Below are 57,671 nucleotides of genomic sequence, written 5' to 3' on the forward strand. Positions count from 1 at the left end.
CGAGACCGATGCCCTCGATCCTGGTCGGCGTACGGGTGAAATATGCGTCGACAAGCTGGCTGTTCAGACCTACAGCTTCGAATATCTGCGAACCGCGGTAGCTCTGGATGGTGGAAATTCCCATCTTGGCCATGGTTTTCACCACTCCCTTGACAGCAGCCTTGATATAGTTTTTGACCGCGGTTTTTTCATCCATCTCAAGCTGCCCGGAACCGATAAGGGCTCGGATGGTTTCGAATGCCATGTAGGGGTTGACCGCTCCGGCGCCGTACCCGATAAGCATGGCAAAATGGTGTACCGTTCTTGGTTCTGCGGACTCGAGCACAAGCCCGACCTTCGTACGCAGTCCCGCATTGATAAGGAAGTTGTGCAGGCCCGAAACCGCAAGCAGCGCCGGAATCGGAGCGCGGTCTTTTTCAATTTCTCCCTTGTCGGAAAGAATGATGATGTTCACCCCTTTTGCGGCAGCCTGCTCCGACTGGCGATAGAGATCCTGCATGGCGCGTTCGATGCCTTTGCCGTCATGTTCGACGTCGTAGAAAATCGGCAGCGTCACGGCCCTGAAGCCCGGCTTGTCGATGCCGCGGATCTTTTCGAGATCGGGGTTCGACATTACCGGATACGGCAGCCGGAGCCTGCGGCAGTTCAGCTCTTCGGAATCGAGGAGATTGCCTTCGGTACCAAGCATGACCGTGGTCGAAGTGATTATCTCCTCCCTGAGGGAATCGATCGGCGGATTGGTGACCTGGGCGAAAAGCTGCTTGAAATAATCGTAAAGCAGCTTCGGCTTGTTGGAAAGCACTGCAAGCGGCGTATCGTTGCCCATCGAGCCTACAAGTTCCACTCCGTTGCGGGCCATAGGCATGATCTGCAGCGAGATATCTTCCTGGGTATAGCCGAAAACCTTCTGGCGCGCCGTCAGGCTGTACTTGTCCTCGTCCGGATTCTTCATGAGTGGATGGTCCGGCAGCGTCTCCAGGTCGATCATATTGCGGCCGATCCACTCGGCATAGGGCTCTGCCGATGCGATGGTGCGCTTGATCTCCTCGTCGGAGATAATGCGTCCCTCGGCTGTATCGACAAGAAACATGCGGCCAGGCTGGAGGCGATCCTTGCGGAGAATCCGCTCAGGCTCTATGTCAAGAACGCCGACTTCCGAAGCCATGATGACGAGGTCATCCCTGGTAATATAGTAGCGCGACGGACGAAGACCGTTCCGGTCGAGCACGGCACCTATCTGCGTGCCGTCTGTAAAGGCGACCGAAGCAGGACCGTCCCAGGGCTCCATCAGGCAGCTGTGGTATTCGTAGAACGATTTTTTCACAGGATCCATGGCCTTGTTCCCGGCCCAGGGCTCGGGAATGATCATCATCGCCGCATGAGCAAGCGAGCGGCCCGAAAGCACGAGAAACTCGAACACGTTGTCGAGAATACCCGAATCGCTGCCGTCCTCGAGAATAACAGGTTTGATATCCTCGATAGCATCGCCGAATATCTTTGAGGCAATGTTCTTCTCCCTTGCCTTCATCCAGTTGACGTTGCCTCGCAGCGTGTTGATCTCGCCGTTATGACTGAGAAAGCGGTAAGGATGGGCGCGATCCCAGCTCGGGAAGGTATTGGTGCTGAAACGCGAATGCACCATGGCAATGGCGCTCTCCATATCGGGATCGTAGAGTTCAGGATAGAACTCGCCGACCTGCTCGGGAAGCAGCATCCCTTTATAGACAATTGTCCTGCATGAAAGACTCGAGAAGTAGAAATAGCTGCTGCCAAGAATGCCTGCCGTGTATTTCACTCTTTTGGTGATCCTTCGGCGAATGATGTAGAGCTTTCGCTCGAATTCGAGTTCCGAGGCAACGTCCCTGCCTCTTCCCACGAAAAGCTGCTTGACCACAGGCTCTTCCGATCTGGCTGTTTCGCCGAGCGTGGAGTTGTCTGTCGGAACCTTCCTGAAACCGAGAAATTTCTGCCCCTCGGCCTGGATCATCTGACGGCAGATATCCTCTATGGCACGACGCTGGGATATATCGGGAGGAAGAAACACCATGCCGACGCCATAGTGCTTCTCCTCGGGAAGTTCGATATTGCGTTCGGCACAGACCCGGCGAAGAAATTTGTCGGGAACCTGCAGGAGAATGCCCGCACCGTCGCCGGTATTTTTTTCGCAGCCGCAGGCGCCGCGATGCTTCAGATTCTCGTTGATCTGAAGCCCCTGTTCAACAATGGCATGTGAGCGGACCCCTTTGATGTGAGCCACGAAACCCACACCGCAGGCATCATGTTCGAACTGAGAATCGTACAGCCCCGATGTAAACTTGTCATTCATATTTTCAGGCACAACTCGTCTATAAAATTTCAAAAAAAGGGCATCTGCTGAATCGACGTGCAGAATATAAGGTTTTTTTCAATAATACATTTCCAAAACCCCCTCTACACCATCTGTTACACCTTACGCTTTCGCCTGCCCGGCGACAGCCTGCACCGCCTTCTGTATGGCCTCCTGATCGCCGAGATAGTAGCTCTTCAGCGGCTTCAGGTCGTCGTCAAGTTCGTATACAAGAGGGATGCCGGTCGGAATGTTAAGACCGACAATATCCTCTTCGGAGATGTTGTCGAGATACATGACGAGAGCCCGAAGAGAATTGCCATGGGCGACGATAAGCACCCGTTTGCCTTTGCGGATTTCCGGAGCGATGGTCTCGTGCCAGATCGGCAGAAACCGCGCGACCGTATCTTTCAGGCACTCGGAAAGCGGCATTTCGTCTTCGGTAAGCCCGGCATACCGTGGATCGCTTCCGGGATAACGTTCATCCGTTTTTTCAAGAGCCGGCGGAGGGGTATCGTAGCTTCTTCTCCAGACAAGCACCTGTTCCTCGCCATACTTGCGGGAGGTCTCGGACTTGTTCAGTCCCTGCAGCGCGCCGTAATGCCGTTCATTCAGCCTCCAGCTTTTGAAAACGGGGAGCCACATCAGGTCCATTGCATCGAGAGCGTTCCATAGCGTTCTGATGGCCCTCTTGAGAACAGAGGTATAAGCCATATCGAATGTCAGGCCAGCATCTTTCATGGTAACGCCTGCGGCAGATGCTTCGCGCCTGCCGTTATCCGTCAGGTCGATATCATGCCATCCGGTAAAACGGTTTTCCAGGTTCCACTGGCTCTCTCCATGGCGCAGCAAGACAAGTTTTATCATAACGGCTCCCTTTATATTTAAGGATAAGTTGCTTCGTGCAGAAAAAGCTCTCCGCATTCATTCCATTTTCAATCGAGTCGTGTAATTTACTATTCTCAGTCACTTTTCTCAAACAGCATAACATGTCCCCCGGATTTTATCGGCAGCGAGCGCGAGATCTGCAGGAGCAGGGAGCATCACGTATCAATCGCTTGATACTCGATCATCCGGATACAGATGAAAAAACATCGGCAACATGCAGAAAGGATTCCATCTTCCGGGTCGCACCACGACCAATAAATAAAGCTTCGCTGTAGATTAATAGCATGAAATATTCTATCTTATATAATTTTTGGCAGCAGGAGGACAGAGCTGCCGATACAGAACACAGAAGAAGCCAGCCGGCATCCGGATCCACCGGAAGCCGTGAATTGCTATTTACACCGGAAGAATACAGACAATGATCGTAGACAATTTCAGGTTACAGTTAGGCGGCAGAGAGTTCGTTCCTATCATTATCGGAGGTATGGGCGTCAACATATCAACCACCCAACTCGCCCTTGCGGCGGAGCGGCTTGGCGGCATAGGCCATATTTCGGATGCCGAAGTCGGTTACGTCTGCGATCAGATTTTCAGTACGACCTATACAACGAGGAAAAGAAAGAAGTACGCCAGCTATAGAAACAACCCTGATAAATCAGCGGTGCTGTTCGATCTCGAAGAGATTGCCGAAGCTCAGAAAAAGTACATTGCATACACGGTTTCACAGAAAACCGGCAAAGGCGCGGTCTTTCTCAACTGCATGGAGAAACTCACCATGAACAACGCGTCGGAAACGCTGAAGGTGCGGCTTGCATCGGCAATGGATGCCGGAATAGACGGACTCACACTTGCCGCCGGCCTGAACCTTCGTACGCTCGACCTCATTCAGGATCACCCTCGGTTCAGAGATGTAAAAATCGGCATCATCATATCATCGGTAAGGGCGCTCGCCATATTTCTCAAACGCGCCGTCCGCCTGAACCGGTTGCCGGACTACATCATAGTCGAAGGCCCGCTCGCCGGCGGACATCTTGGGTTCGGACCGCTCGACTGGCACACTTTCGACCTCAAAACCATCGTTACCGAGGTGCTCGACTTCCTGAAAAAGGAGGATCTCCGGATTCCGGTCATACCTGCAGGCGGCATCTTCACCGGTACCGATGCGGCCGACTATCTGGCCATGGGCGCTTCGGCAGTTCAGGTTGCAACACGCTTCACCATTTCAAAGGAAGCCGGACTGCCCGCAGCGGTCAAGCAGGAATACATCAGGGCGGAGGAGAAGGATATCGTTGTAAACATGGCTTCCACCACAGGCTACCCCATGCGCATGCTGGTCAACTCACCGACGCTCTCATACACCATCAAGCCGAACTGCGAGGGTCTCGGCTACCTGCTTGAGAACGGCGGAAAATGCACCTATATCGATGCGTACTACAAAGCCATGGCGGAGAGAATGCCCGGCGAAAAAATGACCCCGACCGAAAAAACCTGCCTCTGCACGGGGATGGCGCGCTACGACTGCTGGACCTGCGGACACATGACCTACAGGCTCAAAGACACGACAAACCGGCTTGCCGACGGTTCATGGCAGCTTCCTTCGGCAGAAGATATCTTCCTCGACTACCAGTTCAGCAAGGATCAGGAGATCCGGCTTCCTGAACGTGAAGAAAACGCATAAACGGTTTTTTTCGTTACATTACCACAAAGAAGCACCTGAATAAGTTCCGTTAATCCACGATCATCAGGCTTCCGGCATGAAACGAAAAACTACCGTTCTCCTTGGTTCAGCACTTGCGGCGTTTCTGCTTCTTGCAGGCGTGTTCACCATAAACCAGCTTGCCGCATTCAGCGAACTGCTAAGCCGCATTCACCCTTACGCGGGATACGGGTTTCTTGTCATCGCCTCAGCAATCATCATATTCACCCTGCTATCGGTCATCCGCTTTTTCAGAATGCCAAAACGCCCGCGGCTGCCATTGAATGAAACCGCCAAAGATTTCCCGTTTTACGTGGACTATCTCTGCATGACGCTTTCCGCTCACCCCCTGCATAACGAACCGTTACGCAAGGAGAAGGATCTTCGCTGGCTTCGCGCAAATCTCAAACTGCTCGAAGTCGATTCGCTCAATATGATAAAACAGATCGCGACCAAAAATTTTTTTGTGGGCGCCTTTGCGCAGAACACTTCCTACGGCACGACAACGTCACTTAAAAACATACTCAAGGCGGTGTGGAACACCTACGCCATCCATCACCGAAACCATCACGCGATGGAGTTCGCAGCCCTTGTACGTTCGGTTTACGCATGCCTGCCGCTCTCCGACTTCAAAAAGGACGACATACCGGCACACATCAAGCCGATCATCCAGTCCTCATTCAGCAACACGCTCTCGTCGCTTCTGCCCGGCGGCAACCTGCTCACACCCTTTTTCATGAATCTTTTTCTCGCCGGAGCCACCAACACCTACCTCACCTGTCTGTCCGGTATCATAGCTATCCGGCACTGCCAGGCTGTATCCGAAGACGATCACAGGGAAATCGTTCAGCAAAGCATGTTCGAAGCCTCCTTCATGCTGAAGGAAATCGTTCGGGAATGCAACCCGATACTCTCGGTTACCATCAGCAACGCCGTCAAAAAAGCCGGCATAGAAAGCCTCGACACCGTGCAGCCCCCTTCGGTAGGAAGCAACATCGCCCAGGACATTGTCTCACATCTTGCAACATCCCTCAAAAGCATCATTCGTGAAAACATTTCGGTGGAGACAGGGGAAAGGAGATAGGAGACGGGAGACGGGAAAGAAGATGGATTGGGGTTATACGCCGCAAGTGGCTGCGACCGGTTAAAGCGACAGTGTCATATTTTTGCCCCGGCAGGCATGCCGACTTTGTTATCGCTGCTTAAGATAAAAAGCTGATCAGCCTCCTGCATTTTCCTCGATTCTGACCATCACAAATGTTTTTCGACCCCACCACAACCAGAGTTTCAGGATATCGGGATCGGCTCCGTTGATTTCGGCTATCTCCTGGCAACTCAGTCCGAACATGTCTGCGAACAGAACTGCCAGCTTGATATCTTCATAGTAATATCCCGAAGAGTCGTCCTGCAGATCTTTCGATCCACCGCATCCTGCCGCAAGAAAACACGAGAAAAGATCAATGCAGAAATTACTGAAATAGTATGCCCTGAACCGCTTGAACAGCTCGTGTACGGTGGTATATGCCCCTGCATCGCGGTAAGTGAGCAGAACAAGTTCCCTGGCAAGAATCTTCGAGCCTGTCATCCGGAACGCGAGATGATATATCTTGTCCTGCAATTCTAATACGGTTCTGCATGGCTCGTCCATATAACCTCCTCATTTCATGCGGTTATAAACGACAGCTACGTAAATTAATCGAGAATTCCGTGAAGGGATTAACGTATTGGGGATATTAATTTCACGGTAAAAGTCAATGTACCTTTTTTTTTAAAACCAACCTAATTTCTCTCCCTGTCAGGCAGTTACGGTTAACGAAGCTGGCGGAAAAAATCCTGAAGCAGTTCACGGCATCTGGCCTCCATGATGCCGCCTATCACTTCCGGCTGGTGGTTCAGCTCCCTGCAACCGGTAATGTTGAGCACTGTACCCGACGCACCCATCTTCGGGTCGTATGCGCCAAAGATTACCCGACCGACTTTGGCGTTCACTATGGCTCCCGCGCACATGGGACAGGGCTCCATGGTGACGGCAAGCGTGCAGTCGTTAAGGTATTTGCTGTCGAGCGTAGCCATAGCGGAGGTGAGCGCTATCATTTCGGCGTGCGCCGTGGCATCCATCAGCGCCTCGACCTGATTATACCCTTTTCCGGCTATGTTGCCATTGCTGTCGAATACAACCGCTCCAACAGGCACCTCTTTTTTTTCATACGCTTTCATCGCCTCCCTGAGAGCCTGCTCCATATAAAAGTTCAAATTGTGCATACATCGCGGGTTAAAGCTTTAGTAAACAGGTAAAATTTGCTATAATGTGGTTTTCCTTTCCTGATTTTTCCGGCTTTTCGGCCGGACGATATCAATCATCCATCATACAGCTGAGGTAATATGAACATTCATGAATATCAAGGCAAAGATATCCTGAGAAAATTCGGAGTCAGCGTGCCGAAAGGAATCGTTGCTTTTTCGCCGGAAGAGGCCAAACAGGCGGCCATTCAGCTTTTCGAAGAGCAAAGCAGCCCTGTGGTTGTGGTCAAGGCCCAGATCCACGCGGGAGGACGGGGCAAGGCCGGCGGGGTGAAACTCGCCAGGACTCCGGACGAAGCTTTCGAGATTGCGAGCCAGATGATAGGAACCACGCTCGTCACCCATCAGACAGGCCCCGAAGGCAAGGAGGTCCGCAGGCTGCTGGTTGAAGAGGGCATGAACATCGACAGGGAATTTTATGTCGGCATCACGCTCGACCGTTCGACGTCACAGAACGTGCTGATGATATCCACCGAGGGCGGCATGGAAATCGAAAAAGTAGCAGAAGAGACCCCGGAAAAGCTGTTGAAGCTGCAGGTAGATCCCCTTTTCGGCCTTCAGGGTTTTCAGGCACGTGAAGCGGCGTTTTTCCTTGGTCTCGAGGGAGAACAGTTCAGAAACGCCGTTTCGTTCGTCACCGCGCTCTACAATGCTTATATGGCCATCGATGCGTCGCTTGCCGAAATCAACCCTCTGGTTGTGACAAAAGAGGGGCGCGTACTGGCTCTCGATGCAAAAATCAATTTCGACGACAACGCGCTGTTCCGCCATAAAGAGTTTCTCGAATTACGCGACATCAGCGAAGAGGATCCGTTCGAAGTGGAGGCGTCGAAATCCAATCTCAACTACGTGCGCCTGGACGGCAACGTTGGCTGCATGGTTAATGGAGCCGGGCTGGCCATGGGGACCATGGACATGATCCAGCTCGCAGGCGGAAGACCCGCCAATTTCCTCGACGTTGGAGGGGGAGCAAGTCCTCAGACCGTTGAAGAGGGGTTCAAGATCATCCTGAGCGACAAGAATGTGCGAGCCATCCTCGTCAATATTTTCGGAGGCATCGTGCGTTGCGACCGCGTTGCCGGAGGCATTATCGAGGCAGCAAAAAAAATCGACCTGAGCCTGCCGGTTATCGTGCGTCTTGAGGGCACAAATGCCGAAATCGCACAGAAGATGCTCGACGAGTCGGGCCTGAACCTGATTGCCGCAACCGGCCTGCACGATGCCGCAGCAAAAGTGAACAAGGCTCTCGCATCGTAGGAACTCAATAAGAATAAAGATCGCTTCCGTTTAAACCCTGCATGAACAATCATGCAGGGTTTTTTTTATCTCGGAAAAAGCAAATAAAAACAGCGAAGAGCCCTACTCACGCTCTTCGCTGTCTAATCGGCGACCGCCCGTTCAACCTTTGCCTTCCTCTCTTTTATCGGTTCGTCTTCATAGTCACAACAACACATCACTAAAAAACGACCGGCCACCGACTGTCTTTGCCACACACAACCAACTAACCTAAGGGTGAAAACACGAAAACCACTCATCGCGCTTTCATAGAGTAGGACGGCATTCTTTGCAGAACCTTGCACATAATTTTTTTTTTCTTTCCGAGAACCCTCTACTCGTAGCGCAAAGCGTCCACAGGCTTGAGATCCGCTGCTTTTCGGGCCGGCCAGAGACCGAAGAACAAACCGGTCACTACGGAAAACAGGGTTGCAAGCACTACGGAAAAAAGCGATGTTTTCACGGTCCATCCGGCAACGAAGGAAAGCAGCAGCGAGATACCGATACCGGTCGCTATCCCGATAAGACCGCCAATGAGCGTCATCCCTACCGATTCGACAAGAAACTGAAGCATGATATCGTCATTCCTCGCACCGATGGCTTTCCTCAGACCGATCTCTCTGGTTCGCTCCGTAACCGAAACCAGCATGATATTCATGATGCCGATACCTCCGACCAGAAGGGAAATTGCCGCTATGGAGCCGAGAAGCATGCTCATGGTTTCGGTTGTGCTGCTGAGCATCTTCTGCATTTCAGTCATATCCCGTATATTGAATGAATCGTCGTCTCCATGCAACCGGTGCCTTTTTCGGATCACCTCGCTGATGACGCTTTTCACCTCCTCCATCTGTTCAGGCCTTGCTGCTTCCACAAAAATTCCGCTGAGGTAATCCTTGCCGAGTACCCGGTACATCGCGGTGGTAACCGGAATCATGACAAGGTCGTCTTCGTCGCGCGGTCCTGAAAAACCTTTTGCCGGAGCAATGCCGATGACGGTAAAATTGATACGGTTGATCTTGATGGTTTTTCCGATCGGATTCGATGAACCGAACAGCTCTTTGACAAGAGTGACCCCTATAATGGCAACCTTTTCGCGCCGCCTGACCTCTTCAGGAGTAAACCACCGCCCAACCGAAGGAATAGCCGAGCGAATGGAGCCATACTCGTAACCGACGCCCTCGATATTCGTACTCCAGTTCCTGTTCGCATATACCGCCTGCCCGCTGCCGTTTATAACGCCGGACGTCCTTCTGACCAGTGAACGAAGTTCAGCTATTGCCTCGACATCCTTCATCGTAAAGCGGGTAACCGCTCCGGCCCCCTGTGCCGAACCCCTGATTTTTGCCGATCCTCCTCTGACGGAAAGCAGATTCGATCCCATCGACTTGAGTTGCTCCTGCATGGCGGCCTTGGCACCCTCTCCGAGCGATATCATGGCAATCACCGAAGCGACGCCGACAAGAATGCCAAGAACCGAAAGCAGCGAGCGCACCTTGTTGGCGAGAATGGACTGCACGGCCTGGAAAATGAAACCGGAAATGCGCCCGGTTCCCCAGATGCTATCCTTATCGGAAGAATGCAGTACCGATGGCAGTTCCTCCCGCAGGACTGCGGTATTGCGAGACCCCTCCTTTCGTTCGTCGCTGACGATGAGCCCGTCGCGCATGGTAATCACCCTGCCGGCGTAGGCGGCGATATCCGGTTCGTGGGTCACCATGATGATGGTTTTTCCCTGCTCGTTAAGCCCTTTGAGCAGCAGCATGATTTCGTACGAATTTTTCGTATCGAGATTGCCTGTCGGTTCGTCGGCGAAAATGATGAGGGGATTGCGCACCAGCGCTCTTGCTATGGCCACCCGCTGCTGTTCGCCGCCGGAAAGCTGGCTGGGGGTATGGCCGATGCGATGTTCGAGCCCGACAAGCCTGAGGCGCTCTTCGGCATCCCTGCGGAAATCGCCTTTCAGGCCGCTGTATATATGCGGCAGTCTTACGTTGTCCAAAACGTTCATCCTGCGAAGCAGGTGAAACTGCTGAAAGACGAAGCCTGCAAGATTGTTGCGAACACCGGCCCGTTCATCCTCTGAAAGAGTATCGACGTTCTTTCCGAGAATACGGTATTGGCCGCTGTCGGGGCTGTCGAGCAGGCCGAGAATATGCAGCATGGATGATTTTCCCGAGCCGGAAGCGCCCATGATGGCGATGAACTCCCCCTGTTCGACGCTGAGCGAAACGCCTCTGAGCGCGTGAACCGTATTATCGCCGATGCGATAGGTACGACAGACATCCTGAAGCTCGATGACAGGGTTCATCTTGATATTCTGTTCCGCTGGGGTATGAATGGATTTGATCCGCCTCTTTTTTCTGGAAGAGAAAATGCAGCATCCCTCAAAAGAACGACAGACCCTTCCTTTATTCCATCAATAATTTCGATATTGCTGTCGTCCCGGATGCCGGTACGGACGGTTCTTGGGATCATGCCTCCCTCCGGCTCGACGTTTTTCAACCAGACCATGCTTCTGCCGTTATTCGTATTGACGGCACCGGACGGTAGTAAGAGCACATCTTTTTTTTCGCTGACGATAATATCGATATTTGCGCTCATGCCGGAACGGAAAACCTCAGGAATGGTTTCGGGAATCACGTCGACGTAGTAGATATTGACATTGTTCTGAAGATGCGACTCGTAATGTATATGCTCAATCACACCGTTCACCCTGATTTCCGGATAGGCATCGAGCCCGATCACCGTTTTCTGACCGATCCTGACATTGCCGATATCGGTTTCGTCCACATAGGCCTTTACGATCAGACGATCGGAAAGGACGAAAAGCGAGTCGCCTGTAGTGACGGTCTGGCCTGGTTCGATGCCGCGCACGATAACCTGACCGTCGATAGGCGCGATGACCGTCGATGCCCGATAGACATTCTGCCAGTATGAGTGCTCCCTGTCGCCCTGCAGTTTGGCGGCATCGAGCAGTGCCGCGCGTTCCATCGAGCTGAGCAGGGCCAGTACCTGGCCTTTCTGGACCATCTGCCCCTCTTCGACCCGGATCTCTTCGATTCTTCCTGCGATTGACGGTTTTATTTTAAGTCGATTTCGCGGTTCGACAACGCCCGTGGTCGATACCGAAGAGACGATCGTTCCGCGTTCGACACGAATTTCCGTATACTGTTCTTTCGAATGATTCCCGCCCCTGAAAAAGAAAAATGCGACGGCACCGGCAACGAGAAGCAGAACCCCGAGACCGATAGTGAATTTTTTATTTTTGTTACTGAGCATCGAAACCTCCTCCTGTTGCCATTATCCATGCGGCCTCGGCGATCAGAAGATCGGCTCCGGCGGTAAGAAATGCTTTTTTTGCACTGACAAGATTGTCTTCGATGATCACCCAGTCATCGAACGATGTGAGACCGTTCGAATACTGCACGTCAGCTATCAGCGATCTTTCGATTGAAGCGTCGAGATATTTTTTCTGTACATCCACATAGTGGCAAGCATCGGCAAATTGCTTCCAGCTCTCTTCAAGCAAATCGAGCACCTGAAGATAACCGCTTTTTTCATCGGCGTTACGCTGGCTCAGCACAGCCATCGCCCTTGCGACTTTCGCCCGGCCTGAACCGCCGCCATAGATCGGCACCGAAATATCCACCCCGGCATTCCAGTCGATTTCGTCGGGCGGCCAGCGGTCGATACTGCTTCTTCCGATAGCAGCGGTAAGATAGAGCTCCGGAGAAAAGGTGCTTTTGGCGGCATCGAGATCATGCCGGCCGGCTTTTCTGCTGCTTTCGAGCTGAAGAAACCGGGGAGTGTTTCTTGCAAGACGGACAAAATCGGGTTTGATGCTGTCGTCTTCCGAAGGGGAAAATGTGCCCTTTACCGTGAATTGCCGGCGATCGTCCCTGCCAAGTGCCGATGCGAGTTTTGATCGGGCAAGATCAAGTCCCCTCTGAGCCTGAGACACTTCAAACTCCGACAGGGCAAGATCGGCTTCAGCCTTGCGAAGCGAACCGATATGCTCCCTGCCCGCCTGGTAACGGAGATTGATCATCCTTACATTCTTTTTCCGCCGTTCGGCGATCTCTGTGGTAAGCCCGGCCAGCTCCTGGGCCTTGAGAAGTTCGGCAAATGCGGAACGAAGCGCGAAACGCAACGCTGCAGAGACTTCGCGATACCGATGCCTGGCGGCATTGACGGCTTCGTTGTCGGAAGCGACCTCTTTCGATGTTTTTTCGCCATCATAAAGCAATTGTTTCGCCGTCAGAGAATAGGCAAACGAAGATACCGAACCGACACTTCTTTCGGTGCTGCCTCGCTGTCCGCCGCTGAGGCCGGCACTGAGCTGCGGTAGCTTCTGGCTGCTGCTGATGCGTTTGTCGGCTTCAGTCTGCTGCAATGCGGCCTGTGCCGAATAGAGGTCGGGATGGGCTGTTTTCGCTTCATCGACACACTGCTGCCATGTAAGCGGCTCATGGGCATAAAGCGAAGGCTTGAAGCACAACAACGACAGTGCGAACAACGAAAGTACGAGAGTTTTCATGGATAAACAGATTCTGAGACTCAAGGCTCCTGCGCAACAAAAGGGATATAACAGCATGTACTCGGAAATATGACGTGAATTCATAAAAAATCTTGCTGTCAAGTGATTTTTTACGGGAACGGATTCCGGTTTCTGAAACAACGCTGAACGACCTGCATCAACCCGGCGGAAATTTAAAGAATACTCGTATCTTTTGATCCATCGATCACGAACATTTAACGAAACAGCTTGCCGTCCACTGTTACCAACTGATACGTTTATCATGTTTGAAGCAAGAAATCTCTCTCTCAGCGTCGGCACAAAAGAGTTGCTCAGGGACTCCTCTTTCCGTATCGGCGACCGCGACCGCGTTTCGCTTGTCGGAATGAACGGAACAGGAAAATCGACACTCCTGAAACTTATCACCGGAGCATCGACAGAAAACCTCATCGTCAGCGGCGGACAGTTTCTCAAATCTGCAGACACCTCAATCGGTTATCTTCCGCAGGAGATCTCTTTCGAGGACGATCTCGATAAAACCGCCCTGCAGTACGCCATGCATGCCAATGCTCGCCTCTTCGAGCTGTCGGAAACAATTGCCCGGCTCGAACATGAACTGGCCTTACCGGATCACGACCATGAAGGAGAGGCCTACCACCGGATTATCGAACGGTTCACCGATGCGATGCACGATTTCGAACGGGAGGGCGGCTACACTATGCGGGCGCAGGCGGAAAAAATGCTGTCCGGACTCGGGTTCAGCGAAGCCGACTACCACAAGAAAGTCAAATCGTTCTCCGGTGGCTGGCAGATGCGCCTGCTCATAGCCCGGCTGCTTCTGCAGAACCCTACTCTCCTGCTGCTCGACGAGCCGACCAACCATCTCGATATCGATTCGCTTCGATGGCTCGAAAACTACCTGCTGAACTACGAGCACAGCTGTATTATCGTCTCGCATGACCGGTTTTTCCTCGACAAACTCACATCGAGGACCCTTGAAATCTCCTTTCAGCGGATAGAAGAATACAAAGGAAACTACTCCTATTACGAAAAAGAAAAAGCAGCCCGATATGAGCTGCTGATGAGCCGCTACGAAAACGATCTGAAGAAAAAAGCCGATCTGAAAGCGTTCGTAGACCGGTTCCGCTACAAGGCGACCAAGGCCCGACAGGCTCAGAGCAGGCTGCGTCAGCTTGAAAAGCTTGAGCAGGAAATGCAGGCTCCCGAAGAAGATCTTTCCCGAATTTCCTTCAGATTCCCGAAAGCCAACCCTTCGGGACGCGAGGTGATGCGGCTCGACGGCATAGCCAAAGCCTACAGGCTGCCGGATGGAACGATCAAACAGGTACTTCGAGGCATCGACCTTGAGGTGTTGCGTGGAGACCGTATCGCCATCGTGGGATCAAACGGCGCAGGCAAGACCACATTCTGCAAAATCCTTGCCGGAGAGATCGATTTCGATGGGCGTCTTACCACCGGTCACAACGTCAGTCTGAACTATTTCGCCCAGCACCAGACGGAAAATCTCGATCCGGATAAAACCGTCTACAAAGAGATGCTCGATGCGGCACCGACTTCGGAAGCCCAGAGAAGAATTCGGGACATCCTCGGATGCTTCCTGTTCAGCGGAGAGGCCATCGAAAAAAAAATCGGCGTGCTTTCGGGAGGCGAAAAATCAAGGGTAGCCCTGGCCCGCATACTCTTGCAGGCATCGAATCTTCTGATCATGGACGAACCGACCAACCACCTCGACATGCGCTCGAAGGAGATGCTCATCGACGCGCTGGAAAACTACGACGGCACATTGCTTCTGGTGAGCCATGACCGCTACTTCCTCGACAGCCTTGTCAACAAGGTAATCGAGATCAGAAACGGCACTCTGCAGCTCTATCACGGAAGCTATGCGGAATACCTCGAAAAAGCGGAAAAAGCGATCGAAGAGGAACGGCTGAAAGAGAACGCTCGCCAGAAAACCGAAACCGCCACGGCAAAAAGCAGGGAAACGCCGGCAGCGAAACCGCCGACTGCAGCAAAAAAGAATCACAGGAAAATCGAATCGATCGAAAAAAACATACAGGCTCTGGAACAGAGAAAAGAGGGCCTTGAATCGCTTATGGCAGCAGAAGATTTCTACAAGCGCTCGCAGGAGGAGAACAAACGCACGCTCGACGAGTACCAGTCGATATCCGGAGAACTTGATCGGCTTTTCGATGAGTGGGAACAGGCAGCTTCGTCGCTATGAAGCTCCATTGTTGCCTGTCCTGCTCCATTTTCGAACCTTCTCGGTCAGTTCAGCGGCATTGATAGGCTTCGACAGGTAATCATTCATGCCGGATTGCAGACAGATTTCACGATCACCCTGCATGGCATGTGCGGTAAGCGCGATAATCGGGACCGAATGATCTGCAATATCGGAAACCGGATCGCGGATGATACGGGTCGCTTCAAAGCCGTCCATCTCCGGCATCTGTATGTCCATGATGACCATGTCATATAACCGGAAACGCAGTTTTTCGAGAGCTTCCAGTCCGTTGGCGACAACTTCGACTTCGTAACCCTGTTTCGAAAGAATGCCGACGGCGACCTGCTGGTTTATTATGCTGTCCTCAACAAGAAGTATTTTTATTCTCTCTGCGCCTTCAGCCGGTGATGGTCGAAAGCCCGCAGGCTCCTGAGCCGTCGCAGTTGCGGAAGATAATGATGTATTACCGGAAGAAAGCTCCCCGGAAGCCCTGAACAACGTCTCGGCAAGTGCGTTAAAAAGCTCCGACTGCCTTACCGGCTTGAGCACTGCACCCGAAAAACCGTATTGTTCAAGCACCCGGAGATCGTTACGGATAACAATGGAACTCATAAGCATTCGCAATGTTCCGCTTATTGATGAATCTTCCTGGATCATCCTGCCAAGCTCCAGTCCATCGGTACCGGGCATCTGCATATCGATGAGCGCAATGACGAAAGGCTTTTGCTGTCCGATTCCCATCCGGAGCCGGTCGAGCGCTTCGCCGGCATCTGAAGCTTCTGAAACATCCATACCCCATGATTCAAGCAGCAGCCTGAGCAGATTCCGACTTGTCGTATTATCGTCAACTACAAGGATACGCTTGCCGGTTATGAGACTGTCGTCAGAATGACACCGAACCTCGTCGGGTCTGTGAATCCTGAGCGGAAGGGTAAACCAGAACTCTGATCCGGTTCCGGGATCGCTTCGGGCACCTATCGCCCCCCCCATCATCTCGACAAGTTGCCTGCTTATGGCAAGGCCGAGGCCTGTACCACCGTATTTGCGGGTCGTCGATGAATCAACCTGGGAAAAACTCTTGAAAAGCCTGTCGAGCTTTTCCGTCGGTATGCCGATGCCGGTATCCCTTACGGAAAAATGCAGAAGCGCATCATCCTTCGTTTTGGAAAAAACCGAAACATAGACAGTCACCTCCCCTTTGTGGGTAAATTTGACGGCATTGCCGGCAAGGTTGTTAAGAACCTGACGAATTCTGTCAGGGTCGCCCCTGAATGAACAGGGCACTCCCGGCAACGCGGCACATATGAATTCAAGTCCTTTGTCGCCCGCCTTCACGGCCATTATGGCGGCAAAATCGTCAAGCAGAGCCCTGAGATCAAAAGGCACTTCCACAAGTTCAAGCTTACCCGCCTCGATCTTCGAAAAATCGAGTATGTCGTTGATGACCGTCAGCAACGATTCGCCGCTTGCCAGCACCGTTTCGGCATAAATCCGCTGTTCCTGGGTAAGCTCGGTACCCAGCAGAAGACCGGTCATGCCGATCACACCGTTCATGGGTGTACGGATTTCGTGGCTCATATTGGCAAGAAACTCGCTTTTTGCGAGGTTAGCCGCCTCGGCAGCATTGCGCGCATCAACAAGGGCTGTTTCGTGACGGTATCTGAGCTCTGCATTGGTAAAAAGTTCTGCAAGCACTCTGAGAAGGGAAATCTCCTCTTCGCCCCAGATCTTTTTTTCCTGAACGGCATCGAACCCCGCAAACCCGAAACATTGCTCACCATATACAAGCGGAATGGTTATCAGTGAACGAATGCCCTGCTGTTCGAGTACAGACTTGAGCACACTCTCTGCCTCAAGCTCCGACACGTCCGGAATATGGACAATACGACCGCTCAGATGCGTTTCAACCCAGTCCGGCAGGTCTGCGTTTGAAATATTCTGAAGGTTTTCGATTTCCGGAGAAACCCCCTCGGCGCACCACTCATGGGTATTGCTCATGGTGCCGTTTTCAAAATCGTATCGGAAAAGATAGACCCTGTCCACCTTCAGGAAAGTGCCGACCTTTGCCAGTGCGGTATTGACCGAATTGTCGAGCTCGCCAAGAGGCGAATTGACGAAACCGATAGCAAGCTCCATCAATACCTTCTGAAATGCGGCCCGATGGGCAAGCTCTTCTGCCGCCTCTATCCTGCCGGTAATGTCGCTGAACGATCCAGCCATCCTGTAGGGCTTTCCCTCTGCATTCCGTAGTGCCGCGCCCCTGCCGAGAATCCAGATGGTCGAACCGTCCGCATGGAGATACCGGAATTCAATGCTGAAAGATGTTTTGTCGGTATCGAGATATCGCTGGAGCTTCCCCCGGAAGTTCTGCTGATCTCCCGGATGAATTTTCTGTTCGAACCATGTAAAGGTACCGTCGAAATCGCCTGATTCCCAGCCTGTCATCGCCATGAATTTCGGAGAAAGGAAAAGCGTACCGGTAACGGGATTCCAGTCCCAGATGCCATCGTTGCTCCCGTTTACGGCCAGTTTATACTGTTCGCGACTATCGAGAAGAGCCTGCTCTCTTTTAAGGATCCCCCTGTCTATGCGTTTAAGCAGAATGTAGAGCAGGCCTGAAATGATCACCCCTATTATGAGAAGGGAAACGCCCGACAAGACATGCAGTCTCGACTGGGCAACTTTGAAATCCGAGAAATCCTGCATCAGGATTATCTTCCCGATGGATGAACCGGATAAATCATCGAGAGGCAGGACACTTATTTTCCAGCTCCTTCCCTTCCATTCAGTAACGGCATGAAGCAATTGCTGTCTCTCTGTTAACGAAACAATCGCGGCATCGAATTCTGCGGGCAAACGCTCAAGGGTAGTATACGCCAGCACCTCGCCCCTGAAACGATCCCATTCAGCCGGACGGCCGAAACGTTCCGAAGCTTTATTCCATTTAGCCCTGTCGAGCAGCCGCTTATCGATGAAAAATGCCATGGCAGTCCCCTGCCGGAAATTGCTTTTTGATGCCACATCGCCGATCTCCTTGGCGATATCGATATAACCGGCTATGCTGCCACTGCGTACAACAGGCTGTACAATACGAACGGTAAGCATGCCATCCGGATCGAGTTCGACACCGCTGACCGTTTTGCGGGTATTACCCGCCTCAACTATGCTGTAGCGATTGTTGCGCACGGGCGTTCTCAGCAGATCGTGCATGCTCAGGATGCAGATGCGCGCCGAATCGGTAAAACAGAAATGGGAAACACCATGCTCTGTGGCGAGGTGCCGGTAGAGCGAAAAATATTTTCCGTAAAGATACTCGCGATTCCTTTCGCGTAAAGCCGCAATTGTGGAAGCATCGTTTTCTATGATGTTCATCGTTATTTCCAGTCCCTCGGTCTGAACCGATACGGCATGACGATATGCCATAAACGCCTCATTTTCGGCCTGACTTGAAAGCTCCTGCACGCGCCTGTCCTGAAACATCCAGAGAAGAAAAGCAAATGCCGAAACAAGGAAGAGCAGCAGCAAAGCAAGAAAGGGAAAAAGGCGAACGAGAAGCGGATTGGAAAGGTTGTCGTCGCGCCCTGCAGATGAAAGCGAGAAAACCAGTGCCATTATGCCGGCAATAATGATGCCGCCTACAGGTAAAGCCGAACGGGATGCCACTTCCCAGAACCATTCCGAAGCATCGATATCGATGCCAAGCACAGCGTAACGCATGTTTTTTTCAATGTAACCAACGGGCACAAAACCGCTGACCCAGATCCCCCAACGATCGGAAATCGGGCCCTCGACAACCGGTTTGCCTGTCCTGAAGACATTGAGAAGCATGGGCGAAGCCTCAGGGTAAAGCTGACCCGGCGGCGAAAAATCCGCAGATGTCGGCTGCTCGGAATCGGCGAAGAAAAACACGCCGCCCCGTGGGTTCATACCGAGCAGATAGGCAAACCTGCATCTTGCGGTCATTCTGCAGATAGCTGTCAGCTCTTTGTTGAGTTCCCGATATGAACTGGTTCCGAGATCTCCATAGCTGCCGCTCAAGGACGAAATGTCGATACGACGAATTCCTTCCCGCATTGCGTCAAGATCGGCAAGCAGTTCGGAGCGCATCTGACGATCGGCGATATGGACAGCCGTTCCGGCAAGCAGAATTGCGCCAAGCAGCAACATGACCGCCATCAGACGGCCAGTGATGTTTTTTACCATGTAAAGAATGCCTTTGGAAAGCCGCATGCGGCACAAACGCGGCAGCTCCTGAAACCCATCATGCGGTAACCAACAGCTTCCCGACTGTTAATGTGCAATGCGGATGTACAGGGCCGTCTGTTCCTTGCCCGCAACAGAGATTGCGGTGCAGACATGCCATAGAAATGACATATAACCGGATAAACCGGCATACCATGTAAAAAAAACACGAAACGATGTGTTATCCGGGGTTATCTGGGGTGCGCGATACTATTGCTGTAATGTAGTCAAATTACGCGTTCGAGCAAAGCGTTATCAACCAGCGAAAGACCATATGTCAATGGGAAAAGATCCTGAGGCCGAGGACGCCGGCAACGATAAGCATAATGCAGAGAATCCTTGCGACATCGCGCGATTCATCGAACAACAGCATGCCGACAACAGCCACTCCGACGGCTCCGATCCCGGTCCATACCGCATAAGCCGTACCTGCGGGAATAGTCTTCATAGCAACGGAGAGCAGCCAGAAACTGACAAGCATCGCCGCGATAGTCAACACCGATGGTACGGGCCGGGTAAAGCCTTCGGAATATTTCAACCCCACCGCCCAGGCGCACTCGAACATACCGGCAACAAACAGCATCAACCACTCCATAACGCAGTCCTTTCAAACAGTTTTCCCCACTACCCATTACCTACTATACCCTGGTCCACTGCCGCAACCGATGCGAATCGGCTGCAGCCTTGAGCACTTTCTGGATGACGAGTCCATCGGCAAACCCGGCGGCATCATACAGCTTCTGTTCGCCGTTTCGCAGCGCCTTGACGATCCTGTTGGCAAGAAACGCAAACCCTACCGCAAAAATGCCATGCATCGCCAGCGATGAAAGCCGGATCCGTTCCTGCAGCACAAGCTCGTCCCAGGAAAGCATGGGTTCGAGCTGCTTCCAGCGTGGAGCATCGATCAGGCTTCTTCCCCCTTTCGCCGCTCCGTTGGCAATCTCCCAGAGCCTCCCCGCGCCATCAAGACGAATGGTCTTCAGACTTCCCACGACCTCGAAAGAGAGCCAGGTATAGGATCCCACCGTCGTGACGTGCATGAGCGAAGACGAACCGAGCGCAACCGAAGATGCACCGAATTTCATGAACATGGCGAAGCTGTCATCGGAAGTGACCAGGCGGGATTTGCCCCACTCGTCAGGACGATGCGTAACAGGTGTCGCCAGATTGCAGCAAACTTCGGAAATCTCCCCTACAAGAAACCTGTTCAGATCGATCAGATGCGATCCTATGGCGCCAAGCGCTCCCCCGCCTTTTGCCGCATCGCTCCACCAGGAGTAACGAAGATCGCTCCGGTTGCGGGTTGCGAGGTTCACCACTGCCCGCACTTCGTATACTTTGCCTATCTCGCCGCTGTCGATCATCTGCTTCATGCATTTGACCGCCGGATGCAGACGCAGCTGGTGGTCGATAAGCGCAAGTCCGGGGGTACGCAGCGAGGTGAAGTGCATGGCTGCAGCTTCCTGAACGCTCAGCGCGAAAGGCTTCTCGCAAAGGACGCTCTTGCCGCTCTCGAGCAGTGCGTTGACCATTACGGCATGCAGGTATGGCGGCGTGGTAACGCACACCAGATCAAGATCTGCCTGCAAAAGATCCTTCCATTCGGCATAGCCTTCGGCAATGCCGAAACGATCCATGAACTTTTTTCGTCGTGCCTCGGTGGGACTCGCAACTGCGGCAAGTTCAACATCCTCGAGCAGGGAGAATGCCGGAGCCTGCGCAACCTGGGCCCAACCGCTGCCGAGGAATCCTATTCTCACTGTTTTTTTCATACCATATGGAGAGATAAAAAAAAGGGTGACTTTCATCACCCTTCTATTCATTCGTTCTTGTGGTTTTCAGCCGGCATGCCGGGCCTCTTTTGCCTTTCGCGCCCGCTCGATATACTCTTTCTGGATGTCCCGAGACACATTGTAGGCTTTGGAAAGGCTGTCTGAACGCCAGAGCCTCGCATCGAAAGCCATGCAGATATTGCGCAGGAAAGGCACACCGATTTCGGTTACCCTGACACCGTTTTCAAGGAGCACCACCATGCCATCGTTCTCCATATCCTCGAGACGGTAGCGGGCGATGTCAAGTTCTGGTGTATAGAGCTTCGGATCTTCCCAGAAGGTCTCCTGCCTGCACATGAGATTGAGAATGTGGCGGCGAAGCACCAGATCCTCATCGGTAAGCAGATGGCCCCTGTGGAGCGGGAAACGACCCTCGTTGACCGCCTGCATATATGCACCGTCGGTACGTTCATTCTGGGCGAAAGCGTACCACGTGTCACTGATGGAAGACGATCCGAGAGCCAGCATCATCTGGGTTGTATTTTCAGTATATCCCATAAAATTGCGGTGAAGTGTCCCGTTTTTTGCCGCTTCATAAAGGGCGTCGCCCTCGATGGCGAAATGGTCCATGCCAATCTCATGGTAACCGATCGACTCGAGCATGGCTCGTCCCTTATCGTAAAGTTCCTGCTTGACGTCACCGACCGGCAGGTCCTCTTCCCTGAAATTACGCTGTCCTTCGTACATGTGCGGATTGTGACCGTAAGCATAAAATGCAAGACGGTCCGGACGAAGCGTCATGACCTTCTGGATGGTATCGGTAATGGTTCCGAGGTTCTGCTTCGGCAAACCGTAAACAAGATCGAAGTTCACCGATGTAAAGCCGATTTCACGAGCAAGATCTACCTTCTCCCTGACCAGTTCGAACGACTGGGGACGGTTTATCTCCTGCTGCACAATCGGATCGAAGTCCTGGATACCGAAACTCATCCTCCGGAACCCTACACTGTAGAGTGCTTCAAGATGTTCTTTCGTGGTCGAACGGGGATTTGTCTCGAAACTGAAGATATGGTTATCCATCCGGTTGACTCTCCTGAAAAGATTGTCAACAAGGCGAATGAGATTTTCCGGGCTGAGAAAAGTCGGCGTACCGCCGCCGATATGCAGCTCCTTGACGTTGAGCGTACCCGGAAAAACGTCGAGATACATCTGCCACTCCTTGAGAAGTGCATCGACGTATGGTTCCTCGAAGGAGTGATCTTTGGTGCGATGAGCATTGCAGCCGCAAAAATAACAGTAGTTCTCGCAGTACGGAATATGAATGTACATGCTGATGCCGGAGGTCTCGTTGCTGTCGTTGAACCCTTTGACCATGGCATCTTTCCACTGCTCCTGGGTAACGCCGTCGGTGCTCCAGGATGGAATGGTGGGATAGCTTGTATAACGGGGGCCGGGATTGCTGTACTTTACTGCGAGATTTGTTGCCATTGTAATCTTCCTCTGCATGTATTATTTTAAAACTTGATGCCGCAAAATACACAAAACCCGGAAATTTCCGCAAACAACATCTATCAACCCGGCGGTCGCAAGACGCTCCGCCTTAACTATCTTTTTTTATGAGCAAGGGCAACACTCCTCTGGTCGGCATACTCATGGGATCCGATTCGGACTTCGACATTATGAAAGAGGCGGTCCACGTCCTTGACGAATTCGGCATTCCTTGCGAAATTTCGGTTATTTCAGCGCACAGGACTCCGCAGGATCTGGAAAAGTACGCCTCGACAGCAAAAACCAGGGGACTTAAAGTCATCATCGCAGGAGCAGGAGGCGCAGCTCACCTGCCCGGCGTAACGGCCGCCATGACCGTTCTTCCTGTAATAGGCGTCCCTGTATTCAGCAGCAAGCTCAACGGTCAGGACTCTCTCTACTCGATCGTGCAGATGCCTGCCGGCATTCCCGTTGCCACGGTAGGGATCGACAACGCCCGCAACGCAGCATTGCTTGCAGTAGAGATTCTCGCACTCACCGACAGCTCCATTATGGAGGCTCTCGAAGCATTCAGGGTGAAACTTGGCGAGGCATCGCGTCAGAAAACAGCGAAAATCCGCGAAAAACTGCATGCAAAAAGCTGATTTCTGGATCGAACGCCTGCAGCTTCTTGCTCACCCCGAAGGCGGCTTCTATCGCGAAACCTACAGGAGTCCGCAGTCGTTCGATTTCGGGCACGAGGTTCATGACGGAAGCCCAAGAAACCTTGCAACAGCGATCTACTACCTGTTGAGAACCGGCGAGCGTTCGAGACTGCACTGCATCCGCTCCGACGAGCTCTGGTTCCATCATGCCGGCCTGCCTCTTGAAGTGCATATGTTCCCCCCTGCCGGGGCGCCATCGTCTTTACTGCTCGGAAGCGATCCGGAGAAAGGGGAGGCTCTGCAAGGATGCGTGCCGGCAGGATACTGGTTCGGCGCCTGCCACCCGAATGATCGGCAGGAGCATGATGGGTTCAGCCTCGTCAGCTGCGTTGTCGCTCCGGGTTTCGACTTCAGGGACTTTTCCTTTGCGAAGAGAGAATTTCTCCTTGAACGATGGCCGGAATACGCGCTACTCATCGACAGACTGACCTGAAGCGAAAAAAAATTCCACAGAAATGCAAGCTCTCCCGTAACAGGGAACAGATCGTGTAATTTCTTTGTTTTTTTGTACTTTCCCACAACAGCAAGCCGCCGTGCACATGGTCGTGCCGGCCAGTTATTACTTTCAAAGGTAAAAGCCACTTACAACGAGAGCTGAAAACGAAGAGGAACCGGATAGAGCGATGAAAAAGCGAATAGTCATTGTCGGAGGCGGATTTGCAGGCATCAATGCCGCAAAAATACTCGGCAACAAACCGGATATCGATATCACCCTGATCGAGAGGAAGAACTACCACCTGTTCCAGCCTCTGCTGTATCAGGTAGCTATGTCGGCGCTTGGCGAAGGCGATATAGCCGCCCCGCTTCGCAATATGCTTGCCAATTACAGGAACATCACGGTATACAAGGGCATAGCCCTGCATATCGACGCAGAGAGCAAAGTGGTCAGAACGGATTTCGGCGATATTCCCTACGACTACCTGATCCTGGCCTGTGGCGTCAGGCACCACTATTTCGGCAATAATCATTGGGAAGAACATGCTCCCGGTCTGAAAACCCTCGCCCAGGCAAAAGAGATACGCAGACGGGTGCTTGAAGCATACGAAGCTGCAGAACGAACCGGCGATCCGGTCGAGCGAAAAAAACTGCTTACTTTCGTCATCGTGGGAGGAGGCCCTACAGGTGTTGAACTTGCGGGCTCTATCGGCGAGATGAGCCGCTACACCCTCTCGAAACTCTACCGGCAGATAGATCCCAAGCTGACAAGGATATTCATCGTCGAGGCTGCCCCGCGCATTCTCGGTTCCTTTGATCCTGAACTGGCGAGCAAGGCCACCCGTTCGCTTGAAAAACTCGGCGTCCAGGTCTGGACAAGCAGCATGGTAAGCAACGTGGACGAGAACGGGGTTCAGATCGGCAACGAGCGTATCGAAGCGGCAACCGTACTCTGGGCTGCCGGTGTAACGGCTATAACTACAGGGACAGAAACCGGCGCACCGACCGACAGGATAGGACGCATCGTCGTCGAGGAAGATCTCAGCATTCCCGGATACCCGGATATCTTCGTGGGCGGAGATCAGGCTCATTTCTCGCACGGCCTCCAGAATCCCCTTCCCGGGATGGCTCCCGTCGCACTGCAGCAGGGCCGCGCCATTGCCAAAAACATTCTCCTCGACCTCAAGGGAAAGCCGAGAAAGCCGTTCCGGTATACCGACAAGGGACAGATGGCCACGATCGGCAAAAACAAGGCTATCGTACAGATCGGTAACATCAAGTTTGACGGAGCACCGGCATGGTTTGCCTGGCTTCTCGTCCACATTTATTACCTTACCAGTTTCAAGCACCGGATATTCGTGCTGATGCAGTGGGGCTGGTCGTATTTCACCTTCGGCTACGGCGCGCGGCTGATCGTGAACCGGGAGTGGCGATTCTACCCTGAAGCATCCTCATGCAATACGGGAATCGACAAAAATCCGAACTGATGAACGGAAGCAGTCTGCTGAAGACAACCATCAACCTTCTGCTTTCGATGCTGTTCACAGGCCTTGCTCTCTACATTTTCCTGTCTGCGGAAGCGGCAGGAAAAGCCGGGAGCGATCTCCGGCTCTATGCGGCACTCACGGGAGCATATGGCCTCTGGCGCCTTGTCAGAACCATCATCGCCGGACGAAAATCTTATGAAAAGGCTTGAAACACCGCTCTTTCATCCTTATACTCCGGTTTTCGGGAATCGATATCATGTAACATTTTCTTCAGGAAACAGAACACACGCATGAAACCTCTTCCGGTGACATTGGAAACAGAGAAAACTCTTTTTTTTCACAACTATGCCCGACTTCCGCTTACGATAACGCATGGCCAGGGGTGCTGGCTTGTCAGCGAAGAAGGAACACGCTACCTCGACATGATCTCGGGCATCGGGGTCAATGCTCTCGGCTACGGCGATAAACGGCTCCTGCAGGCCATTACCGAACAGGCAGGGAAACTCATCCATGCATCGAATCTGTTTCTCATGAAACCGCAGTTCGATCTGGCAGCAAAGCTGATAGAGGTTTCCGGGCTTTCGAAAGTATTTTTCGCCAACAGCGGCACCGAAGCCATAGAAGCCGCAATAAAGCTGTCGAGAAAGCGAGCCGCAATGTCGGGCTACGACGATAAAAAAGAAGTGCTGTCGCTGAGTAACTGCTTTCACGGCAGAACCTATGGAGCCATGTCATTGACTGCAAAAGCGAAATATACCGACGGATTCGACCCGCTTCTTCCCGAAACCGGAATGATCGAGTTTAACGATATTGCGGATCTGGAAGCGAAAGTTTCGGAAAAGACCGCGGGGGTCTTCATCGAACCGGTTCAGGGCGAGGGAGGCATTCACGCAGTCTCGAGCGCATTCGTCGAAAAACTCGTCGAGCTTCGCAAGCGTTTCGATTTTCTGATAGTCGCCGACGAGATTCAGGCCGGTTGCGGAAGAACCGGCAAGTTTTTCAGCTATATGCACTTCGGTCTTCAGCCGGATCTTGTCTGCCTCGCAAAACCGCTTGGAGGAGGACTCCCGCTTGCTGCGGTAATCGGGAGCGAGAAAATGGCGGATGTTTTCAGTTACGGAAACCATGGTACGACCTTCGGCGGCAACCCGGTCGCATGTGCGGCAGGACTTGCCATGATCGAAGCGATAGAGGCGGACGGTCTGATGGATAACGCCTCGAATACAGGAAAGGCCATGCTGGCTGCGCTGCGGGAACTGGCTTTGCGTCATCCCCAGATTCTCGACATCCGCCAGTACGGCCTGATGATCGGCATCACAGTAGACAAGGAGGCCAGGGTCTATGTTGAAAAAGCCCTTCAGAAACATGTGCTTATTAACGCAACGAGCCAGAACGTCATCAGGCTTCTTCCTCCGCTCACGATCGGACGGGAAGAAGCTCAACGCTGCATAACCGTACTCGATGAAATCCTCACCGAAGAAAACAAAGAAAAAACCGGACTCTGAGGTCGCGCCTATGCCTCTCAGCACAGTTAATTATATCATGATCGCCTGCGGATCGGCGGTAATCGTGCTGAGCTACCTGGGCATTTACCTTGAACGGGATGTGGACGGATTGTTTTCGCTCAATATCGCTCCCGTGCTGCTCGCAGGCTCATACGCGTGGATTGCCTTTGCCTTGCTGTACCGCAGGAAAGCGCAGAATCAGGCGCCTCGTTAATCGAGCTGGAACCGTATCGGAACGGTAAACCATACCTTGATGGGACTGCCGTTCTGGATACCGGGATAGTATTTTGATTCCATTACCGATTTGATTGCGACTGCATCGAACACGTCGCAATCCGCGGGAACGCGCTTCATGACTTTGGCCTTGATCGGACGCCCGTCCTCTCCTATCAGCACGCTGACAAACACCCTTCCCTCGATACCTGCAGTCCTTGCCATTTCAGGATATGCGGGCTTTTTCTGGTCAAGAAAGCCCGGCATCTTTTCACACGGAACGAACATGGGCACCTCGTCGCCTGCCGAAGCCCCACCGGCACTGCCGCTCCCGGCTCCGCCGGGAGTCTGGGTCTGAATCGCCTGCTTGATCTCCTTCTGCGTGGCAAGCGTCTGCTGCAGAGGAGCTTCGGCCTCCTTGACGGTTTTTATCTTGCCGACGTTCGGCGGGGCAGGTTTTGCTGCCGCCGGCGTAACGATGGCGGGAGGCGGGGGTGCGATCGGAGGAGGTGGAGGCAGCTGTGTGACATTCGTTACCATTTCATAGCATTCGACCATTGGAACATCATCATTCGATGAAAAACCGCCGAGTGAGAGTATGGCATTCCAGTTCGCAGAAACAAGCCAGAAGATGCCGAGCAGCACGATCGACGTAATAACGCCATGCGTCAGAAAAAGATGCGCCTGCCTGCGCAACGTCAGATTGCCGTAATCGATGCTCCTCAGCCTGTCGGTATCGAGAAACTCCTCCACGAAAGACCATGCGGCGACTTTTCGTGTTACTTTCCTGTGAATATTGTCAAAATTCGAAGACACCTGCCTGTTCCTCCTTTGCCGGTTCCGGATTGTTAAACAGCATTTTTGATTGCAGCTTCGTCCTGATCGGTATAATCATCCAGGCTGAATCGGTCGATCTTCATCAGATTCAGTTCATCAATAAGATCGACAAGATTCCTGTACTTGGCTTTGTCACTGATTTTCACGACGATAACCATCTTCCTGTTCGCTGAAGTCTGTTTGCGCAGAAGCGATCGAAGCTCCGCGCTGAGAGACTTCTTGCGGGAATCGGAAGGCCCGTAAAGGGATATCCTGCGCGGTACTTCTTCGCCGAGTGAACAGTAAGCCATACCGTCTCCGGCAATACGCACGGTCATGACATTCTGTTCGGCGATCCTCACCTCCCCCGTCTCGGGCGGCATATTGATCTCCATGGTGTTGGATTTCGCGAAGGTGGTGGTAAGCATGAAAAAAGTAAGCAACAGAAAAGCCACATCAACCATCGGCGTCATGTCAAGATGAAAACCGAGCCTTTTAGACTGACGTCGGCCTTTTCTTGCCTGATGATTGCCGTTTGGAGAATCGACCATACCCATATTCAGCGTACCTCCCTTTCAAGAACGGTTACCAGGTTGAATGTCAGAAGATTTGCCTTCTTGTAGACATCGATGACATGGCTGACCGCTTCATAATCCGCATCGGCATCTGCCCTTATGACCGGGCGAAGTTTCTGGTCGGCGAAGCGCGACATGACGACGAACCTGTCAAGCTCTTCACGTCCGACACTGAAACTTTCCGTCAGCCTGAAATTTCTGAGCGAATCCTCCTGCGCTGCCGGGGCCAGACCTGCGGCTTTGAGCTTGGGTCTGACGACCGAGTTGAACAGCTTTTCACGGGACTGCTGCGAAGAAACGCCCATAAAAAAAGTGTTGTCGCCGCTGACGGTTACAGTCAGCACATCGGATTCCGGTAGTTTCTGCTCGGAATGCGAGGACGGCAGGTCGATCTGTACGGTTTCAGGCGGACGAAACTTGGTCGTAAGCATGAAAAATGTAAGAAGCAGAAACGCCACATCGACCATCGGCGTCATATCGAGACGGAAGCCTACCCGTTTTGCCTTTATTCGAGCCATAGCCTTTACCGGGCTTTACCGGTTCCGAGAGTCTGGATGATATAGAAGGCGGCCTCATCGATCATATAGCTGAACCGGTCTACCCTGCTGGTAAAGACATTGTAGGTGACAATGCCCATAATGCCTCCTACAATACCAAGCGCGGTATTGAACAGCGCTTCTGAAATACCGAGGGAGAGCTGAACAGCATCAGGAGCTCCGCTTGTAGCCATGGCGGCAAAAGCACGGATCATGCCGAGCGTGGTGCCCAGCAGTCCCACCATGGTGGAAATCGATGCAATGGTGGAAATCGCCACAAGATTTTTCTCAAGAAGCGGCATCTCCATCACGGTCGCTTCTTCTACGGCCTTCTCCATCTCGCTGATTTTCTTTTCACGGTCGGTTATATTGAGGCTCTGCATTTTCCGGTATCTGTCGAGCACGGCACGAAGCACAGCCGAAAGGGAACTCTGGTGCTCGTCACATTTGGCAATGGCATCGTCAATTGAACCCGCGTCAATATCCTGCTTGAGGCTCTGGACGAATTCAGGAATATTGCCTTTTCCTGCGGCTTTGTTCAGCGCGATGATCCGTTCGACGATATAGGCGATCACCATGAGGATCAGTGCCATCAGCACCGAAACAACCGGTCCGCCCTGCCATATGGCGTGGAACATTGAGTCCGGCGGGGTAGTACCCATCCAGACATAAAATGCGAGAGAAACGGCGTAAGTCACGACGATCAGAATACCCGTAAAAAAACCCTGTTTCATATTAAAGTTATGATGATTTTGGTAACGACCTTCTGGCTCCTGTTTTGCTAAATATCTGAAAAAAAATCGACATCTTTTTTAATTAAATACAACAAATTCCCCACTTCCGATCGGAAGAACAACTATTGACAAACGCAATCATACAACCGGCATCCTGGACTCTCTTGGTTATTTCCGGATTTAGCTTAATTACTTATAAAGACATGAAAAAGCAAAGTTGACCGTCCAGGCCAGACAACCGCAATCCGCACCGAGCATGATTCCGCAAAACGTTATTGACGATATCCGCCAGCGAGCAGATATTGCAGAAATCATATCGGATTATATACAGCTGAATCCCTCCGGACGCAATTTGAAGGCGCTCTCTCCTTTTACACAGGAAAAAACCCCATCCTTTGTCGTATCTCCCGACAAACAGATTTACAAATGCTTTTCCACCGGCAAAGGCGGCAATGTCTTCACTTTCGTAATGGAAATGGAAAAAGTGAGCTTTCCGGAAGCTGTCGAACTGGTAGCAAAACGCACAGGCATCGATATCAGCAGGTTCACCGCAAAGGAGACTCCGGCAGATAAAGCAGAAGAGAGCAGAACCGCCGCGCTACGATGGGCAGCCCGACTATTCCAGCACACGCTCTTCGGCGATACGGGAAAAAAGGGACTCGCATACCTTTCCGGCGAGAGGGCCCTCACGCCGGAAACCATTACCGCTTTCGGGCTGGGCTATGCCCCCGAATCGTGGGACTACCTGCTGCAGGAAGCTCACCGTGCCGGATTGAACGAAAAACTGCTTGCCGAACTCGGGCTGATAGCGGTAAACAGACAGAAAAACAGTCGCTACGACGCATTCCGGAACAGGGTGATCTTTCCGATTCAATCCGTAGGAGGGCAGGTTGTCGGGTTCGGCGGCAGAACGCTCCGTAACGATCCGGATACGCCCAAATACCTGAACTCGCCGGAAAGTCCGATCTTCGAAAAATCGAAGCTGCTCTACGGATTGCATACGGCGAAACAGGAGATACGCCGGATGGAAATCGCCATCCTTGTTGAAGGATATATGGATGTGCTTGCCCTTCATCAGGCAGGCGTCACGAATGCCGTTGCCTCCTGCGGCACTGCTCTGACCCGCCATCAGGCTAAAACACTCCGCAAATACACAACAACAGTACTATTCATCTACGATGCTGATCCGGCAGGAAAAAAATCCATGATGGGAGGCATCGACATCCTGCTGGCAGAAGGCATGACGCCCTACGTCGTCATGCTTCCGCCTGGTGATGACCCGGACAGCTTCGTGCGGCGGGAAGGCAGGCAGGAATTCCTGCAGTATGCCGATGCAAACAGACTTTCTTTCATCGATTACCAGCTCCGATATTTCAGGGATTCCGGCACGCTCGATCAGCCGGATGCCAAGGCCGGAGCTATCCGGGCAATAGCCCGCACGGTCTCGATTATCCCCGACCGGATACGAAGGGAACTCTACCTTCAGGAACTGTCGGCAAAACTCCGGATCAGCATGCAGGCATTGCAGGAATTCATGGAACATGCCGAATCACGGCAACAGTTCAGGCAGGACCGGAAGGCATCCGTCCCGGAGAGAATCGAACATAAACCGCAGAGATCAGAACAGATAACGGTACCTGAAAAAACTTTTCTGAAAGCCCTGCTTGAAAGCACGATGTATGGAAACGCCGTACTTGAATTTGCGGCCTCGCATGAAGAGATGCTCGAGCTGCAGCATCCTGCTGCACGAGAAATCCTTGCCCATATGGTCCATCGTTACAGGCAGGACTGCAATAATACTGACGCATTGATCGATCCTGCAACGGAAATCAGCATGTTCGCAACTGCTGAAGCACGGAACCTCGCAGCAGGCCTCCTGATCGACCAGCCGGTCAGCGACAGGTGGCAGGAACAGCCCGAAGCGGAACGTGAGCACGCCCGACGTTGCCTTACGGCATTCCTCGATGCGTTCAGAACCATAATACTCGAACCGCTTGTGAGAAGAAAAAAACATGTTACGGAATCGCTGCGAAGAGAAAACGATACCGGTAAAGCGCTTGCGCTGCAGAAAGAGATCATTGATCTCAATGCGACGATCAGAAAAACATCTTCCGATCTTGGCGTCATGATCACCGGTATTGTCGAAGGACGCTGAAACGACGATGCATGATATTGTCCATAAGCGCATGAAGCCGCCCGAACGGACGGCTTCATGCGCTTATACCTTCGCCTTCGACCGGTTCTCAGGGCATGGCTTCGTACCCTTCGAGCGGACGGGCAAGACAGAGTTCCCTGATCTCACTGCGCACCGTACGGCAGACATCCTCGATGCCGGCGCTGTTGGCCGAAGCGATGACCCTGTCGATGAGGCCGGCTATCAAGCGGCTGTCGTTTTCAGTCATACCCCGGGTTGTCATGGCAGGAGTGCCGATCCGGATACCGCTGGTCACAAACGGCGATTTATCGTCGAACGGCACCATATTCTTGTTGACCGTAATCCCTGCTTCGTGCAGAAGATTTTCGGCAATCTTGCCGTTTACATCCTTGTTTCGCAGATCAAGCAGCATGAGATGATTTTTCGTGCCGCCGCTGACGATATTGTAACCAAGACCGAGAAAGGTTTCAGCCATTGCGGCAGCATTCCTGCGCACCTGATCCGCATACTCCCTGAACTGCGGCTGCAGCGCCTCACCGAACGCAACGGCCTTGCCGGCGATGATGTGCATGAGCGGCCCGCCCTGGATTCCGGGCATCACCTCGGCATCCATGACTTCCGACATCATTTTCACCCGCGAACCGGTTTTTGTTTTTATGGTGATCCCGAGCGGATTCTCGAAGTCGCTGCCCATCATGATCATACCGCCCCTTGGACCGCGAAGGGTTTTGTGCGTTGTCGTAGTCACGAAATGGCAGTGCGGCATGGGATCGTTAAGCAATCCGGCGGCAATCAGGCCCGCAGGATGCGCAATATCGGCCATAAGCAGTGCGCCGACCTTGTCGGCGATCTCCCTGAACGCCTTGAAATCGAACCCTTGAGAGTATGCGCTGGCTCCGCAGATGATGAGTTTCGGACGCACCTCAAGAGCCAGCTCCTCAACGCGATTCATGTCGATGCAACCGGTCTGACGATCGACGCCGTAGGAATGCGCGTCGAAAAGCTGGCCGGAAAAATTCACGGAGCTTCCATGGGTAAGATGGCCTCCGTGAGAAAGATCGAGACCCATGATGCGGTCGCCCGGTTTAAGCACAGAGAAAAGCACCGCCATATTCGCGCTCGATCCGGAGTGCGGCTGTACGTTGACATAGTGGCAGCCGAAAAGTTTTTTCGCCCGTTCGCGGGCAAGATTTTCAGCGATATCGACGAATTCGCAACCGCCATAATAGCGTTTGCCGGGGTAACCCTCGGCATATTTGTTTGTCATGACCGAACCGCAGGCCTGCATGACCGCTCGGCTGGTAAAATTCTCCGATGCGATGAGTTCGAGCGTTTCGGTCTGCCTCAGGGTTTCGCCTGCTATTGCCTCGAAAACCTCTTTATCCTGCATTCTCAGGATGTCGGTATCCATCATGGTAGCTATTCCTTTTTCTGCTGTTGAAGGTTATGGTTTGTGTTTTTCGTTTTTCGAATGTCCGGCAACCATCTGATCATAGATATGCTGTTCATTGGCACAGGAACAGACAATCATATGGCCCATCTTGTCGCGCTTGGTTTCCAGATATGTTCTGTTGACTGCATTGGGAGCTATTTCAAGCGACACCCGCTCGACTATTTCAAGCCCGTAGCCCTCGAGTCCGACAATTTTTTTCGGATTGTTGGTAAGCAGCCTCATCTTATGAACGCCGAGATCCTGGAGAATCTGGGCACCGATGCCGTAATCGCGCAGATCGGCTTTAAAGCCGAGCTTTTCGTTCGCCTCGACGGTATCGAACCCTTCATCCTGCAGATTGTATGCCTTGAGTTTGTTGATCAACCCGATACCGCGACCTTCCTGCATGAGATAGACCAGTACTCCGCGCCCCTCCCTCTCGATCATGGAAAGCGCGGATGCGAGCTGGTTTCCGCAGTCGCAGCGAAGGGAAGCGAAGGTATCCCCGGTGGCGCACTGGGAATGTACCCTCACGAGCACCGGTTCATCAGTCGAAACGTCGCCTTTTACAAAGGCGATGTGATTGTGACCGTCTATAAACGATTCGTAGGCTATGAGACGGAACTCGCCGTGCACGGTAGGCAGCCTCGACTCGACCGCCCTGTGCACAAGCTTCCGGCGCTGCATCTGATAAGCAACAAGATCCTTGATGGTAATAAGCTTCAGGTTGAACTTCTCCTTGATCTTCATCAGTTCGGGAAGTCTGGCCATGCTGCCGTCCTCGTGCAGGATTTCGCAAAGCAGACCTGCCGGACTGCTGCCGGCAAGACGGGCAAGATCGACGGCCGCTTCGGTATGGCCCACCCGACGCAGTACCCCGCCATCCATTGCCCGAAGCGGAAAAATATGTCCCGGACGAGAAAAATCGTCAGCCTTGCAGGAGGGATCTCCAAGCATTTTTATGGTCATGGTTCGATCGTAGACGGAAATACCCGTGGTAACCCCCTCGGCGATCGCATCGACCGATACCGTAAAATTGGTTTCGTGCTGGGAGGTATTCCGCTGCACCATTGCGTCGAGCTGCAGCTCTTTTGCGCGATCCATTGTAATGGCAACGCACAGCAGTCCCCTGGCCTCTCTGGTGATAAAATTCACCATTTCGGTGGTCACATGGTCGGCGGCAGCGATAAAATCGCCCTCATCTTCACGATCTTCGTCATCAATCACGATGATCATCCGGCCCTGCCGGATATCCTCAATAGCCGATTCAATCGTATCGAATTTCATATATGGTTTTCTTACATCGGTTATAACGCGAAATACCCCGCTTCCGGAACAGCCTGCAGCGGAGAAAAACACTGTAATGTAAATAAAAATCCCGAACCGCTGACAGGGAAAGCCGCGGAGTGCACGAAAAACAGCACCAGCCGGAACTCAGGCTGCCACCCCATAAAAAGATTTGCCCGGGACTTTGTCGAAGAACGGCTTTTTTTATCTTTTACACGGTTTTTTATCGACCGGTGAATTGCTTACCTTACACAACAATAATATTCAATAGCCTATACAATCCATCAGAACCGCATGACGATACACGTTCCCGACCTGCCTGAAGAGGTTCGGATCCTCGAGGGCAAACTCCCCAAAGAAACGCTCATAAAAGCAAAAGGACATGGTTTTTCCGATTGTCAGCTTGCCAATATTTTCAGGACCTCGGAAAACGCAGTCAGGGAGCTGCGCAAAAAATACGGTGTAGAATCGGTATTCAAAACCGTGGATACCTGCGCAGCCGAGTTTGACGCGAAAACCCCCTACCACTATTCCACCTACGACGAGGAAAATGAATCGGTCCGTTCCGATCGCAGGAAAGTTCTTATTCTCGGCGGCGGCCCGAACCGTATAGGCCAGGGTATCGAGTTCGATTACTGCTGCGTACAGGCTGTTTTCGCTCTGCGCGAAGCGGGATATGAAACCATCATGGTGAACTGCAACCCCGAAACGGTTTCGACAGATTACGATATTGCCGACAAACTCTACTTCGAACCGCTGACGTTCGAGGACACTATCCGCATCATCGAGCATGAACAACCTCTCGGAGTCATCGTCAGCTTCGGTGGACAGACCCCGCTCAAGCTTTCCACGAAACTCGATGAAGCCGGCGTGACGATTCTCGGCACTTCGTCGAAAGGAATCGATCTTGCAGAGGACCGCAAAAAATTCGGCTCTCTTCTCGAAAAACTCGAGATTCCCCATCCGGACTACGGCACCGCAATCAGTTTCGATGAAGCACAGGCAATTACCTCAAAAATAGGATATCCGGTTCTGGTTCGTCCGAGTTATGTGCTTGGCGGCCGGGCGATGAAAATCATCTACAGCGACGACTCTCTGAAAGAATACGTCGATCAGGCACTCTTCATTTCGGAAAAATACCCGCTCCTTATCGACAGGTTCCTTGAAACAGCCGTCGAGTTCGACATCGATGCTCTTGCAGATACCACTGACTGTGTCATCAGCGGCATCATGCAGCATGTCGAAGCCGCAGGCATTCACAGCGGAGATTCAACATCGATCCTTCCCTATCGCAATATCAGCCCGGAAGTGATCGCAACCATGAAGGCCTATACCCGTACCCTTGCCGAACATCTCGGTGTGATTGGTCTTATGAATGTCCAGTATGCAGTTCAGAATGAAAGTGTCTACGTTATCGAGGTCAATCCGAGAGCGAGCCGCACGGTGCCTTTCGTCGGCAAGGCCACGGCCGTTCCTGTTGTAAGGATAGCAACACGTATCATGCTCGGAGAGAAACTGTCGGATCTGCGCGCCGAATATGACCTGAAGGACTGTGATGAACTCGGATTGAAGCACATGGCCATCAAGGAACCGGTTTTCCCGTTCTCGAAATTCGTTAAATCAGGGGTCTACCTCGGCCCTGAAATGCGCTCGACCGGCGAAGCCATGAGTCTTGCGGAGCAATTTCCCGAAGCTTTCGCAAAGGCTTACCAGGCTGCCAACATGCACCTGCCGCTATCAGGAGCGGTGTTCATCAGCGTAAACGACCAGGACAAGGATCAGCGCATCATCGCAATTGCCAGGGAACTCTACCGCATGGACTTCGACCTTGTCGCTACCGCAGGAACCTACCAGTTCCTGACGAAGAACGGGATCGACTGCAAGAAGGTCTACAAAGTCGGCGAAGAAGGACGACCGAACATATTCGACATCATCAAGCACGGCAAGATCGATTTCGTGATCAACACGCCACGAGGTGAGAAAGCGCTGCATGACGAGGAGGCTATAGGGGCGGCATCGGTGCAGAGCAACGTACCGTTCGTTACCACTATCGAAGCCGCAGCAGCATCGGTCGAGGCGATAGACTGCATCCGCCGCCAGGAATTCGGCGTAAAAAGCCTTCAGGAGTACTCCGCTTACCGGAAAAGGTAAGCGGAAGATAACCGGGAGAAAAAGGCCGCTACCGGTATTTTTCTCCTGGTGCGTTCTCCACCGCAGCCACCCCTTTACCTGAATCGGATTAACGCCAGTCGGAGACGACTGCGTCGAGTATATCGGCGGCAATCATGTCGAGCGACAGCGAGATCGCATCCTGCTGCGAAGAAAAACTTCCTGCCGTATAATCGGCAAACCCCGCGAATGTCCGCTCAAAAAGAATGCTTTTTTTAACACGATCCTGAAAAGTCGCCTGGACGGTAATGGTAACGCGGTTGGTCAGAGCACGTTCGGTAGAGCTGCTGAGCTGGCTCGGTTCGTCACTGAACGAAAGAATGGTGCCTTCAAGAAGCGCATCGGCAGTAACGCGAGATGGCGTCAAACGAAGCGGGCTTTGCGATTCGAACTTTTCCGTCAGCTTTCTGGTAAGTTCAGCGCGAAAACGGGCAATACCGGCACGCGACTGATCCTGGAATACCGGCACCGCAACGGTTTTCATGTGTGGCGGAACCGATCCTCCGCTGAAACTGTAACATCCCTGAAACAGAAATGCCTGAATAAGCAGAACGAGGCAGATCGAAACACGTTTAAAACGGCCGTATCGCATGGATCACTCCGCTTGCTGAAAGGTTAACAGGTTCTCCGGTCTATCCGGTTGGTCAGTTTACGGAAGGGATAGGTAAAGAGCAACCTCTTTTTTGCCCACCCGTCAAGCGCGGAAAGGTATAATCCCGTTTTACCGTCACTCCAGCCTGAAGCCATCTTTACCGCAAGGGATGCTGCGATATCAGGCGGCTGGGCGAAGATATCGAGAATGGTGTTGAAGGTTGCAAGCTGCCGGGATAACTCCGGAGTCGGATTTTCGGCACTTACCATGCCGGTGCGGACAAGACCCGGGTGCAGCAGCATTATTGATATCGGCGTCTGTCGATACTCCGCTGCGACAGCGTAGGTAAATCGTGCGATTGCCGCTTTCGTCGATCCGTATGCGCTGATGAACGGGGTATTCGAGCCCCGATCGGTACCGGAACCAGCCATATTGATGATCTTGCCGGGAACATTCTCACGGAGAAAATATGCTATAGCCGCACGGCACCCGTAACAGGTGCCTTTCAGGTTTGTATCGACGACCCTGCTCCACAGAACAGGATCACCTGCGCACAATGGACCGAAGGGTTCTGATATACCCGCATTGTTAATGAAACAGTCGATCCTGCCGAATCTTTCTACCGATACTTCGACAAGACGCTCCATTTCGCAAAGAGAACTCACATCACAGGCGTGACCGTAGACGCGGTCCCGGCAAAGTCCCGCAAGAGCCGAATCTACATTCGATTGCGACGATGATGTTATGACCACCGAAGCCCCTTCATCGAGAAACCTGCAGGCGATAGCTCTGCCGATGCCCCGTGTCGATCCGGTAATGACCGCCACCTTGCCAGAAAGTTTTTCCATCGGCTGTTCAGTAACTTGCGTTCGGTTCCGGCCAGCTATCTGCAGGCACCCTCAACCATCTGCTTCAGTTCGGGACGGCCTTCTGCGTAAGACTCAATCGATACTCCCTGCTCGATCGCTTCCCATGCCTGACGGATGCTCCTCGCTCCGGCTTTCGGACCACCAGGATGGCCGAATACCCCGCGTCCAGGCACGAAACCGAAATCGACGCTGCCGACTTTCCGGTAGACCGTGTCGAGCGTCAATGCGGAATCGCTGCCGCCCGGCACGGGAAGCGAACGGCGGATATGGCCGAAATCCTGAAGGCACTCGCGGATATTGAGTATCACCTCCTCTTCCGGCGTCATCATCCTGTTTCCGAAACCCGGCATGATGACGGAGTCGAGACCGGCAAGACGCTGCAGTTTGGTCATGACGCGGGAATGCACCCCGTACTTCTCCATACGACTGAAAGAGGCAATAAAGGGAAAATGACCGATAAGCGGCACTTTTGTATGTTTGGCAAGCATTCGCACTCCACTCAGACCGACCGGCAGGGCATTGATGAGCAGCGCATTGGCCCCGTTACGCACTGCCATATCGTGCTGCTGTATAAGACGGTCCACCTCATCGGTCACGTTTGCAAGATAGATTTTAGGTACCCCGGTCTCCTTTTCGGCCTGCAACCGGGCCACTCCGAGTTCGCGCGAGCGCTCTTCAAGCGTAGACCACTCGACATCGGCAAGCATCTCATCATCCTTTGCGATATCGAGACCTCCGAGCCAGCTCTCATAAGCGATATCGGCGAAACATGAGGGCTTCAAACCGATATTGGGCTTCACCACCCCGAAAAAGATCGGACGATCATATGCCTGCAGAAGATCGCGTATCCCTTCGATACCGAATCTCGGTCCCTCGAACGCATTCAGATAAGGCTCGGGAAATCCGATATCAAGCAGCTTTACCACGGGGACTCCAGGGGTAAAGAACGTACCCTCCCCGCATACGGCCGTGATAAGATTGGGCAGCTTCGGACCGAAATTACGGTACGGATGCGCAATGGTAACCCGGCATGCATGAACCGGACCGGCTTCGGCGTGTTTGACCGGATAACTGAGTCCGGGCAATTCTCCCTCGACAGTAAGGCCGATAACCTTAGCGCCATAGAGCGGTCTGAAATCTTCATCGAACCCGACTCGTCTCCACTGTGCCGTAGACTGCTCGCTGCAGAAATGGGCAAGCGCCATCTCGATATCGCCGACACACTCCAGATAGTATTCGAGCGTGAGATAGTCTGCCATATCGAGCTGTTCGGGTGAAGCGAAAAAGCCCTTGATGTCCTCAGTATTCATAAAATAAACAAAACGTTATTCTCACGACCCCGGATATATGCAAGCCACCAGCCAGGGATCCTGTTTTGAAATGCAATTATTGATGAAAAGCCGATTATATCCGGATCTCAGCCTTCTGACCGGATGCTCTGAAAATACTCGTAAGCCTCGGCAGGCGCCATATTCTCGTGCACCACACGGTTCACCGTCTTCATCATGGCCAGAGGTGCGTCGCTCTGGAAGATGTTGCGGCCCATGTCCACACCGGCAGCACCTTCCTGTATCGCCCGATACGACATGGTCAGTGCATCGAGTTCGGAAATTTTCTTGCCTCCCGCCATCACGATCGGTACCGGACAGGATGCCACGACCGTTTCGAAATCTTCCGGAACATAGTAGGTTTTCACGATCTGGGCTCCGAGTTCGGCCGATATACGGCAGGCAAGCCGGAAATATTTTGCATCACGCACCATGTCCTTGCCGACGGCGGTAACCGCCATGGTAGGAATGCCGTAACGCAGTCCCATGTCGACGAGCTTCGTCATGTTGCGGATAGACCGGGTTTCGAACTCTCCGCCGATGAAAACCTGGAGGGTAATAGCCGCAACGTTCATCCTGATGGCATCCTCGATATCTACGGCAAGCTGCTCGTCGGAGAGTTCCTTGAGTATGCTCGGACCGCCGCTGCAGCGCATGACAACCGCCTTTGTAAGCGAAGGAGGCACCGTGGTGCGCAGAATACCCCTGGTGAGCATAATGGCATCGGCATGAGGCATGAGCGGCACAATATTGACGTCGGGACGCTCAAGACCGGTGGTCGGACCCTGAAAATAGCCATGATCGATAGCGAACATGACGGTCCTGCCGGTATCGGGCCTGAAAATGCGCGAAAGACGGTTTTTCATGCCCCAGTCGAGCGAATGCGCTCCTTTCAGAAAGAACCCATATTTCTCGACAGGAATATCGGTATAGTACTCTTTGGCCTGTTTATCCTTGTCATATTCAGCCATGATGGTGTCTCCGGTTTCAGTTTTGATTCAGGTTAACGTCTTGTAATTCGATCAATTCAGCTTAACGAAGCGCGGCAGCGATATTGCCGCCGTCAACCGTGACGATAGAGCCGGTCGTCTTCGTTTCGAGTGCCTGGTGCACAAAGGCCTCTGCAACATCCTCGGCTGTAACCTCAACCTGCAGAAGATTGCCGGCCATATACTCCCGTTCACTGAGCCCCCGCGCCCTGGAACGGGTTTTTATCATTTCATCGGTCAGAAGTCCTGTACGAATGCGGTCAGCATTGATACCGTTCGCCCTGATACCGTCGCGTCCGTGATCGAGCGCGTACTGGCGAACAAGAAACATGGTTGCTGCTTTCGGCAGGCCGTAAGGACCGAAATCAGGCCCCGGATTTACCGCCTGCTTCGAAACGTTGAAAAGCAGAACCCCTCCCGTTTCCTGCAGACGCATGATCCTGACCGCCTCCTGGGCAATGGACTGGTGCGAAAAAAAGTTGAGTTCGAAGCTCCGGCGAAGCACATCGTCGGCCACATCGCCGATCCTGCCCTGAAGAGCCACACCGACATTCGACACAACGATATCGACACCTCCGAACCGGCGACAGACCGAATCGAAGGCGCTTCGCACAGCCTTGCGGTCAGTCACGTCGCAGGCTACGGCAAGCACGCCTTCGCCTATCTCTCTGGCCGCAAGCTCCAGCGCATCGGGGTTCAGGTCGAGAACCACCAGCTCGGCACCCCGCTGCCTGAATGCCCTGGCAGTGGCCAGTCCGATGCCGCTCGCCGCACCGGTTACCAGAGCGACCTTTCCGGCAAACACATCGTGACGGATCTTTTTCATCTTGGCCTGCTCCATCTCCCAATATTCGATATCGAAAGCATCTCGCTCGCTTATGGACTCGAACCGTCCTACCGATTCGGCGTCCAGAATGGCCGATGCGGTACTTGCAGCAATATCGGCATTGACCGCAGCCGCACTGGCAGTCCGGCCAAGCCCGAAAAGCCCGAGACCCGGAACAAGCACCACCCTCGGCAGAGGATCGAGCATCGTAACCTGCATGCCGGAAGCCTCTTTCTGGCGCTCGAAATAAGCCCTGTACTCCTCCTTATACCCTTCAACAGCAGCACGGACAACGTTCCTGAACCCCTCGATGTCAGCTGCGTCGGGTGCGGGGACTGCAAGCGGACGATTCTTTGTACGGATGATGAAATCGGGCGTCATGGCGCCTCTTCCGCTCACTTCCGCAAGATCAGGCCTGTTCACGTAATCCAGAATATCCGGGGATGAGCGAAAATCCAGCACGAACTGATCGTACTGCCTGCAGCCCGGACTTCTCTCCTCGGCGACCGCCCCCCTGATTACCGGAGCGACTTCTTCAAGTGAAGCAACGACCGGGGGAAGCGGAACTGCCTCATACTGCTTTCTCCCCGACCGGGCTATACGCTCTTCAAGCTTTGTGACGCTTTCTATCATGAACCCGTAGGCCTCGGCCGCAGAATCGGCAAAGGTGACCAGACCGTGCTTGTGCAGCACCAGACCCCTGATCGCGGAATCGTGCCCGTAAGCTTCGGCGGCAGAATGCGCAAGTCCGAGACCCGGTTTGATATAGGGAACCATGCCGAACAGATCCCCAAGGGTTTCCCGGCAAAGCGCTTCCCCATCCGGCTGGTTGCTGAGCGTCAGAAGGGCCGTTGCATGCGTATGAAAAATAAACCTGTGCGGCAGAAAAGCGTGAAGCATGGTCTCGATCGAAGGTGAAAGCGAGTTTTTCACCATGTGATCGGTCAGATAGAAGAGATTCAGATAGAGGAAGTTTTTGAACTCCCTTGTCGAGAACTGCTGTATATCGTCGTCGCTATGCCGCTTGCCTGTCGCGTAGAGATGCTGGAGTTTCCGGAGCGGATCTATGCGGACAGGCGTAAAATCGTGAGCATCGAGAGCGGCAAGATCAACTCCGCTGCCCTTGATGAAAATGACATTCACACTGTTACCGATTATGTCGCGCAACTCGCTCTTTACCGAGGTATTGCCGCCGCCGTGCATCACCAGAGAACTTTCGCTCCCGAGCAGGCGGGAGGCATAAACCAGTTCCGCAAGTTCTGCAGGAATATCGTTATCGCTGAGCTGACGGTCTACGGAGCGCTGAAAATCGGCACTGTTCCAGAGATTTTGCATGAGTAACTGCTGCTTCTTTATTACCGGTTGCCGGCTGGTTAAATTAGATCTGCTGTATCACGTATTCGATTTTTTCTTCTTATGCCACCCTTCAATGAAAAAACCTGACAGGTAAATGACTATGAATCCGGGAATAACGACCGCGAGATAGGTCATCCGGTCGCTGAGGGTCTGCAGTTGCCCGGATGACCAGATCATCCACGCAAGCATGAACCAGAAAGGTCCTACGAAAAGAAACGTAACGTTCCAGAGGGTAGTGAAAGTGTACTTCATAGGTCGTCTGCCTTATCAATCGGATTATGTTGAAACCGAAAAACTCAGATATTTCCTTCGAGTCTGAGTTTCCGTTCGTTGTGTTTTTCAAGAATGATGCGCACCAGATACTGAAGCGCGTTGATCACATAGGTGAAATACGCAAGAAAAGCCTCCCAGATCAGGACATCCTCGGGATAGCCAAGGTAAGCCAGCACAAAATAGAGCAGATGAAATCCCGCCGCTATCGTACTTCCGATATCCTCCCAGAGGAACTCTTTCGAATAGACCCATTTATCGAAAATCTCCTTTTCGAAAAACATGCCGGTAATGAACAGCAACGCAAAAAAAAGGGTTTTAAAAAGAATGGCTACGCTGACCCAGTAAAAGTCTGTAACAAAGAGTCCGTTTGCGTAAAGCGCAGTAATGGCCACGCCGGATACGAAAATCAGAAACTGGATGGGGGCGAGAATGATCTGTATATCGGTCCAGATCGATGCATTTCGTTTAGCAAGCTGTTCGGGAGTATAACGAGGCATAAAAACAGTTTCTCTTCGGGTGAAAAAAATTCGCGCCCGTAATCGAAAACAATCAGGACGCATCAAAACTTGAAGCATGGAATATACTAAAATGAAAGAGAGAGAAAAAGCGGGGTCTCTCCTGTAAACAATCTTCGAATTCCCGACGTATTTCGGCGGCAGAGGCCAAATGTGTACAGAGAGCGCCTTTTTTTTCCGGAAAATTGACCTATCTTTACAGGCTGAGCTGAAACAGGAATCCTTCATACATCAATTTGTTATTACCGGGTTCCATCGGAGTTTTATTCAACTTTTGTTCGTTTCTCCGGATGTACATGCTGAAACCAGAAGAGACAAGATCTCTGAAAATCCTGCTTGTTTCGCCACAGGGCAAAATGGATGACGACAGCAACCAGAAACCCCTGTTTCACATGGCTCTCGGGGTTCTTGTCAGTCTGACACCGGCTCAGCATCAAATCGAACTGGTCGACGAGCATTTTCACGATCCGATCAGGTATGACGGCGATTACGATCTTGTCGGCATCACATCCCGGACGCTTGAAGCCACCCGGGCATATGAAATCGCCGATACCTTCAGGGCGCATGGAAAAACAGTCGTCCTCGGTGGACTTCATATCTCCTTCAATCCCGAAGAAGCCGCAAAACATGCCGACAGCATCGTCATTGGAGAAGCAGACAATCTCTGGACAACGGTGCTCGACGATGTGGCCGCAGGAAGTCTGAAACCGGTATACAACTCGAAAGATTTTCCGCCGGTCAAAGAAATCACCCCGATCGACTATGCGCGTATAGCGAAAGTATCCAGACGGGGAAAGGTTGACGGCACGAAATCCATTCCCATCTATCTCACTCGCGGCTGCCCTTTCAACTGTTCGTTCTGCGTAACACCGAACTTCACGGGAAAACAATATCGCTCACAGAAGCCGGAACTGCTCAAGCAGCAGGTAGACGCCGCAAAAAAATATTTCTTCAAGGAAAACGGCCGTTCATCGAAACCCTGGTTCATGCTGACCGATGAAAATCTCGGCATCAACAAAAAAAAGCTCTGGGAATCGCTCGATCTGCTCAAGGAGTGCAATATTACATTCAGTGTTTTTCTGAGCGTGAACTTCCTTGAAGACCCTGAAACCGTCAAAAAGCTCGTGGACGCCGGCTGCAATTTTGTGCTTGCAGGTCTTGAATCCATCAAGCAGAGCACCCTCGAAGCATACAACAAGGGGCATGTAAACTCCGCGGAAAAATACTCGAAAATCATCGAGGATTGCCGGAAAGCCGGCCTGAACATTCAGGGGAACTTCCTGTTCAACCCGGCAATCGACACCTTCGAGGATATTGACGAACTCGTACAATTCGTCACGAAAAACCATCTTTTCATGCCGATTTTCCAGATCATCACTCCCTATCCTGGAACACAGATGTACTGGGATTATAAAAACAAGGGTCTGATAACCGACGAAGACTGGGAAAAATACAACGCCCTGCATCTGGTCATAAAATCCGAGCGTTACGATCCCCTGCTCTTTCAGTACAAGGTACTCAAGAGCTATACCGACATATACTCATGGCGGCATATCTTCGCCAGAACCTGGTACAACCCGAGAAAGCTCATCAACCTGGTTACGAGCCTCGCTTTCCGCAACCATCTGCGCAACCAGCTCGACGAATTCGAGCGTCATCACGGGCTCAACCCGAAAGTGCTGGAAGGCGTCAGATAATCCCCCATTTCCGTCGTCCATCCTCAATCAGAAACAGGCTCGATAAATACTGTACCGAAAGCACACTTCCGGTACAGCTATTATGATCCGCATACGGAAATATAAACCTGCCGAATAAATACACTATTTATCACTTTTTATCACATCGTAAAGCCAGCAGCACTGATCTGCTTATACTCTTTTTTTAATCGGGAGGGTATCGTATATTCAACCGGTAAATTTATATAAATGAGCCCTATACGGTCTCACACCCATTAAAACGACCCATCATGAGAAACGCTTTCAACCGCGCTGCGGGCATTGTTCTGCTTTCGGCGGTGACACTGATCACCGGCTGTTCAAAATCTGATAACCCGGTCACCGATGCCGTATCGCAATTATCGTCTGAATCCCGGCCGAAACGGTACGAGATCAAATCGGGAATCGTACATTTCGAACCGATGAACGTGATGGGCGTTTCCACCACTACCGAAACACTGTATTTCGATGATTACGGCCGAAAAGAAGCGAAGGAGACCGTTACGGAGACCAATGTCATGGGTATGAAAACCTATGAACACCGTATGGATATTACCGACGGTGATTACGCGCTTTCCTACGAGCTGAAAAAAACCCTCAACGGCAAAGATGAAACAAGCAAGGAAGCAACGAAAACAGATATGCGCCAGATGCGCGAGATGGCCCTGATGATGAGCAAAGCCATTGACGTAAATGAACTGAAAAAGAATTTCGATTACCGTGAAGAAGGAACCGAGGAAATCGCCGGAGTTACCGGCAGGAAGTATTCCGTCGCTCTCAATAAGGAACAACCCGATGCCCGTGTCTTCGGTGTCATGTACAAGAACATAGTACTGAAGAGCGAGATGGGCGATATTTCCATGAGGGCGTCGAAAATCGAAGAAAATGCCGCGGTTCCGGCATCAAAATTCGAGGTTCCTGCAGGGTATACCATAAAGGAGGTCAACCTTGCCGAAGAGATGGAAAAGTCCGGTATGGGAGAAACTGAAGAGTAGGAGAAAAACCCGACATCCAGCATCACGAAAGACCGGTCGCCGTCATCATGCCGAAGGCGTCCGGTCTTCACGCCCTGAAAACAAAACGGTCAATGTCATATAATCCGTGATGCCGGCAGGCAATCTTCCGGAACACCTCCTTTCTGCGACCACAAAACTATTTACGGAACTTCCAGTACCTGCCCGCGACGGTATCGACAGGTTCGAGCGAAAACCTTTCCGCGGCGGGCAGCCCGTGATTGATGATGTAGAACATATCTCCAAGCACCGTTCTCGATTGCCCGTAATATGAGTGTCCGAGAAAACCGTCGCTGGCGTCTGTGACATCGACGGTTTCAATGCCCGGAACAATAACCGGAATCTCCTTCACCTCCCCCGCACGGGGATTACCGTTGACGCTTTCGGAAATCCTGAGCGCCTTGTCGGACCGTGAAGCGTAGAGCGTGACCGGCACTCCCTTGCCGGCAAGAGCCGGCCCCACCTCATTGCGGAAACGCTCCCCGTCGATGTCGGGCGCGGCAAGCACGACGGCCCTGAATCGGCGGAGCAGTTCGGGACGCTCTCTGGCAAGCAGGGCAAAAGCCGCGCTCATGGCGCGGGTTCCCATACTGTGGGCAAGAAGGCTGATCTCCCCGGGACCTGAACGCTCCGCGATGCCGGCAAGAAAACGGTACAGGTTTCCTTCCGAGGCGGCAACGCTCCGTTCGTCTTCACGGTACAGCCTCACGGAACACCCTGAAGGCCAGCTGTAGAGCAACGGAACTCCCCTGAAATCGAGATCGGTGCTTATCTGGGCCAGGCGCAGGGCCGCTTCCTCGAAACAGATGCTGTACCCGTGGACAAAAACAAGGACGGCAAGCTGCCTGCCGGAACGGCGTAAATGGGCAAGCTCACTGAAAAAGCTTTGCTGATCGAGCGTATCGAGCGACTGAAGCGTGAAATACCGCTCCGGATGCGACCGTTCGTGCGGCATTTCAAAATTGGCGATGCGATGCCTCTTCGGTATGGCGACCGTGCAGCTTCCGTACTGCAGGGGACCCCTGTCGGTACCATAGAAATCCGCCGGATGCTGTTCACCGGAGCGGGCACGGTCGGTAGCATAGAGGAATGAGCGTAACGGCTGAACAAGATCAGCCTGATAAGAGGAACTGCAACCGGCAAGTTCAAGCGCCAGCAGCAGCACCAAAAGAATCGACCTGCACGTCTGCATCATTGGATGGCCCTCCGATTCATCAGGAAATGGTTCCGGAACCGGCAACCAGAGCAAGGTTTATATCAACAACCACCCTGCCATCCGCCACGAGTCCTGGCGTCAATATTTTCAGGAGCAATGACCGCATTCATCATTTTCTCCGGGCACATGCCCGATAGAGGCGATAGAATGCGACCACTGCGCGACGTATGTCTCGATCGGCTGCGAGTGCAAGAACCTGACAGGGTTTAACGGAAGAATTGTAGCGCATAAGCTCTTTTCTGTACAGAAAACGCATAACAACCTCCGCCGACACAGATACCGTAGCCTCGACAGCCGCCCTGATGTTCACAACCGGCCCGACACCCGGGACACTTCCGGAAACCTCCCGGATAGTGAGCGCCCGCCGATCGGCCTCCTGGGTCATGCGAAACTCGATACACCGGCCACCACTCTCTTCGAGAAAAACAGAAACCGGCTCTTTCAGCCTCCTTCCGGAGGGATAGTCGATGCGGGGTTCCGTACTCGCGAAACGTTCGTACGCTTCATAGATCGTCGACTCAATCTCCTGTGTGGTCAGACTCCGGTTAACAAGTGTCAGAAAAACGAACTGACAGAAATCCCTCAGGAATATCCGCAGTATCCCCCTCTCGCTCTCCTCCTGCATCATGGTTCGGTAATTGAAGAAAGCTACATAGCAGTATAGCATCATCGTCATCAATCGGGCATTACTCATTCCCTCGGTCTTCACCACCGGACAGAAGTTGTTATAGAGGTCCCAGTTGAAAGAGGTAATATTGTCCTGACTGCGGTACTCCTCATAAATATTCGTACCTGGATAGGGCGTCATTGCCATGAACAGCGCATTCCTGAGGCTGAGTGCCCGGGCAAAACCCGGATAAACCATCGTATCGGCTTCGGTCTCGCTGTGGTGCCCGACAATGAAATAGCCTTCGACGCCGATATCGTGTTTTCCAAGCAGTTCTATAGCCCTGGAAATATCGTCGAGAGTATTCTGCTTGTTCATCAACTCGAGAGTTGCAGGGTTCGGACTCTCGATACCGAGTCCTACCTTTCTCAGTCCGACCTTATGCAACTTGCCGAGAATACGTTCAGACCTGATCACATCCCTGGCACGGGTCTCGGTGACAATCCTGAAATTGGTCAACCCCTGCTCGATCATGAGGTCGCAAATCCGCTCGACCCGTTTGATGTTGGTCAGAAAGTTGGCGTCCCAGATTTTCAGCAGCTTTTTCTTCTTCGGATCGTGAATCAGGGCAATCTCCTCAACCACATTCTCCGCACTCCGGCCACGCCACTGTTTGTGCATCCTGTCATTGGCGCAGAACGAACACTTCCAGGGGCAGCCACGCGAAGTGTATATTGTCTCGATAGTATAGTCATGACTCTTCTCTCCGAACCGCTCGGGCCGGATCGAGCGGAGCGGAAAGCGGATCGAATCCACATCCCTGATCAACTCCCGAATTCCGGTATGGACAAATGTGCCGTTCTCTTTCCAGCAGAGCCCTTTCACGTCGCGCGACGGCCCTTTCTCGACCAGTTCCCGGAAGGTTGCCTCCCCCTCGCCGATCACCACCAGATCAGCAAATCCATGATCGAGCGCTTCCTCGGGCATCGCCGTCGGATGAAAGCCGCCCATCACCACCGTGACGCCGTATTTTCTGGCAATCCGCGAAAGCTTCACCGCGTTGTTGAAGCCGCCGGTCATCGAGGAGATGGCCGCAAGATCGAACGGCCGCTCCTGCAGCAGCCGCTCGAAACTGTCGAAAATCCCTTCGTTGTAATAGTTATCGGGCATCGCCATGCTTTCGGCGATATCCTCCACAGCGCTGGCGAGATAGCAGACGCCGATACAGTCGCTGATGAATCGGGGAAACGGCGTCACAATCGCCTGCGGAGCCTCGACGAAGCAGATGTTCCTGTAATACGCCATAGCCAGGTTTGGATTAAGATCAGGAAGGTGATGGAAGGAAATGCTAAGTTCCCCGGACTGGCGGATCCATCGTATACAGGTAAAATATACGCGATTCATATGACAAAAGAAGCTATCCCGGCACAATACCCCTTCATTGTGAAACATCAAGGGTTCGATGTCGCCTTGAACGGTATATCAAAACCCTTGCTTTGGCTCAGTAACTGAAAAAAAAAGCCGCCCCGGCAAACCACACCGGAACGGCTTCGATGAACTGGCTATTGTAATACTGCCAATCGCTCAGTTCCCGGCCATCATGGCCTCAACGTCAGCTTCAACCGTATCAATCGGTTTGATACCGAACTTCTCCACAAGAACGGCGGCAACGTTGGGCGTAAGGAACTGCGGCAGCGTCGGCCCGAGACGGATGCCTTTGACGCCGAGATAGAGCAGGGCGAGCAGCACGGTCACGGCTTTCTGCTCGTACCAGGCGATGTCGAAGGAAATCGGCAGGTCGTTGATGTCCTCAAGACCGAACACCTCCTTGAGCTTCAGCGCAATCACCGCCAGCGAGTAGGAGTCGTTGCACTGGCCTGCGTCGAGCACGCGCGGAATGCCGCCGATATCGCCGAGCTGCAGCTTGTTGTAGCGGTACTTCGCGCAACCTGCAGTGAGGATGACGGTATTATCCGGCAGCGCGCCTGCAACGTCGGTGTAGTACTGGCGCGAGTTGTGCCGTCCATCGCATCCGGCCATCACCACGAACCGCTTGATTGCACCTGACTTGACGGCATCAACCACCTTGTCGGCAAGTGCAAGCACCTGGTTGTGCGCGAAACCGCCCACAATCTCTCCGTTCTCGATCTCTTTCGGCGCAGGGCAGGTTTTTGCCTGTTCGATAAGGGCCGAGAAGTCCTTCTGGCCGCCTTCAGGACGTGCCTCGATATGCTTCAGGCCGGGATACCCGGCCATGCCGGTGGTGTACATTCTGTTGCGGTACGACTCGCGAACCGGCACGATGCAGTTGGTGGTCATGAGTATAGGGCCGTTGAACGACTCGAACTCGCGATCCTGCGCCCACCATGAGTTGCCGTAGTTGCCGACGAAGTGGCTGTACTTCTTGAATGATGGATAGTAGTGTGCCGGCAGCATCTCGCAATGGGTATAGACGTCCACACCGGTGCCTTCTGTCTGTTTGAGCAGATCCTCCATGTCGCGGAGGTCGTGTCCGGAGATGAGAATACCGGGATTCGTACCCACACCGGTCTTCACTGTCGTGATTTCAGGGTTCCCATAGGTTTCGGTATTGGCCTTGTCAAGCAGCGCCATGGCTTTCACGGCGACGGCTCCGGTTTCGAGCACCAGTGCGGTAAGCCGGTCGGCATCGAGATCCTTCAGAAGCGATGCAAGACCTTTCACATAGAACGAGTAGATCTCCTGATCCTCGTAGCCGAGCACGGCGGCATGGTCGGTATAGGCGGCAAGCCCCTTGATGCCATAGAGCACAAGGCTTTTGAGCGAACGCAGGTCTTCGTTTTCACTGAGAGCTTCGATACCGCAGGTGACGGCCTTCTCCAGGAACTCATCCCTCGTGCGCCCGTTCCAGTTTGCGGCGTCGTGCGACGGAACCGACGTCAGCATGGCGTTCAGTTCATCGCGCTTGTCGAGCGTCCGGCATATCTGGCTGACGATGGCATCGTCGTCGAAATTGGTGTTGGTGACCGTCACGAAAAGCGACTCGCTGACGAGGCGGCCGTACTCTGCCGGAACCGGTCCTTCGAGCGCTTCAGCACAGAGCGCGAGCCCCTCGGCAGCATAAACCAGCACGTCCTGCAGTTTCGCGGTCATATCGTCCTTGCCGCACACGCCGCGCGCTATGCAGCCTGTACCCCGGACGCTTTCCTGACATTGATCGCAATACATTCCCATAGTCTTATCCTCCGTTGTGTTGTTTTCGGGAAAGTTCCCTGTTTTTTAATTACGGGGACACAGAAGATCGGCTATCGTCCTGTCACCTGCCGCGCCCTCACTGTCCCCTTTCTTCTCTTTCAGTAAAGCCCTTTGCATGAACGCCGTACAGAGCAGGCGTTTGTTGTTCGGACGGCGATCTATGATCGCCGTGCAGTCCTCGATGGCGCCGTCGATCTCTCCAAGCTCGGCCCGTGCGATTGCCCTGTTGCCGTAAGCGGCAATCGCCTCCCGGAACCGCAATCCAAGCTTCAGCGCCATGGTATAATCCGCCTCGGCGCCCCCATAGTCGCCCGTGCTGCTGCGCGCATTGGCTCGATTATACCAACCTTCGGCATCTTCCGGGCGACGAGCGATTACCTTCGTAATCTCGTCAGCTGTGCCGCGATACCCTCCAAGTGCGTCCTTCAGCATTTCACACCCACTCCTCTCCCAGCGTGTCGCCCTGCACGCCGATCACTATTTTCCTGACCGGAACCTTGCGCTTTGCGCGCTTCAGCGCTTCGGACACAATCGACATAAGCCCTCCGCAGCATGGCACCTCCATGATGGCGACAGTGATGGTGTTGATGCGCGCATGATCGATCATGGCAGCAAGCTTTTCGACATAGACATCCATGCCGCTGTCGAGCTTCGGACATGCAACGGCAAGCGTTCTGCCGCGAAGCAGCCTGCGGTGGAAATCACCCGCAGCGAAGGCCGTGCAGTCGGCGGCGAGCAGCAGATCAGAACCCTCGTAATAAGGCGCCAGGGGGGAGACAAGGTGCAGCTGAACCGGCCACTGACGCAGTTCGCCGGACACCGGCATATCGCGTTCAGCAGGTGTTGCCGAAGCCTGTCCGTTAGCGGAACGGAAGTCCATGGTCCTGCTGCCGGGACATCCCCCGCCATGATGGCGATGTGCAGATGGCGCATGTTCCGTCTGATGACACGACGCAGCATGCGAAGCTTCGATAACATGCTCAAGCGGATTCCCGATACCCTCTTCTTCGAGACATTCGATCGCCTCACGCAGAAAATCGTGAGCCCCATGATCGCGAAGATGGACAAGATGGGCGGCGATCACGTTTGCCCCCCCCCTGATGATGCTCTCGCGCATGACGCGTTTCTCGTCGTAAGGCTCCGCCTCCCTTGTCTCGATCCTCATGGCCCCTGTCGGGCAATGCCCTATGCAGGCCCCGAGCCCGTCGCAGAAAAGGTCGCTCACAAGCCTCGCCTTGCCGTCGATAAGCTGCAGCGCCCCTTCGGGACATCCCGGAATACAGTCGCCGCACCCGGTGCATTTCCTTTCATCTATGGTGATTATCTGTCGTTTCATGCCTGTGTCATCCTTTGTGGTTCGTTCTTCATATCCCTTTCTTTCCCTGCAATCGCTCCGTTCTCCCCTGCCGCAGCGGCTGCCGGAATGCATCCGTGAGCACTCCTTGTGTTGGCTGCATCCAGATCGCGCATCAGTTTGCCTATCGTGATGCTGTCGAACTCCCTCCCGAACACCTGCCCGATACGCATGATCTCATGACGCAGCACGCAGCGTGCGCGATTTGAGCATATCTGCCTGCGGAACATGCACTCCGAGACCTGCACCCTGCCCTGAAAAATCTCTATCAGCTCCCTGATCCGTATTTCGTCCGGATCTTTTGCCAGCTTGAAGCCGCCGCTCGCGCCCTCTTTCGAAACCACAAGATCATGGCGGATCATCTCCTGAAGAAGGCGGCGAAGAAACTGGTAGGGAATATCATGCTCCCGGGAAATAGCCCTCGCCGAGAGATAGCCACCTCTGGCAGCGCCAAGGGTGAGCAGGGACCGGATTGCGTAATCAGTATTTTTGGTCAGTACTTTCATGGCAGCCTCCTTAATTGATACCAATTTAGTATCAGTTAATTGAAAACAAAAATCTTTTTTAAAAATTCCCATAACCCACTCCCCCGAAAAAAAATGCTTTTCGGACGCATACCGGAAACTGCGGACTTACAGAACAACTTCATTCAGGAGAAACGAAGCCGGCTGAACTTTCCGCATCCGGCTTCATGTTCTTATATTATCAGAACGCCGAACAGTATGACCCTCGGCACAACCCGATATTCCTGCACATCATGCTGCAACTAAGAACCGCTGGTTACATGGCGCTCGATCTGCTCCGTGAAAGCAGGGCATTACCACCGTCATGGAACGATACCTCCGAGCTCGGAAGGAAGACGGACAACCTCATGCGACGGTTTTATGCAGAACGATCTGCCGTATCGAAAAAGCTTGGGGGAAGTTTTTTTATCGAGGATCTGCTTGACAGAAGCCTGCGTACCGATGAAACTGAAATCATGGACAGCCTTTCAGTTCCAATGCCAGAGAGACTCGAACTGGTCCGCGCGCTTGACCGCCAGAACAGATTCATGGGGCTGTATACCCATTATGCGAAACTGATTTTTCCGCTGGTTCGCGAACTCTCATCGAAAAAGCAACGGAAGATCCGGCTGATCGAAATAGCCTGCGGATCAGGCGGACTCGCCCTGGCCCTTGCCGCAGAAGCCGCCAGGCAGAATCTGCCCCTGTCGGTGACCGCCTCGGATATCGTTCCGCTCTACATCGAGCAAGGCGAAAATGAGGCTCGCCGAAGGGAACTCCCGGTGCAATTCCTTCTGCTTGACGCCTGCAGACTGGATGAATCCTGTAAAGAGGAATTCGACATCACGCTTATCTCCCACAGCCTCCACCATTTCTCGCCGGGAGAAATTGCCGTCATGATAGCTGCTTCGGCTGCAAGAGGATCATCGGCATTCATTGGCATCGACGGATATCGAGATCTTCTGCTCGGCATCGGCATGCCACTGGTGGCCGCATTGCAATCCATTCCGGCTTTCGCCATGGACGGACTGACCTCGGCAAGGAAATTCTACTCGGAACCGGAGCTGAGCCTGATAGCGGAATCAGCCGCAGGATCAGGATGCCACACAATCAATCACTCATGGCCGACAAGCGTTCTGACCGTCCGTTTCGACACAGCAAAAACAATACCATCGAAAACAACAAGCCAGAGGAGAACGGATCAATGAACATCGGAAAACTTGCAACCGGGGCGATTATCGTCTTTGCCGCAATTCAGGTCATACCATATGGCCGCGATCACCGGAATCCCCCTGTCACCAGCGAACCATCCTGGGATTCGCCGGGAACCCGTGAACTGTTCTTCCGGGCCTGCAGGGACTGCCACTCGAACGAAACCGACTGGCCATGGTACAGCAACATCGCCCCTGCATCATGGCTTGCACAGATCGATGTGAACATCGGGAGAGAGAAATTCAACGTATCCGAATGGGGACGCAAAGGGAAAAACGAAGGCGATGAAGCGGCCGAAGAGGTTCGCCGCGGAAAAATGCCCCCGTGGTTCTATCTGCCGGCCCACCCCGAAGCGAAACTTGACGATACCGAAAAAGAGGATCTGGTTCGCGGGCTTGTTGCAACTTTCGGAGAAAAGAAGCAGAAGAACGACGAAAAACACTGAGAACGAAAACATAACGATCACATCCGGCAGGTTCCGGGCTGGCTGACGTGCCGCCGGTCCGGCGCCGTCAATCAAAAGCGGAAAATCGCTTCCCGGCTGATATCCCGTTTTTGTTTCTTCACGAAAGCATATACCTTACACCAGGTACCTGTGCCTGCTTCCCAGGCTCGGCTTTAATCCGGATTATCCGCCCTATATGAGTTCTTCAGTGCATATCAGAAGTTCGATACTCGCCGAACAGCGATATTTTCTTCACATCAGCCTGTTTATCGCCACCGCTTTCTGCACGCTCTGGGCCGGAGCGTTCTGGTCGGGCCATCCCGTAAGGCTCGACAACCCTGCAATATTTCTCTCCGACCTCGCAAAGGGGGCACCCTATGCGGCATCGCTGCTTCTTTTCCTCGGCGTACACGAGTTCGGCCATTTTTTTGCGGCTCTTCACCACCGGATACGGGCAACCCTGCCGTTCTTCATTCCCGTTCCTCCGTTGCCATTCCTGCTCAATCTCGGAACCATGGGCGCGGTCATTAAAATCAGGGAACGGATACCCGATACGAAGTCGCTGTTCGATACCGGAGCCGCCGGCCCGCTCGCGGGCTTCGCGGTATCCCTCGGCCTGCTGGTTTATGGATTTCTCAATCTTCCGCCGGAAAGCCATATCTATACTGTTCATCCGGAATACATCGCTATGGGAGGCATCCCGGACAACCCTCCGGAAGGCACCCTTTATCTGGGTAAAAACCTGCTCTGGATGCTGCTCGAACAGTCGATCCGTCCGGATCGGCTGCCCCCGATGACTGAAATGTACCATTACCCCTTCCTCTTTACAGGATGGATCGGCTCGTTCGTGACGGCCCTCAACCTGCTGCCCGTCGGACAGCTTGACGGCGGCCACATCATCTACGCCATGTTCGGCAGAAAAGGTCACCTGAAAGCCGCCTCGGTTTTTTTATGGTTCATCTTTCTGCTCGCCCTTCCCTCGTTTATCGAACTGACAGGAGCGCTCTTCCTTCCCGAACTGCGTCTGCCGATTCCCGAAACCATCATGCAGTGGTCATGGCCCGGGTGGATGTTCTGGTTTATCATACTCTGGAGGGTAATCCGCACCGGACACCCGCCGACCGCGTTCGATCATCGGCTCGACAGCCGGAGAATGGCTGTCGGCTGGATAGCCATTCTCATTTTCATGCTCTCATTCACACCTGTACCGTTCGGCATAACATGAAACACTCCGGTCAGGAACATTACCTGCTCGACTGCAGGGACACCATGCTCGACCTGCGCAAAAGCCCGGCCGTCATGGGAATTGTCAACCTCACTCCCGACTCGTTTTCCGACGGCGGAAAATTCGGCGACCAGGCCGGTTTGCCTGATATCGATCTGGCGGTAGAGCACGCCCTGCAGATGGTGCGGGAAGGAGCTGCCATTATCGATATCGGCGGAGAATCAACCCGTCCCGGCGCGGAACGCATCGCTGCAGTCGATGAAATACGGCGTACTCTCCCGGTCATCGCCAGGCTGCGGAAGCAAACCGACGTGCTCATTTCCATCGACACATACAAGGCCGAAGTCGCCGAAGCCGCTCTAAAGGCCGGAGCCCAGATCGTCAACGATATTTCAGGATTCAACTTTGATCCTCTCCTTCCTGCTGTCTGCCGGAAACACCGTGCTGCCGCTGTGCTCATGCACACCCCCGTCACACCGCAGGCCATGAAATGGAGCCAGGAAACGACAAGCACTGAAAACGATGTGACTGCAACCGTGATGGAATGCCTGAAGGAAGCCGCAATAAGGGCACGAAATGCCGGAGTCGAAAGCATAGTACTCGATCCCGGATTCGGTTTCGGCAAGAGCGTCGATGAAAACTTCATGCTGCTCGGCAACCTTTCAAGGCTGCGGAAACTCGGCTATCCGATTCTTGCCGGAGTATCCAGAAAGTCTTTTCTCGGCGAGGCGATCAGAAAAAACGGCAAAACGCCGCCTCCGGAAGAACGGCACGAAGCCACAACTGCAGCGCAAACCATCGCGCTCCTGAACGGAGCCTCCATCATAAGGGCTCACGATGTAAGGGCAGCCACACAGGCGCTCGCTGTAGTCGAAACCATGAAACACAGTCACTTATAAAGGGCCGCAAAGGGTATTTCCGGTTTACCCCGTATTATATTACCCTGCTGTTCCTATCCGCCTGAACGGAATTGTAAAACAAGAGCGAATGCATGTACCTTTCTAAAATCGAGCTCTTCGGGTTCAAGAGTTTCGCGCACAGGATAAGAATATCCTTCGACAAAGGACTCACTGCCATCGTAGGACCGAACGGTTGCGGAAAAACCAATGTCGTTGACGCCATACGCTGGGTGCTCGGCGAGCAGCGCACATCCCTGCTCCGTTCGGCAAAAATGGAGAACATCATTTTCAACGGCTCGAAAAACCTGAAACCTCTCAGTCTGACCGAGGTATCCATCACTATCGAGAATACCCGCAATGTCCTGCCTGTGGAATATACGGAAGTTACGGTAACGCGCCGGCTTTACCGGAACGGGGAGAGCGATTACCTGCTCAACCAGGTTCCCTGCCGTCTCAAGGATATACTCGACCTGTTTACCGATACCGGCATGGGCAGCGATGCCTATTCGGTGATCGAACTGAAAATGATCGAGGAGATCATCAGCAACAAAAGCGAGGAACGTCTGAAACTCTTCGAAGAAGCCGCCGGCATAACCCGTTATAAACAGCGAAGAAAACAGACCTTCAAACAGCTTGAAAGCGCATCGAGAGACCTTTCCAGGGTCGACGACGTGGTGGCCGAAGTCGAAAAAAAGGTACGCAGCCT

Annotated in this window: 49 protein-coding genes (2 of these 49 cut by a window edge); 19 read left to right on the forward strand and 30 right to left on the reverse strand. The window is 53.0% G+C overall.

Annotation, left to right across the window (positions count from 1 at the left end):
* Positions 1 to 2,326, reverse strand: partial view of a glutamate synthase large subunit gene (gene gltB, locus K4305_RS02285; protein WP_331560719.1) — the 5' portion only. It extends 2,276 nt beyond the left edge of the window; 2,326 of the gene's 4,602 nt are visible here — the first part of the coding sequence; its start codon is at positions 2,324 to 2,326; its stop codon lies off the left edge, out of view.
* A gap of 123 nt (positions 2,327 to 2,449) precedes the next feature.
* On the reverse strand, positions 2,450 to 3,193 hold the full coding sequence (gene gpmA / locus K4305_RS02290) for a 2,3-diphosphoglycerate-dependent phosphoglycerate mutase (protein ID WP_331560720.1): 744 nt from the start codon (positions 3,191 to 3,193) through the stop codon (positions 2,450 to 2,452).
* Between the two features lie 439 nt (positions 3,194 to 3,632).
* Between gpmA and K4305_RS02295 the strand changes: the two genes are divergently transcribed.
* Together K4305_RS02295 and K4305_RS02300 are read left to right on the forward strand one after the other, a co-directional pair.
* Positions 3,633 to 4,892 (forward strand): nitronate monooxygenase, encoded by a 1,260-nt coding sequence (locus K4305_RS02295; protein ID WP_331560721.1) that lies wholly within the window; start codon positions 3,633 to 3,635, stop codon positions 4,890 to 4,892.
* 76 nt (positions 4,893 to 4,968) lie between these two features.
* A complete protein-coding gene (locus K4305_RS02300; protein ID WP_331560722.1) occupies positions 4,969 to 5,994 on the forward strand; it encodes a hypothetical protein in 1,026 nt (341 codons plus the stop codon).
* A 135-nt stretch (positions 5,995 to 6,129) separates the two neighbouring features.
* Here K4305_RS02300 and K4305_RS02305 read toward each other — a convergent pair whose 3' ends face one another.
* Together K4305_RS02305 and K4305_RS02310 are read right to left on the reverse strand one after the other, a co-directional pair.
* Positions 6,130 to 6,528, reverse strand: coding sequence for a hypothetical protein (locus tag K4305_RS02305; RefSeq protein ID WP_331560723.1), 399 nt, complete (start codon positions 6,526 to 6,528; stop codon positions 6,130 to 6,132).
* Between the two features lie 191 nt (positions 6,529 to 6,719).
* Positions 6,720 to 7,172: a nucleoside deaminase gene (locus K4305_RS02310; RefSeq protein WP_331560724.1), complete on the reverse strand. Its 453-nt coding sequence runs from the start codon at positions 7,170 to 7,172 to the stop codon at positions 6,720 to 6,722.
* 120 nt (positions 7,173 to 7,292) lie between these two features.
* On the opposite strand from K4305_RS02310, the gene sucC reads away from it, so the two are divergent.
* Positions 7,293 to 8,468 carry an ADP-forming succinate--CoA ligase subunit beta gene (gene sucC, locus K4305_RS02315; RefSeq protein WP_331560725.1) on the forward strand — a complete coding sequence of 392 codons (1,176 nt, stop codon included), beginning with the start codon at positions 7,293 to 7,295 and terminating at the stop codon, positions 8,466 to 8,468.
* Positions 8,469 to 8,820: 352 nt separating this feature from the next.
* Here the strand turns inward: sucC and K4305_RS02320 are convergent, their stop codons facing one another.
* Genes K4305_RS02320 through K4305_RS02330 form a run of 3 tightly spaced genes read right to left on the reverse strand, consistent with a single transcriptional unit; the run spans position 8,821 to position 13,023 of the window.
* The gene (locus K4305_RS02320; RefSeq protein WP_331560726.1) at positions 8,821 to 10,794 is read right to left on the reverse strand and encodes an ABC transporter permease; all 1,974 of its coding nucleotides are present in this window, start codon (positions 10,792 to 10,794) and stop codon (positions 8,821 to 8,823) included.
* Complete coding sequence (locus K4305_RS02325) at positions 10,791 to 11,765, reverse strand: efflux RND transporter periplasmic adaptor subunit (protein WP_331560727.1); 975 nt, start codon at positions 11,763 to 11,765, stop codon at positions 10,791 to 10,793. The genes K4305_RS02320 and K4305_RS02325 overlap by 4 nt, the downstream gene beginning before the upstream one ends.
* Entirely contained in the window at positions 11,755 to 13,023 is a 1,269-nt protein-coding gene (locus tag K4305_RS02330) for a TolC family protein (RefSeq protein ID WP_331560728.1), read from the reverse strand. The genes K4305_RS02325 and K4305_RS02330 overlap by 11 nt, the downstream gene beginning before the upstream one ends.
* Before the next feature lie 262 nt (positions 13,024 to 13,285).
* Between K4305_RS02330 and K4305_RS02335 the strand changes: the two genes are divergently transcribed.
* Positions 13,286 to 15,244: an ABC-F family ATP-binding cassette domain-containing protein gene (locus K4305_RS02335; RefSeq protein WP_331560729.1), complete on the forward strand. Its 1,959-nt coding sequence runs from the start codon at positions 13,286 to 13,288 to the stop codon at positions 15,242 to 15,244.
* On the opposite strand, the gene K4305_RS02340 is transcribed toward K4305_RS02335, so the two are convergent.
* From K4305_RS02340 to hemN, 4 genes are all read right to left on the reverse strand, one after another.
* Positions 15,239 to 19,474: a response regulator gene (locus K4305_RS02340; RefSeq protein WP_331560730.1), complete on the reverse strand. Its 4,236-nt coding sequence runs from the start codon at positions 19,472 to 19,474 to the stop codon at positions 15,239 to 15,241. The two genes, K4305_RS02335 and K4305_RS02340, sit on opposite strands and share 6 nt — an antisense overlap.
* Positions 19,475 to 19,763: 289 nt before the next feature.
* Positions 19,764 to 20,081, reverse strand: coding sequence for a quaternary ammonium compound efflux SMR transporter SugE (gene sugE / locus K4305_RS02345; RefSeq protein WP_331560731.1), 318 nt, complete (start codon positions 20,079 to 20,081; stop codon positions 19,764 to 19,766).
* 43 nt (positions 20,082 to 20,124) lie between these two features.
* Positions 20,125 to 21,258 (reverse strand): Gfo/Idh/MocA family protein, encoded by a 1,134-nt coding sequence (locus tag K4305_RS02350; protein ID WP_331560979.1) that lies wholly within the window; start codon positions 21,256 to 21,258, stop codon positions 20,125 to 20,127.
* A 66-nt stretch (positions 21,259 to 21,324) separates the two neighbouring features.
* Positions 21,325 to 22,746, reverse strand: a complete 1,422-nt coding sequence (hemN, locus tag K4305_RS02355; protein WP_331560732.1) for an oxygen-independent coproporphyrinogen III oxidase — start codon at positions 22,744 to 22,746, stop codon at positions 21,325 to 21,327.
* A gap of 128 nt (positions 22,747 to 22,874) precedes the next feature.
* On the opposite strand from hemN, the gene purE reads away from it, so the two are divergent.
* From purE to K4305_RS02385, 6 genes are all read left to right on the forward strand, one after another.
* A complete protein-coding gene (purE, locus tag K4305_RS02360) occupies positions 22,875 to 23,390 on the forward strand; it encodes a 5-(carboxyamino)imidazole ribonucleotide mutase (protein WP_331560733.1) in 516 nt (171 codons plus the stop codon).
* A complete protein-coding gene (locus K4305_RS02365; protein WP_331560734.1) occupies positions 23,377 to 23,883 on the forward strand; it encodes a cupin domain-containing protein in 507 nt (168 codons plus the stop codon). The genes purE and K4305_RS02365 overlap by 14 nt, the downstream gene beginning before the upstream one ends.
* Positions 23,884 to 24,073: 190 nt before the next feature.
* Positions 24,074 to 25,372, forward strand: a complete 1,299-nt coding sequence (locus K4305_RS02370) for an NAD(P)/FAD-dependent oxidoreductase (RefSeq protein WP_331560735.1) — start codon at positions 24,074 to 24,076, stop codon at positions 25,370 to 25,372.
* The gene (locus K4305_RS02375; RefSeq protein ID WP_331560736.1) at positions 25,372 to 25,581 is read left to right on the forward strand and encodes a hypothetical protein; all 210 of its coding nucleotides are present in this window, start codon (positions 25,372 to 25,374) and stop codon (positions 25,579 to 25,581) included. Before K4305_RS02370 ends, K4305_RS02375 begins: the two co-directional genes overlap by 1 nt.
* An 81-nt stretch (positions 25,582 to 25,662) precedes the next feature.
* Positions 25,663 to 26,877 carry an aspartate aminotransferase family protein gene (locus tag K4305_RS02380; RefSeq protein ID WP_331560737.1) on the forward strand — a complete coding sequence of 405 codons (1,215 nt, stop codon included), beginning with the start codon at positions 25,663 to 25,665 and terminating at the stop codon, positions 26,875 to 26,877.
* A gap of 10 nt (positions 26,878 to 26,887) precedes the next feature.
* A complete protein-coding gene (locus tag K4305_RS02385; protein WP_331560738.1) occupies positions 26,888 to 27,091 on the forward strand; it encodes a hypothetical protein in 204 nt (67 codons plus the stop codon).
* Here K4305_RS02385 and K4305_RS02390 read toward each other — a convergent pair.
* The 4 genes from K4305_RS02390 to K4305_RS02405 are packed head-to-tail and all read right to left on the reverse strand — an operon-like array spanning position 27,088 to position 29,751.
* Positions 27,088 to 27,906, reverse strand: coding sequence for an energy transducer TonB (locus tag K4305_RS02390; protein ID WP_331560739.1), 819 nt, complete (start codon positions 27,904 to 27,906; stop codon positions 27,088 to 27,090). The two genes, K4305_RS02385 and K4305_RS02390, sit on opposite strands and share 4 nt — an antisense overlap.
* Positions 27,907 to 27,938: 32 nt before the next feature.
* Positions 27,939 to 28,463 carry an ExbD/TolR family protein gene (locus K4305_RS02395; RefSeq protein ID WP_331560740.1) on the reverse strand — a complete coding sequence of 175 codons (525 nt, stop codon included), beginning with the start codon at positions 28,461 to 28,463 and terminating at the stop codon, positions 27,939 to 27,941.
* Between the two features lie 2 nt (positions 28,464 to 28,465).
* Entirely contained in the window at positions 28,466 to 28,999 is a 534-nt protein-coding gene (locus K4305_RS02400) for an ExbD/TolR family protein (protein ID WP_331560741.1), read from the reverse strand.
* Between the two features lie 5 nt (positions 29,000 to 29,004).
* Complete coding sequence (locus K4305_RS02405) at positions 29,005 to 29,751, reverse strand: MotA/TolQ/ExbB proton channel family protein (RefSeq protein WP_331560742.1); 747 nt, start codon at positions 29,749 to 29,751, stop codon at positions 29,005 to 29,007.
* A gap of 256 nt (positions 29,752 to 30,007) precedes the next feature.
* On the opposite strand from K4305_RS02405, the gene dnaG reads away from it, so the two are divergent.
* Positions 30,008 to 31,906 carry a DNA primase gene (gene dnaG / locus K4305_RS02410; RefSeq protein WP_331560743.1) on the forward strand — a complete coding sequence of 633 codons (1,899 nt, stop codon included), beginning with the start codon at positions 30,008 to 30,010 and terminating at the stop codon, positions 31,904 to 31,906.
* An 88-nt stretch (positions 31,907 to 31,994) separates the two neighbouring features.
* Here the strand turns inward: dnaG and glyA are convergent, their stop codons facing one another.
* Together glyA and K4305_RS02420 are read right to left on the reverse strand one after the other, a co-directional pair.
* Positions 31,995 to 33,317, reverse strand: coding sequence for a serine hydroxymethyltransferase (glyA, locus tag K4305_RS02415; protein WP_331560980.1), 1,323 nt, complete (start codon positions 33,315 to 33,317; stop codon positions 31,995 to 31,997).
* A gap of 33 nt (positions 33,318 to 33,350) precedes the next feature.
* Entirely contained in the window at positions 33,351 to 34,625 is a 1,275-nt protein-coding gene (locus tag K4305_RS02420; RefSeq protein WP_331560744.1) for a bifunctional 3,4-dihydroxy-2-butanone-4-phosphate synthase/GTP cyclohydrolase II, read from the reverse strand.
* A gap of 294 nt (positions 34,626 to 34,919) precedes the next feature.
* On the opposite strand from K4305_RS02420, the gene carB reads away from it, so the two are divergent.
* Positions 34,920 to 36,776, forward strand: a complete 1,857-nt coding sequence (carB, locus tag K4305_RS02425) for a carbamoyl-phosphate synthase large subunit (protein ID WP_331560745.1) — start codon at positions 34,920 to 34,922, stop codon at positions 36,774 to 36,776.
* Between the two features lie 88 nt (positions 36,777 to 36,864).
* Here carB and K4305_RS02430 read toward each other — a convergent pair whose 3' ends face one another.
* From K4305_RS02430 to bchF, 7 genes are all read right to left on the reverse strand, one after another.
* Positions 36,865 to 37,386 (reverse strand): LptE family protein, encoded by a 522-nt coding sequence (locus tag K4305_RS02430; protein WP_331560746.1) that lies wholly within the window; start codon positions 37,384 to 37,386, stop codon positions 36,865 to 36,867.
* Positions 37,387 to 37,409: 23 nt separating this feature from the next.
* The gene (locus tag K4305_RS02435; protein WP_331560747.1) at positions 37,410 to 38,234 is read right to left on the reverse strand and encodes an SDR family NAD(P)-dependent oxidoreductase; all 825 of its coding nucleotides are present in this window, start codon (positions 38,232 to 38,234) and stop codon (positions 37,410 to 37,412) included.
* A gap of 35 nt (positions 38,235 to 38,269) precedes the next feature.
* Positions 38,270 to 39,565 (reverse strand): RuBisCO large subunit C-terminal-like domain-containing protein, encoded by a 1,296-nt coding sequence (locus K4305_RS02440; RefSeq protein ID WP_331560748.1) that lies wholly within the window; start codon positions 39,563 to 39,565, stop codon positions 38,270 to 38,272.
* Positions 39,566 to 39,672: 107 nt separating this feature from the next.
* The gene (lsrF, locus tag K4305_RS02445; RefSeq protein ID WP_331560749.1) at positions 39,673 to 40,554 is read right to left on the reverse strand and encodes a 3-hydroxy-5-phosphonooxypentane-2,4-dione thiolase; all 882 of its coding nucleotides are present in this window, start codon (positions 40,552 to 40,554) and stop codon (positions 39,673 to 39,675) included.
* Positions 40,555 to 40,615: 61 nt separating this feature from the next.
* Positions 40,616 to 42,733: a bifunctional aldolase/short-chain dehydrogenase gene (locus K4305_RS02450; protein ID WP_331560750.1), complete on the reverse strand. Its 2,118-nt coding sequence runs from the start codon at positions 42,731 to 42,733 to the stop codon at positions 40,616 to 40,618.
* Positions 42,734 to 42,790: 57 nt separating this feature from the next.
* Positions 42,791 to 43,006 carry a hypothetical protein gene (locus K4305_RS02455; protein WP_331560751.1) on the reverse strand — a complete coding sequence of 72 codons (216 nt, stop codon included), beginning with the start codon at positions 43,004 to 43,006 and terminating at the stop codon, positions 42,791 to 42,793.
* A 44-nt stretch (positions 43,007 to 43,050) separates the two neighbouring features.
* Positions 43,051 to 43,524: a 2-vinyl bacteriochlorophyllide hydratase gene (gene bchF, locus K4305_RS02460; protein ID WP_331560752.1), complete on the reverse strand. Its 474-nt coding sequence runs from the start codon at positions 43,522 to 43,524 to the stop codon at positions 43,051 to 43,053.
* Positions 43,525 to 43,832: 308 nt separating this feature from the next.
* Between bchF and K4305_RS02465 the strand changes: the two genes are divergently transcribed.
* Together K4305_RS02465 and K4305_RS02470 are read left to right on the forward strand one after the other, a co-directional pair.
* A complete protein-coding gene (locus K4305_RS02465; RefSeq protein ID WP_331560753.1) occupies positions 43,833 to 45,239 on the forward strand; it encodes a B12-binding domain-containing radical SAM protein in 1,407 nt (468 codons plus the stop codon).
* 269 nt (positions 45,240 to 45,508) lie between these two features.
* Entirely contained in the window at positions 45,509 to 46,252 is a 744-nt protein-coding gene (locus K4305_RS02470) for a hypothetical protein (RefSeq protein ID WP_331560754.1), read from the forward strand.
* Positions 46,253 to 46,409: 157 nt separating this feature from the next.
* Here K4305_RS02470 and K4305_RS02475 read toward each other — a convergent pair whose 3' ends face one another.
* The 6 genes from K4305_RS02475 to K4305_RS02500 form a co-directional block, all read right to left on the reverse strand.
* The gene (locus K4305_RS02475; protein ID WP_331560755.1) at positions 46,410 to 47,465 is read right to left on the reverse strand and encodes an alpha/beta hydrolase; all 1,056 of its coding nucleotides are present in this window, start codon (positions 47,463 to 47,465) and stop codon (positions 46,410 to 46,412) included.
* Between the two features lie 130 nt (positions 47,466 to 47,595).
* Positions 47,596 to 49,398 (reverse strand): B12-binding domain-containing radical SAM protein, encoded by a 1,803-nt coding sequence (locus K4305_RS02480; RefSeq protein ID WP_331560756.1) that lies wholly within the window; start codon positions 49,396 to 49,398, stop codon positions 47,596 to 47,598.
* A gap of 279 nt (positions 49,399 to 49,677) precedes the next feature.
* Entirely contained in the window at positions 49,678 to 51,306 is a 1,629-nt protein-coding gene (hcp, locus tag K4305_RS02485; RefSeq protein WP_331560757.1) for a hydroxylamine reductase, read from the reverse strand.
* A gap of 45 nt (positions 51,307 to 51,351) precedes the next feature.
* Positions 51,352 to 51,759 carry a tetratricopeptide repeat protein gene (locus K4305_RS02490; RefSeq protein ID WP_331560758.1) on the reverse strand — a complete coding sequence of 136 codons (408 nt, stop codon included), beginning with the start codon at positions 51,757 to 51,759 and terminating at the stop codon, positions 51,352 to 51,354.
* A gap of 1 nt (position 51,760) precedes the next feature.
* On the reverse strand, positions 51,761 to 52,663 hold the full coding sequence (locus tag K4305_RS02495; RefSeq protein WP_331560759.1) for an ATP-binding protein: 903 nt from the start codon (positions 52,661 to 52,663) through the stop codon (positions 51,761 to 51,763).
* Complete coding sequence (locus K4305_RS02500; RefSeq protein WP_331560760.1) at positions 52,660 to 53,187, reverse strand: RrF2 family transcriptional regulator; 528 nt, start codon at positions 53,185 to 53,187, stop codon at positions 52,660 to 52,662. Before K4305_RS02500 ends, K4305_RS02495 begins: the two co-directional genes overlap by 4 nt.
* A gap of 251 nt (positions 53,188 to 53,438) precedes the next feature.
* Between K4305_RS02500 and K4305_RS02505 the strand changes: the two genes are divergently transcribed.
* From K4305_RS02505 to smc, 5 genes are all read left to right on the forward strand, one after another.
* A complete protein-coding gene (locus K4305_RS02505) occupies positions 53,439 to 54,392 on the forward strand; it encodes a class I SAM-dependent methyltransferase (protein WP_331560761.1) in 954 nt (317 codons plus the stop codon).
* Positions 54,389 to 54,841, forward strand: a complete 453-nt coding sequence (locus K4305_RS02510; RefSeq protein WP_331560762.1) for a heme-binding domain-containing protein — start codon at positions 54,389 to 54,391, stop codon at positions 54,839 to 54,841. The genes K4305_RS02505 and K4305_RS02510 overlap by 4 nt, the downstream gene beginning before the upstream one ends.
* Before the next feature lie 196 nt (positions 54,842 to 55,037).
* Complete coding sequence (locus K4305_RS02515) at positions 55,038 to 56,066, forward strand: site-2 protease family protein (protein WP_331560763.1); 1,029 nt, start codon at positions 55,038 to 55,040, stop codon at positions 56,064 to 56,066.
* Positions 56,063 to 56,965 (forward strand): dihydropteroate synthase, encoded by a 903-nt coding sequence (gene folP, locus K4305_RS02520; RefSeq protein ID WP_331560764.1) that lies wholly within the window; start codon positions 56,063 to 56,065, stop codon positions 56,963 to 56,965. Before K4305_RS02515 ends, folP begins: the two co-directional genes overlap by 4 nt.
* A gap of 92 nt (positions 56,966 to 57,057) precedes the next feature.
* Positions 57,058 to 57,671, forward strand: partial view of a chromosome segregation protein SMC gene (gene smc, locus K4305_RS02525; protein ID WP_331560765.1) — the beginning only. 2,923 nt of this gene lie beyond the right edge of the window; the window shows 614 of its 3,537 coding nt (coding positions 1–614); the start codon lies at positions 57,058 to 57,060; the stop codon falls past the right edge of the window.

This window comes from Chlorobium sp. (genome assembly GCF_036528655.1).
GTDB lineage: Bacteria > Bacteroidota > Chlorobiia > Chlorobiales > Chlorobiaceae > Chlorobium.

Excerpts from the sequence above, each read along its gene's own strand:
- gpmA (WP_331560720.1), bottom strand. The coding sequence starts at position 3,193 with ATGATAAAACTTGTCTTGCTGCGCCATGGAGAGAGCCAGTGGAACCTG.
- K4305_RS02295 (WP_331560721.1), top strand. The coding sequence starts at position 3,633 with ATGATCGTAGACAATTTCAGGTTACAGTTAGGCGGCAGAGAGTTCGTT.
- K4305_RS02300 (WP_331560722.1), top strand. The coding sequence starts at position 4,969 with ATGAAACGAAAAACTACCGTTCTCCTTGGTTCAGCACTTGCGGCGTTT.
- K4305_RS02310 (WP_331560724.1), bottom strand. The coding sequence starts at position 7,172 with ATGCACAATTTGAACTTTTATATGGAGCAGGCTCTCAGGGAGGCGATG.
- sucC (WP_331560725.1), top strand. The coding sequence starts at position 7,293 with ATGAACATTCATGAATATCAAGGCAAAGATATCCTGAGAAAATTCGGA.
- K4305_RS02320 (WP_331560726.1), bottom strand. The coding sequence starts at position 10,794 with ATGAACCCTGTCATCGAGCTTCAGGATGTCTGTCGTACCTATCGCATC.
- K4305_RS02325 (WP_331560727.1), bottom strand. The coding sequence starts at position 11,765 with ATGCTCAGTAACAAAAATAAAAAATTCACTATCGGTCTCGGGGTTCTG.
- K4305_RS02330 (WP_331560728.1), bottom strand. The coding sequence starts at position 13,023 with ATGAAAACTCTCGTACTTTCGTTGTTCGCACTGTCGTTGTTGTGCTTC.
- K4305_RS02335 (WP_331560729.1), top strand. The coding sequence starts at position 13,286 with ATGTTTGAAGCAAGAAATCTCTCTCTCAGCGTCGGCACAAAAGAGTTG.
- K4305_RS02340 (WP_331560730.1), bottom strand. The coding sequence starts at position 19,474 with ATGCGGCTTTCCAAAGGCATTCTTTACATGGTAAAAAACATCACTGGC.
- sugE (WP_331560731.1), bottom strand. The coding sequence starts at position 20,081 with ATGGAGTGGTTGATGCTGTTTGTTGCCGGTATGTTCGAGTGCGCCTGG.
- K4305_RS02350 (WP_331560979.1), bottom strand. The coding sequence starts at position 21,258 with ATGAAAAAAACAGTGAGAATAGGATTCCTCGGCAGCGGTTGGGCCCAG.
- hemN (WP_331560732.1), bottom strand. The coding sequence starts at position 22,746 with ATGGCAACAAATCTCGCAGTAAAGTACAGCAATCCCGGCCCCCGTTAT.
- purE (WP_331560733.1), top strand. The coding sequence starts at position 22,875 with ATGAGCAAGGGCAACACTCCTCTGGTCGGCATACTCATGGGATCCGAT.
- K4305_RS02365 (WP_331560734.1), top strand. The coding sequence starts at position 23,377 with ATGCAAAAAGCTGATTTCTGGATCGAACGCCTGCAGCTTCTTGCTCAC.
- K4305_RS02370 (WP_331560735.1), top strand. The coding sequence starts at position 24,074 with ATGAAAAAGCGAATAGTCATTGTCGGAGGCGGATTTGCAGGCATCAAT.
- K4305_RS02375 (WP_331560736.1), top strand. The coding sequence starts at position 25,372 with ATGAACGGAAGCAGTCTGCTGAAGACAACCATCAACCTTCTGCTTTCG.
- K4305_RS02380 (WP_331560737.1), top strand. The coding sequence starts at position 25,663 with ATGAAACCTCTTCCGGTGACATTGGAAACAGAGAAAACTCTTTTTTTT.
- K4305_RS02385 (WP_331560738.1), top strand. The coding sequence starts at position 26,888 with ATGCCTCTCAGCACAGTTAATTATATCATGATCGCCTGCGGATCGGCG.
- K4305_RS02395 (WP_331560740.1), bottom strand. The coding sequence starts at position 28,463 with ATGGGTATGGTCGATTCTCCAAACGGCAATCATCAGGCAAGAAAAGGC.
- K4305_RS02400 (WP_331560741.1), bottom strand. The coding sequence starts at position 28,999 with ATGGCTCGAATAAAGGCAAAACGGGTAGGCTTCCGTCTCGATATGACG.
- K4305_RS02405 (WP_331560742.1), bottom strand. The coding sequence starts at position 29,751 with ATGAAACAGGGTTTTTTTACGGGTATTCTGATCGTCGTGACTTACGCC.
- dnaG (WP_331560743.1), top strand. The coding sequence starts at position 30,008 with ATGATTCCGCAAAACGTTATTGACGATATCCGCCAGCGAGCAGATATT.
- glyA (WP_331560980.1), bottom strand. The coding sequence starts at position 33,317 with ATGGATACCGACATCCTGAGAATGCAGGATAAAGAGGTTTTCGAGGCA.
- K4305_RS02420 (WP_331560744.1), bottom strand. The coding sequence starts at position 34,625 with ATGAAATTCGATACGATTGAATCGGCTATTGAGGATATCCGGCAGGGC.
- carB (WP_331560745.1), top strand. The coding sequence starts at position 34,920 with ATGACGATACACGTTCCCGACCTGCCTGAAGAGGTTCGGATCCTCGAG.
- K4305_RS02430 (WP_331560746.1), bottom strand. The coding sequence starts at position 37,386 with ATGCGATACGGCCGTTTTAAACGTGTTTCGATCTGCCTCGTTCTGCTT.
- K4305_RS02435 (WP_331560747.1), bottom strand. The coding sequence starts at position 38,234 with ATGGAAAAACTTTCTGGCAAGGTGGCGGTCATTACCGGATCGACACGG.
- K4305_RS02440 (WP_331560748.1), bottom strand. The coding sequence starts at position 39,565 with ATGAATACTGAGGACATCAAGGGCTTTTTCGCTTCACCCGAACAGCTC.
- lsrF (WP_331560749.1), bottom strand. The coding sequence starts at position 40,554 with ATGGCTGAATATGACAAGGATAAACAGGCCAAAGAGTACTATACCGAT.
- K4305_RS02450 (WP_331560750.1), bottom strand. The coding sequence starts at position 42,733 with ATGCAAAATCTCTGGAACAGTGCCGATTTTCAGCGCTCCGTAGACCGT.
- K4305_RS02455 (WP_331560751.1), bottom strand. The coding sequence starts at position 43,006 with ATGAAGTACACTTTCACTACCCTCTGGAACGTTACGTTTCTTTTCGTA.
- bchF (WP_331560752.1), bottom strand. The coding sequence starts at position 43,524 with ATGCCTCGTTATACTCCCGAACAGCTTGCTAAACGAAATGCATCGATC.
- K4305_RS02465 (WP_331560753.1), top strand. The coding sequence starts at position 43,833 with ATGTACATGCTGAAACCAGAAGAGACAAGATCTCTGAAAATCCTGCTT.
- K4305_RS02470 (WP_331560754.1), top strand. The coding sequence starts at position 45,509 with ATGAGAAACGCTTTCAACCGCGCTGCGGGCATTGTTCTGCTTTCGGCG.
- K4305_RS02475 (WP_331560755.1), bottom strand. The coding sequence starts at position 47,465 with ATGATGCAGACGTGCAGGTCGATTCTTTTGGTGCTGCTGCTGGCGCTT.
- K4305_RS02480 (WP_331560756.1), bottom strand. The coding sequence starts at position 49,398 with ATGGCGTATTACAGGAACATCTGCTTCGTCGAGGCTCCGCAGGCGATT.
- hcp (WP_331560757.1), bottom strand. The coding sequence starts at position 51,306 with ATGGGAATGTATTGCGATCAATGTCAGGAAAGCGTCCGGGGTACAGGC.
- K4305_RS02490 (WP_331560758.1), bottom strand. The coding sequence starts at position 51,759 with ATGCTGAAGGACGCACTTGGAGGGTATCGCGGCACAGCTGACGAGATT.
- K4305_RS02495 (WP_331560759.1), bottom strand. The coding sequence starts at position 52,663 with ATGAAACGACAGATAATCACCATAGATGAAAGGAAATGCACCGGGTGC.
- K4305_RS02500 (WP_331560760.1), bottom strand. The coding sequence starts at position 53,187 with ATGAAAGTACTGACCAAAAATACTGATTACGCAATCCGGTCCCTGCTC.
- K4305_RS02505 (WP_331560761.1), top strand. The coding sequence starts at position 53,439 with ATGCTGCAACTAAGAACCGCTGGTTACATGGCGCTCGATCTGCTCCGT.
- K4305_RS02510 (WP_331560762.1), top strand. The coding sequence starts at position 54,389 with ATGAACATCGGAAAACTTGCAACCGGGGCGATTATCGTCTTTGCCGCA.
- K4305_RS02515 (WP_331560763.1), top strand. The coding sequence starts at position 55,038 with ATGAGTTCTTCAGTGCATATCAGAAGTTCGATACTCGCCGAACAGCGA.
- folP (WP_331560764.1), top strand. The coding sequence starts at position 56,063 with ATGAAACACTCCGGTCAGGAACATTACCTGCTCGACTGCAGGGACACC.